Raw genomic sequence first — 57,671 nt, forward strand, 5'->3', positions numbered from 1 at the left:
GGTGGTTTTATAGGGCGGGAATAGCTCAGTGGTAGAGCACAACCTTGCCAAGGTTGGGGTCGCGAGTTCGAGCCTCGTTTCCCGCTCCACTTTCACTTGATGTGAAAGTACAGGTTTACAGTTTTCACAAAACTGATTGTGTCCCGTTCGTCTAGAGGCCTAGGACACCGCCCTTTCACGGCGGTAACAGGGGTTCGAACCCCCTACGGGACGCCACTATTTAGTATATCACCCCAATAAAGTAGGGTGGTTTTATAGGGCGGGAATAGCTCAGTGGTAGAGCACAACCTTGCCAAGGTTGGGGTCGCGAGTTCGAGCCTCGTTTCCCGCTCCACTTTCACTTGATGTGAAAGTACAGGTTTACAGTTTTCATAAAACTGATTGTGTCCCGTTCGTCTAGAGGCCTAGGACACCGCCCTTTCACGGCGGTAACAGGGGTTCGAACCCCCTACGGGACGCCATACTATATAATTTAATAAAACTGATTAAAAAAACCTCTTTTAATATAAAGAAAGGCAAATTATCACCCAAGTAGAATAGGGTGGTTAGCAATTAAGATAGCGTGTTTGTTTACAGTTTTCATAAAACTGATTTGTGTCCCGTTCGTCTAGAGGCCTAGGACACCGCCCTTTCACGGCGGTAACAGGGGTTCGAACCCCCTACGGGACGCCACTATTTAGTATATCACCCCAATAAAGTAGGGTGGTTTTATAGGGCGGGAATAGCTCAGTGGTAGAGCACAACCTTGCCAAGGTTGGGGTCGCGAGTTCGAGCCTCGTTTCCCGCTCCACTTTCACTTGATGTGAAAGTACAGGTTTACAGTTTTCATAAAACTGATTTGTGTCCCGTTCGTCTAGAGGCCTAGGACACCGCCCTTTCACGGCGGTAACAGGGGTTCGAACCCCCTACGGGACGCCACTGCATTTCAAATAAAAAGAGTACCCAATAAAATAACAGGGAACTCGATTAGCTATGTTGTTTCTCATCCATTTCCTCCGCTGTAAAATTGCCTATAAATCCACCTTTCTATCAACATTTTCCGTCTTTAAATTAGCCTTTTTCATAAGAGAAAACATAAGTAAAGGGGGGCATGGAATCTGTGATGCTGTTCGTTTTTAGGCTATTATAAACACCCTTTTTATTCTGAGTCGTTTTTTCATGAAGTGGTTTGTTAATTACTATCAGGATGACATGGTATCAGCATCGGATCGGGGACTGGCTTACGGTGATGGTGTTTTTGAAACCATTAAAGCGTCACCTTACGGCTTTTACCAGTTAGATGATCATTTTTCTCGTCTCACTGGAGGGCTAAAACGGCTTGGGATGCCATTCTCGGAAGAAGATGCTCAGCGTTTAAGACAGTTTCTTTTTGACGAAATCTTATCTGAGACGGATGATTTCTCCGTGGTGAAAATCATTGTCACGAGAGGCGAAGGTGGGCGAGGCTATTTACCGCCAAATTCTCCTAAACATACAGTTTTAGTTGGCATAGGTGGCGCACCGGATTATACCCGAGAACAGCATCATGGAGTTCATCTAGGCCTTTCTCCCATAGAAGTAAGTCGTAATCGTTATTTAAGTGGATTAAAACACCTTAACCGTTTGGAAAACGTATTAGCAAAACAGCATCTTTTGGCCCAGCATTTTGAAGACATTATGCTCGACTACTCAGGTAATGTTGTTGAGTGCATTCAAAGCAACATCTTTTGCTTTCACAATGGTTCATTAATGACGCCTTCTTTGGCCGAAGCGGGTGTGCAAGGTACTTACCGAAAACATATCATGGCCTCTCAAAGCCTTTATCCAGTCAATATTTGTGAGTTATCGCTAAATGATTTGAAACAATCAGATGAAATTTTTATCACCAACAGTTTAATGGGAGTTGTTCCTGTTATTTCTCTGCAAGGTTGTTCTTTTGCCATTGGTGAAAATACCTTAAGACTTCAACAACTAATGCAAACAAGGGATGTGCATGACGTCGCTTAGATGGCTGTTTAAAGCCTTTATTATTGTTATTACCTTTTGTGCTATCGGGGCGGGATTTCTTTATCATGAAATCACCCAGCCAATCACTCTTACTCAACCTCAAGTCTTTGAGGTTCAAAAAGGGGATACCTCATTTGGATTGGGAGAAAAATTGGCCCAACGTGGCTGGATAACCTATCCTTTTTTAACCAGAGTTGTTGCCAAACTTCACCCAGAGTGGATACCCAAAGTAGGGCAATATGAAATTACCAATGGCATGACGTTATTAAGTATGATGGCGTTATTCGACTCAGGAAAATCTATCGTCTATACCATCACCTTGGTTGAAGGAAACACTCTTCAAGAGTATCTAAAAGCCATGAAAGCCAAGGGAAACATTCAAATGACCCTTGAAGGCTTATCGAATGCTCAAATAGCAAAAAAGCTTGGGATAAAGAGAAGCAATCCTGAGGGACTATTTTTCGCAAACACTTATCAGTACCATAATAATACCACTGACCTGCGTATTTTAAAGCGCGCTCACAATCTCCTTGAATCACATTTAAAAGCAGAATGGGAAACAAGAGATCAGGGCTTACCTTATAAAACCCCCTATCAAGCGTTAATTATGGCATCTATGATCGAAAAAGAGACCGGTGTACCAGAGGAACGAGGATTAATTGCCGGTGTATTTATTAATCGATTGCACAAACATATGCGCCTACAAACGGATCCAACGGTTATTTATGGCCTAGGCAAAGATTATAACGGCACCATTACCTACAAGGATTTGCGCTCAAAATCCCTTTATAACACCTATTTGCATAAGGGGTTTCCGCCCACCCCAATAACCAATGTGGGCTTACGGGCCATTGTTGCTGCTTTACATCCGACGAAAACAGACGATTTATACTTTGTTGCCAAAGGTGATGGATCACATGTCTTTTCAAAGACATTGGCTCAGCACAATAAGGCAGTTGATGAATATCAAATGCAGCGACGTGCTGATTATCGTTCAAGTCCGGAGCCTCAATCCGTTTCATCATCAAAGAAAGAAGGAGAAACAGCACAGTGAGAGGCAAATTTATCTCGTTAGAAGGTGGTGAGGGCAGTGGGAAGTCCACTGCGATGGCGAATATTCAAAACTGGCTAGAATCGCAACACATTGATTATGTCATGACTCGCGAGCCTGGTGGGACGCCATTGGCGGAAGACATTCGTAATCTCGTATTGAGTCCAAGAGAAGAGATCGTCGACGACATGGCGGAGCTTTTAATGATGTTTGCTGCTCGATCTCAACATATTTCTCAGAAAATTGAGCCAGCTTTAGCACAGGGAACTTGGGTTATCAGTGACCGTTTTATCGATTCCACTTATGTGTACCAAGGTATCGCTAGAGGCGGTGATATCGCGATATTAGATCATCTTACCCAATGGGTAGTTGGAAACTGTCAGACCGATGCAACATTATTACTTGATGTGCCTGTAGAAATTGGCCAGAAGCGAGTACAACAAAGAAAACACTCGGATAGACTGGATAAAGAGTCTCATCTATTTCACGAGAAAGTTCGCCAAGGCTTCTTAGATCGTGCTCATCAGAATCCACAGCGAATAAAGTTAATTGATGCGAGCCAATCTTTAGAGAGCGTCAAGCAACAAATCCAACAGCAATTAAAGGCGCTTCAATTGTCTTGGAGTAAGAGCGAGAAATGATCGAACTCGCGCCGTGGTTACAGGCTTGCCACAAGCAAGTGCAACACCTCAAGCAGAGCAAAAAGCTCTCTCATGCCTTACTTATTACTGGAGCCGATGGGGTTGGCCAGGAGTACTTAGCCAAAGAGTTGGTCAAAGATCTAATGTGCGAAAAAATTGACCAAGGCGTCGCCTGCGGCCACTGTCATTCCTGTGAACTTATGGCAGGAGAGTCACACCCTGACTATTATTTTTTGGATGGGGAAGAAGCAACCATCAAAGTAGATCAGGTCCGTCAACTCATCAATAAAATTAACCAAAAGCCCCAAGTTGGTAACAATAAAGTAGTGCTGATTACTCATGCTCAGTCCATGAATATCAATGCTTCCAATGCCGTATTAAAAGCTCTAGAAGAACCTGCTGATCAAACCTACTTTTTATTGACCAGTTCTCAGTCGACTAGTTTGATGCCAACCATTCGTAGCCGTTGTTTACTGGTTAATGTGCCAACGCCCTCCCAAATGGAGGTCGAAAGTTGGTTGCAGAGCCAACCCGATGGTGAAGCTTTGAGTGCTTTATTTTGGCTGACAACACAACCTTTTCGTTTACTTAGCTTGGAAAAACAACAGAAGACGGGGATCTACACCAGTTTGCCAGAAAAGATAAAAGAGCTGATGCAGGGCACAACCACTGTTGAGTCGCTACTGACTGGCGTTAGCAACAGTAACACTATTGATTATTGCAATGGGTTAGCCGCCATACTGCATCAATGCCTTTGTCATTCTGCTGGTAGAACAATCCACCCCGTGTTATCCGAAGTATATCCGCTAATCATGCAGAGAATGGGGATTCAAGCTTTGATGACACGCTATCAAGCGCTACAAAGGTTAAAATCCGATCTATCGAAAACCAATCTTAATCCAGTTATGCAACTCACACACGAATTGAACCAATGGTAACCACTTTATGCTAATTGACACACACTGCCATTTAGACAAACTAGACTTAGCACCATACAACGGTGATATAAACGGCGCGATTGATGCGGCCGCAAAGGCTGGCGTTAAGCAGCTACTTAGCATCTCAGTTAATTTAGATGATATAGAAGATATCATTGCCTTTACTCATCGTCAGGGGGTTTATGCCAGCTGTGGCGTTCACCCTTTGCACAAAGAGGGGTTGTTAGCCAGTGAAGAGCGTCTAATTGACCTTGCTCAACATGACAAAATCATCGCCATTGGCGAAACAGGGTTGGATTACTTTTACGAAAAAGACACTGCACTCCATGAGAAACAAAGAGTGAGCTTTGCTCATCATTTAAAAGCAGCAGGCAAGCTAGGCTTACCCGTGATTGTTCATACCCGTGATGCAAAAGCCGACACGATGCAGCTGATTCGTGAACACAGAAACCCAAGCAGTGCAGGTGTACTGCATTGTTTTACTGAAGATTATGCTATGGCTAAAGCAGCAGTAGATGAAAACTACCTAATTTCTATTTCAGGTATTGTAACGTTCAAAACGGCTCAGGAGCTTAAAGAAACGGTTAAGAAGCTCCCCCTTGACTCGTTAATCGTTGAAACAGACTCGCCTTATCTTGCGCCAGTTCCGCACCGTGGAAAGAAGAATGAACCGCGTTACGTTGCGAATGTGGCGCAATACATTGCTGACTTGAAAGGGATTCGTTATGAAGCGCTACTTGAGGCAACAGCCGCGAACTTTCATCGAGTCTTTTCGAAAACCACCCCAGACCAGATCCTACAGGTTTCCAACGAGTAACGATTCGATTTAAGCAGCTTTGTTTTAAGTACCTATTTTCGTTTACTTTTCCTCTATTTTTCTATTGAAAAATTAGGTGTAAAGCAGATAAGAATGGTAGTCTCAAATCATTACACATTTTTTAAAAAATTCATATTATTAGAAAGATGAAATGATTCTTTCTCAGGTCAACCAAACGTTGACCTGTTTGCTACAAGGAAGCCCATTAATGTCAAATATGGTTACCCCTCTTCCGCACCATGCACTGTCAGCTAAAGTACCAGCGGATCATCTCCCATTTAAAACCTTAAATGATCTTGAGCCACTAAGCGGAATATTAGGGCAAGAGCGTGCGGTTGAAGCGATTCAATTTGGTGTTGCAATGCAACGTCCTGGATACAATATTTTTGCCATGGGAGACTCCGGTACAGGGCGCTCTTCCTATGTAACCAGCTATTTAAAAAGCGAGGCTAAACGCCGTACGCCACCCAATGAGTGGGTATACATCAATAATTTTACAGAAAGCCATCGTCCTAAGGCGCTTGAATTCGCACCCGGTCATGCGGCTGAATTTGAAAAAGAAATTCGCTCATTGATTGACGGCCTTATGGCTACCTTTCCAGCAGCGTTTGAAAATCCCTCTTACCAACAGCAGAAAGGGGCAATTGACCGTGCCTTTAACGAGCAATATGAGGCGGCGATTAATAAAGTAGAGAGAGTGGCGGTCAAAATTGGCGTTGCCATGTTTCGTGATGCGTCTTCGGTTAGTTTTGCGCCGATGAAAGAGGGTAAAGCCATTGAAGAAAGTGACTTTGCAGGACTAAGCGATGAAGAGCGAGATGATTTCCAAAATGCAGTTTCTCATTTAGAAGGGCTGTTAAATGAAGAGTTATTGAGCTTGCCATTGTGGAAACGAGCCTCTTATGAACAGCTACGCCAACTCAATCTTAATACCGTAAAAGAAGCGCTGGATCCTTTGATGGCGACGCTTTTTGAAAAGTATCAAGACGATGCGCCTGTACAGGAATATTTACAGGCCATGCGTAGTGATTTAGACAAAACCATTATTGATCAACTGGCAGATGACAAGGCATCGGACAACCGTGATGAGATTGGCCGTCGTCAAATGTATGAAGAAATGTATTTGCCCAATGTCGCCGTCACACACAGTCCAAATGGGGGGATGCCTGTTATATACGAGCCTCATCCGACTTATCGCAACCTGTTTGGACAAGTAGAGTACAGCAGTGATCAAGGGATGTTGATTACAAGTTATCGGTTGATTCGCTCAGGGAGTTTGCATGCAGCAAACGGCGGCTATTTGATTTTAGATGCCGAAAAACTGCTTACGGATCATTATCTGTGGGAAGCCTTAAAGCGCGCCCTGAAGAGCAAAACACTCAAAATTGAACATCCCTACGCAGACATGGGGTTGATGAACACAACGACCTTGTCACCACAAGATCTGCCGTTACAAGTTAAAGTCATCTTAATTGGCTCACGGGATATTTACTATTTATTGCAAGATGCTGACCCGGACTTTCAAGAGATGTTTCGTGTTTTAGTCGACTTTGATGACACACTCAAACGCACTAAAGAAGCAGAGCTGTCTTTTGCTCGTCTTATGAAAGACCGAATAGATAAAGAAGAGTATGCCAATGTGACCCGAGATGGTGTGGCCGCCCTGATCGAATACAGTAGCCGATTAGCTGAACACCAGCGTGAGATGGCGGCAAAAATTGGCGATGTCTTTGAATTATTAGGCGAGGCAGATTTTGTTCGCGAAATGGCTCGGGATGAGTTAATCACCGCCGACCATATTGCCAGAGCATTAAAAGCCAAAAAACACCGCACAGGTCGTGTTAGTGAAAAAATCATTGAAGAAATCATCGAAGGCACCGTGTTGCTAGAAAGCGAAGGCACTGCTGTGGGCAAAATAAACGGCCTAACTGTCATGCAAATTGGTGATAGCCATTTTGGGGCGCCTGCTCGTATTTCGACCACAGTCCATCCTGGAGGCAAAGGCATCGTTGATATCGAACGTGAATCTAATCTAGGGCAAAATATTCACTCCAAAGGTGTGTTAATTCTCTCAGGGTATCTGGGCAATAAATACGCCCAGCGTTATCCACTGGAAATCTCTGCGTCAATTGCCATGGAACAAAGCTACGGTTATGTAGACGGAGACAGTGCATCGACAGCGGAACTTTGCTGCTTGTTATCGGCCTTGATTCAAATACCTCTGCGTCAGGATCTTGCCATCACTGGCTCTCTAAACCAATACGGTGAAATTCAGGCAATTGGCGGTGTTAATGAGAAAATCGAAGGCTTCTTTAACGTCTGTAACGCCCGTGGATTAACAGGAACTCAAGGCGTAATTATTCCTAAATCCAACGCCAACAACCTAATGTTGAGTGATGACATTATTGATGCAGTAAAAGAAGGGAAGTTCCATGTTTATGCCATTTCTACCGCCGATGAAGCCTTGCATTTACTTACCGGCATTGAACCAGGCGTAGCAGATGAGGAGGGCAACTATCCCGAGGAGACTATTTCAGCTAAAGTCATTGAGCGCCTAGAAGCCATCTCTAAATTAGGCGAAGAAGACGAAGAAAAAGAGGAGGATGAAGATGACGTTAAAAATCATTCCTCGAAGGCAGACTCTTCCTCATCTAAGAATGATCAAGGTAAAAAAGAGCCTAAAAAAAATTAGTCTCATTTCGCTATTAAAAACCGCATATTTTTTAGTTAAACCCCAAGACCCAGCGAGTTAAGAACTCGCTGGGTCCTTTAGTATGTGGTCAAGCTCTCGAGTTATGCATGATTAAGAGGCCAGCTTTATACTTTCTCATCAGTACTTACCATTAGTTCGCTTGATGAAACGAGCCACACACTTTGTATTAACCAATGTAAATATTGAATAGTAGAGACCATCGGATTTTACATAAATGTAACTGGCAACTTCCTTAGTGTAGCTTGGTAAGTTCACCTTTAAAACTTCCCCTTCTTTAAATACTTTTCCGCCTGTCAACTTTTCTGATAACTTATCGGATGCTTGTATCGCCTTTATATCAGGGCATTTGGGTTTTGCGTTAGCAATTTGAGTAATGTTTGAGAGGAATATAACAAGCAATAAAACACGAATGATAATCATTTATTCACCATCTATTGAATCATTCCATCGAAAAGTGATTATATTTTTACATATTTCGACCAAGTATATGAACTAATTCATTATTTATTGGTCTGTTTTACTGTATTTATGCTATTTATATTAATAGAGTCATTTATATTGCCTCTATCTTTAATCAATCTTAAAGGATGACAGACATGTCTAAACGTTTTCTTCTTACTTCTTTGGCCGTTTTAGCTTTTACAGGCAGCTCTTTAGCTCAAGCGGGTTGTGATGGAAGCCCGCTGCCGGATTATATGCACCATATTAAAGATGAATTGCGTGCAGTTAGCTCTGATATCAAATCTGGCGATAATCAAGCAGCAGCAGAAGGAGTTAGTAAGATTATTACATTATTTAAAAAATCTCGCGAAGAAACCCCTTATCTGTTTAAAGAAGAGAATTTACAAGGTGCGGAATTAGCTAAAAAAGAAAAGGCGTACCAAGGAGTTGTTGACGATACCATTGGTGTTTTTAAATCGTTGGAAACAGCACTGAAAGCAAACGATATGGCACAAGTCAAAACCCTGCTAGGGAAAGTAGGTCAACAACGTAAAATCGGGCACAGTTCTTTCAAAACGAGCTGTTAATCATCGTTTAGAGAGATGACCTTTGAGTGTTTGACTGCTACAATGCGCGCGAGAAAGAGAGGTTATTTATGGCTCGTACGAAAAAATCGCGCAGCATGCGTGGCAAACTTGGAAAAACTGGCTCAAAGGAAATGATGAAAGAGCAAAACAAAGCTCGCAAAGCCTCATCAACTCGCCGTTTTGTTGTTAAGAAATCCAAGGAGCGCAAAGAGCAAGCGCACAAAAAACTTGAAAGACTGGGGCAACTTCCTGAAAAAGAAGCGCCGCAGCCAGCTGCACGTCCACGCCGTTTTGTGTTCGTGAAGCCCCAAGAGGCAAAAAAAGAAGAACCAGCTAAAGCGGTTAATACTTCTGGTGTTAACAGTGATACCGAAGAATTAACGGTTGATGAGCTGTTATCTGCTTTTACAGAAGAAAATTAAGTTTATAAAGAAGTAAAGTTAAAAAGGCTGCCATCGCAGCCTTTTTTTATGGGTAAAATAAGCCTTACAATGAAAGCATAAAACTTGATGGAATTATGTCTATGAATTTGAAAGCGTCGGTTCCCATGTCAAGCGTACGCTATCTCTTAAAAGCCGTTGATAACCAAGGAATAAATTGCGATGAGCTACTTGAGTCGTTAGAGCTTTCCCGAGCAGAGATTGAACAAAACAGTTACTTCCCCGCCTACCAGTATGGCATGCTCTACCAAAAAATCATGTGGTTGGTTCAAGATGAATCTTTTGGCATGTTAAGTGGTGGTAAAATACCTAATGGGGCATTTCGCATGATGTGTTTGAGCATCATTCATGCTCGCTCACTGGCCCACGCTATGTACCGTTGCAGTGACTTTTACGACATTTGTCGTGGTCCAACAATCAAACCAGTTCTAATTAAAAAAGGGCGCTTTGCGATGGTTACCTTTGCGCCAATCGAGTCAACAGAAGCCGATATCACAAGTTTAGTATTAGGGGAGTCCCAAGAGCAGCTTCGTACCACTTTATCGATGTGGCATCACTTTTTTTGCTGGTTAATTGGTCGACGCCTGAACTTAAAGGCCGCCTATTTTACCTGTGATCGTCCTAATGATCTGGAGTATTACAAAACCTTATTTCAGTCAGAAGTAAAATTCAATCAGCATGCTAATGCATTAGTTTTTCCCTCTAGTTATTTGGACATGCCAATTGTTCAAACAGAAGATAGTCTACGGGGCTTTTTAAAAACGGCACCTTATCAGCTGCTTGTTATGGTAGACAACGATAATAGTCTAAAATCACAAGTGACAGCGATGCTAGGCAAGGACTTTTCACGAGAAATGCCCAGCGCAGAAGAAGTGGCTCGCGGCCTGAATATGAGCGTTTCCACTCTACGTCGACGACTCAACGAAGAACACACTTCGTACCAAAGTATTAAGGATGAGTGTCGTAAAGAAGCGGCTATTACCTATATGAATGCGCCCCAACTGAGTATTAATGATATCGCAGCATTAATGGGCTTTGATGAACCAAGCGCCTTTTTCCGTTCTTTTAAAAAATGGACAGGAATGACACCAGGGGAGTACCGAAAAAGTGAGGGATTTACAAAAATGACTAAGAGCCTGCATCGCTGATATTGAAAGGGATTAAGCCATATATGAATGTATTTGTCAGAAATATAGCACTGAAATGTTATTGAGAGATGGCGTATCTTTGACGATGCTATAAGATAAATTTGTGCTCACCATAAAAACGGAGAATAAGAATGAGCGATTACAAATACCCCTATAAAGATATTTTATTCAGTTTGCACCATGTCGCTCGCATTGAGCGCTTAACCCCCCATTTAGATGAGTCACTTGATCAAGAACTTGTCGAAGCCATTCTTAGTGAAGCGGGTAAGTTATCCGAGCAAGTTATGGCACCACTGAATTGGCGCGGGGATCAAGAAGGTTCACGAGTAGAAAATGGGGAGGTATTCGAGCCAAAAGGTTACAAAGAAATGTACCAAGCCTACTGCGAGGGGGGCTGGGGAGCATTATCGAGTGACGTGAAATATGGTGGGCAAGGGTTACCCTCAACCATTGCCACAGCAGTAAATGAAGGCATCCAATCTGCCAATCTTGCCTTCTCACTTTGCCCCTTGCTAGCACATGGAGCCATTGAAGCCATTCAATCTCACGCCAGTGATGAAATCAAAAATACGTATATTCCTAAAATGGTCACCGGTCAGTGGGCTGGTACGATGAATTTAACAGAACCCTCAGCGGGTTCTGACCTCGCGGCTATTTCTTGTAAAGCCTTCCCAAATAGTGCTGATCTAGCAGCCGAAACCTATCTCATTAAAGGGCAGAAAATCTATATCACTTGGGGCGACCATCAAATGTCTGAGAACATCATTCATTTGGTATTAGCTCGTCTACCTGATGCCCCTGCTGGAGTAAAAGGCATTTCCTTGTTCATTGTGCCCAAGTTTTTACTTGATGAAGAGGGCAATCCTGCAGAGCGTAATGACATTAGCGTTGTTTCTGTTGAACATAAATTAGGCATTCATGCCTCGCCAACGTGTGTGATGAGCTACGGCGATAACACAGGGGCAATTGGTTATTTAGTCGGTGAGCCAAATGACGGCTTAAAAGCCATGTTCACCATGATGAATAACGCACGACAAGGTGTAGGTTTACAAGGGCTAGCCATCTCTGAACGTGCTTATCAACAAGCATTACAATATGCAAAAGAGCGTAAACAGGGTATGAAAGCAGATCGTTCGGGCAGGGCAGCCATTATTGAGCATCCAGATGTGCTTCGCATGTTAATGACCATGAGATCCCAAATCGATGCCATGCGTTCATTGGTCTATGTTGCTGCGGTAGAAAATGATTTATCGCATATTAGTAAGGGTGAAGAACAACAAGCGGCTATTGCTCGCACAGCATTATTAACGCCCATCGTTAAAGGATGGATTACTGAGCTAGCTCAAGAAGTCACCTCTCTAGCTATTCAGGTTCATGGTGGTATGGGCTTTATTGAAGAGACGGGGGTTGCTCAGCATGCCCGTGATGCTCGTATACTTCCTATTTATGAAGGAACCAACGGCATTCAAGCCATCGACTTAATTGGCCGTAAACTATTAGGAGACAATGGCCATGCCATGACTGCGTTGTTTTCTGAAATGGAAGGCGAACTGGATAGATATATAGGCTCGGAAAAACATGACAATGCAATAAAGGTAAAAAACTCGATTGAGGTGGCTAAACAGGCCACAGAGAAATGCTTATCCGCCATGAAAGACAACCCTATACTGGGAACAGGGTTAGCTTATTCTTACATGATGATGATGGGCTATGTGATAGGTGGATGGCTGCTGGTTCGAGCTCAACAAGTGAGCACAACCGACGAATCGCTCGGAGATCAACAAGTGAATTCTTGGCAACAATCTGCTGACTTTTATTGTGATCATATTTTGACCAGAGCCGGTTATTACGCAAAAACCATTGAGCATGGACAAAAGTCTGTGCAAGTCTTAAATGAAGACAGTTTTATTCGATAATGAAAAAAACAGGCAGAGAATCAATAAGTTTGCATCGTCGCAGAGGGTAAGTTTTGCTATTCTAGCGACATTACAAAAGCATGACTGCCTGTTTTAGGAGGCTGTATGACAGACAGAGAAATGATGGAATTTGATGTAGTAATCGTTGGGGGTGGGCCAGCAGGTTTAGCAACCGCCTGTCGATTAATGCAACAAGCTCAGGAAAAAAACCAAGAGATAAGCGTTTGCCTTGTGGAAAAAGGGTCTGAAATTGGGGCACATATTCTATCTGGTGCAGTAGTGGATCCCAAGGCATTAACGGAGCTTTTTCCTGATTGGAAAGAAATGGGAGCGCCTTTACTAAGCGAAGTTAATCAGGATGAGTTGTATTGGCTCGGTTCAGAAACTGGCAGTAAAAAATTCAGCTCTTGGATGGTACCTAAAACGCTTCATAATCAAGGCAATTATATTATTAGCTTAGGCAACCTTTGCCGTTGGTTAGCGGAACAAGCAGAATCCCTTGGCGTCGAAATATTCCCAGGATTTTCCGCAGCAGCGCTATCTTATGATGAAGAAGGCAATGTCGAGGGTGTCATCACTGGTGATATGGGCGTCGCTGCTGATGGCTCCCAGAAATCAGGCTACATGCCAGGCATGATCTTAAAAGCCAAATATACGATTTTCTCGGAAGGCTGTCGTGGCCACCTTGGTAAAGAACTAATTGAACGCTACCAGCTTGATGAGGGAAAATCACCTCAGCACTATGCCTTAGGCATAAAAGAGCTTTGGGATGTGCCAGCAGATCAGAGCTCCCCAGGCTTAGTTGTTCATACAGCGGGCTGGCCACTAGGTAAAGAAGCAGGCGGTGGCGGTTTCTTATATCATCTTGAGAATAATCAAGTCTCCATTGGCTTAATTGTCGATTTGAATTACAAAAACCCCTTCTTGAGTCCATATGAAGAGTTTCAAAAATATAAGCATCACCCATTGATTGCGAAGCATCTAAAAGGTGCCAAACGTGTCGCTTATGGCGCCAGAGCCATTGTTAAGGGAGGGTGGGCGTCTTTACCAAGTATGAGCTTCCCTGGTGGTTTATTAATCGGTTGCGATGCAGGAACTTTAAATCCAGCTAAAATCAAGGGGACTCATACCGCCATGAAAAGCGGTATGATTGCCGCTGAGCTATTGTTCAAAGCGCTGCAATCAGAACACCCAGAAAAAGAGTTAAGCCAATATAATGATGAAGTTAAAGCATCGTGGTTAGGTAAAGAACTCGAGCAAGCACGCAACTTCGTTCCTGCTATGCATAAATTTGGGACCTTTTTAGGAGGGGCCTATAACTGGTTGGATCAGAGTATTTTCTCCGGAAGTTTGCCCTTTACTTTCAAGGATATGACTCCGGATTACGCTTGTACAGAATTAGCAAGCAAACATCAGCCTATTGCGTACCCTAAGCCCGATGGTAAATTAAGTTTTGATAAATTATCTTCTGTCTTTCTGTCTAACACAAATCATGAAGAAAACCAGCTTTGTCATTTGCAACTGAAAGATGCCGATGTACCGATTAAAGAAAACCTCCCCAAATACAGTGAGCCTGCTCAGCGATACTGTCCTGCGGGGGTTTACGAAGTGGTTCAACAGGACGAAGAATCAGTTTTTCAAATTAATTCTCAGAACTGTATACATTGCAAAACCTGCGATATTAAAGATCCATCACAGAACATTCGTTGGGTCACACCTGAAGGTTCAGGCGGCCCAAATTACCCGAATATGTGATGTATTTATTAAAAAAACATCACAAAATGATGAAACAACATACAGATCACTATTTGTGATCTGTATGTTCATAATCGTTGCTGGATTTCATCATTAACCTGATTAATAATAGAAGCTCATTCAGAGGAATTTTCTATTATGCGAATATGGGTTGACGCAGACGCCTGCCCCAATGTTATTAAAACCATTCTTTTTAGAGCCGCAGAAAGAATCAATATTCCCTGTATATTAGTGGCTAATCAAGCCATCTCCATTCCACCATCAAAATGGATTGAACGAAGGGTTGTCAGTTCAGGCTTTGATGTCGCTGATAATTATATTGTTGAACAAGTGGAAGACTTAGACCTTGTTGTAACCGCAGATATTCCACTTGCTTCGGAAGTTATTGCTAAAGGCGCGTTGGCCATTAATCCTCGTGGTGAGTTGTACAGCAAAGAAAATATTAAGCAACGCCTAGCAATGCGTGACTTTATGGAGCAAATGCGTTCTTCTGGTATTCAATCCGATGGCCCTTCGACATTTAGTCAACAAGACCGTATGGCATTTGCCAATACACTGGACAAGTTATTAACTCAAAGAATCAAAGACTGAATAAAAAGGTGCTCAGGTTCTATGCTATCTGAAATGGACAATAGAATGGTCAAGCCAATATGGGTCGCTTGCTGCGTACTCTGTTGCGTTGAGTCATCAGGAAAACATTTTATGAGTGTTTTCCTGATTATTCATTTATAGGGGGATCGAAATGAAAGAAATTGTTGTTGTCGGCGGCGGCGCCGGTGGCTTAGAGCTTGTGACACAGCTTGGTCATGCCTACGGTAAAAAGAAAGACTTTAATATTACACTAATTGACCGCAGCCAAATCCATATCTGGAAGCCTTTGCTTCACGAAGTTGCAACAGGATCTATTGATATTAATAGCGATGGTGTTAATTATCGAGCTCATGCTGCGAAACATCATTATCAATTCAAGTTGGGAACGGTTTCTCATGTCGACCCCAAAGAACAAAGGATAACGCTTGACGCCATCAGCGACGATAAAGGCCATGTAATTTTGCCTGAACGAACTATTGGCTATGATATTTTAGTGATGGCTGTTGGTAGTATCAGTAATGATTTTGGCACACCTGGAGTAAAAGAGCATTGTTACTTCCTTGACTCACACAAACAAGCTGAGCGATTCCAACAAGCCCTTCTTACGCACTTTTTACGCCTAAACCAAGGTGATAAAGAGGACAAATTGAAGTTAGCCATTGTTGGTGGGGGAGCAACAGGTGTTGAGTTGTCCGCCGAACTCTTTCATGTCGCAGACCTTCTTAAGGCTTATGGCATGCGTGATATGTCGGGTAAGCGTCTTAATGTGCAATTAATAGAAGCAGGGGAACGCATTCTCCCTGCATTACCTGATCGTATTACCGTGAAAGCTCATTCAGCCTTAACTCGTCTGGGCGTTACAATTAGCCAAGCGACAAGAGTTGTTCGAGCAGAAAAACATGGTTTTGAAACAGCTGATGGCACAATCATTGAGGCGGATCTGATGATTTGGGCGGCTGGCGTAAAAGCTCCTGAGTTTGTCAAAGACATTGAAGGCTTTGAAACTACGCGCAACAACCAAATATTAGTAAAAGGCAATTTGCAAACCGCGAACTATGAAAATGTCTACGTGATTGGTGATTGCTGTGCTTGTAAACAAGCAAATGGTTCCTTTGTGCCTCCGCGGGCTCAGTCAGCCCACCAAATGGCTTCTATTGTCTTTGCTAACATCAAAGCTACATTCAAAGACCAGCCTTTAAAAGAATATATTTATAAAGACTATGGTTCGTTAGTCAACCTAAGCCGTTATAGCACCGTGGGCAGCTTGATGGGGAACTTGATGGGGGGCTCCATGTTTGTTGAAGGCCGTGTTGCTCGCTTTGTTTATGTGTCTTTATATCGCTTGCATTTGATTGCTATTCACGGCTGGTTTAAAGCAACCATTATTATGGCAGCTCAGAAAATTGGCAAAGTGGTAAAACCCAAACTTAAACTTCATTAATCTCACTCTCTAATCAGAAAGAAGGCCTTTCTGTTATAACCGGCCAATCCAAAACCGATGTCTTCACATCGGTTTTTCTGTTTCAGGACTCTCCATTGCCGCTTTGTTAGCTGTGCATCTTTCTTCAATGTGCAATTCATAAGCAAATAGTATTTTGTACGAAATGACATTTGACCTATGTGTTACCCATAGGTTTTATAGTATAAGCAATGTTAAGGAGTAAACCGCTCCACTACCTGTTTCAAGGGAGATTAAGATGCGAGTAAGTGAACTGGCGAAAAAAGCCAACGTGACAAGTGAAACAGTACGGCACTATACCCGTGAAGGTCTAATCGTGGCCAAGCGTGACCCTAACAATGGTTACCAACTCTATGATGGGGTTGCTCTACAGCGTATCCAGTTTATTCAACAGGCAAGAACACTAGGATTCAGTCTTAAGCAAATAGACGATATTTTCCAGCATGCCGACAGTGGGGATTCACCATGCCCCATGGTACGTGAGCTCTTATTGCAAAAAGTGCCCGAAACAAAAGCAAAAATAGCTGAGCTACAAGCGCATTTAAATACCATGGAAGCCGCATTAGCGGTATGGGATCAAATGCCCAACGGCACCCCTGATGGACACTCTATTTGCTGCCTCATTGAGGATTGGAACCATGAAGAGGATGGCACCACGACAACAGACACTCAGGAGCCGTAGGATGAATTCAAATAAACTTGCAAACTCATCTATTCATAAAATGGCATTAAACGTAACCGGAATGTCCTGCCAGGGTTGTGTCAGTAAGGTGAGAAAGCAAATTCAATTGGAAGATGAAAATGCAGAAGTGGTCGGAACGCCAGAAGAAGATCGTCTCGATGTTCAAACCGTTTTAACTCAAAAACAAGTGGAAGAATACGTTCAAGAGGCAGGCTATCAACCATTAGGTCAATACAAAAAAAATGAGCGCGCTCATTATGATTTATCCGTAGAAGGAATGTCTTGTCAGGGCTGCGTTAGTAAAATTAGAAAACGCATTGAACAAGAAGAAGGCAATGCCGAAGTAGAAGGTCATCCCGCCCAAAATCACCTAATGGTGACCACGACAAAAAGCAAAAAAGACATTCAGCAATGGATTGAAGAAGTCGGCTTCACCTATCTTGGAGACTATCAAGCCCTAGAGCGGCAAAACACTCACTCCAATGAAAAGCAGAATAGTGATTCCCTAGCAGCAAACCGACAAAAACAAGAATACTTGGCAAATGAACCTAATGGACATGAAGGTGCTGACAGCAAAGGGAGTGCACACCCCTACGATGACTCAGTACATCAGAAACAATTTTCCCTAACGGGGATTACTTGTGCTGCCTGCGTGAATACCATCCAAAAAACATTGGATAATCTAGACGGTGTCACCAAGGCAGAAGTGAATTTTGCCAGTCGTACAGCACAAGTATCAGCATCCATATCTGCAGACACTATCATTGAAGCCATTTCCGCTGTGGGATATGGCGCAAGTGTTATTAACGATCCAGATCAAGCCGCAGAGGAAAGAGAAAAACAAGAACAGCAAGAATATAAGAGCAAACGTAATGCTTCCATTATCAGTTTAGTACTTGGTATTCCGTTGATGCTTTATGGCTGGCTTGGCGGCACTATGACAGTAACAACCACATCACAACAGTTAAGTTGGTTTTTGGTGAGCGTGCTCACATTGCTGGTTATGATCATTGCAGGGCGTCATTATTACCGTAGTGCGTTTAAAGCCTTTTTACATCGTCAATCCAATATGGATACCTTAATCACATTAGGAACCGTTAGTGCCTGGTTGTACTCCTTCTTAGTGGTTATCGTACCTGATATTTTCCCGGTAACTTCACGACACTTGTATTTTGAGTCAAGTGTTATGATTTTAGGGTTAATTAACTTGGGGCAAGCCTTTGAAGTAAAAGCGCGAGGTAAGACCAGTGCAGCTCTACGTCATCTATTGGATCTTCGCCCTAAAATGGCTAATGTGATTCGTAACAAAGAAGAACAAAGCCTTCCCGTTAGTGACATAGTGGTGGGTGACATCATTCGGGTTCGTTCTGGCGACACTATGCCGGTTGATGGTGTTGTAACCAGTGGCTCATCCAGTGTCGACGAATCCATGCTCACAGGTGAGCCAATACCCGTCGAAAAACAGACAGGAGATAATATCTCAGCAGGCACACTGAATGGCAATGGGACTTTGAGCTACCAAGCAACCGAAGTGGGTGCGCATACCATGTTGGCAAAAATTATCGATATGGTGAGTCATGCCCAAAACTCTAAGCCTCCCATTAGCCAACTGGCCGACAAAGTGTCCGCTATTTTCGTTCCCAGTGTGATGATTATCTCGGTATTCGCGGCAATAGTTTGGTTTAATTTCGGACCGGCCCCGGTCATTATTCATATGCTTATTGCGGCCATTAGCGTACTCATCATCGCCTGTCCCTGTGCCTTGGGATTAGCGACCCCCATCTCTACCATGATTGGCGTTGGCAAAGCAGCACAGTTTGGCGGCCTCATCCGAAATGGTGATGCTCTGCAAACAGCCAGCCAATTAACCACTATCGTGCTAGATAAAACAGGCACCATTACTGAAGGCAAGCCTGCGGTCGTTAAGGCTGAATATTTCAATAACACAACTGAAACAGAAGCGGCTCAATTGATTGCCTCACTGGAGAAGGGGGCAAATCACCCCTTGGCACACGCCTTGTTGGAGTATGCTGACTCAGTCACAAAATCGACGTCAATAGAAACATCAGACTTTCAGTCACTCAATGGATTGGGCCTTCAAGGCATTGTCAACGGTGAACGCTACTACCTTGGCAACCAGCGTTTAATGGAGCAACAGGGCATCACTATTGATCAGATAACAAATGATGAGCGCACTCATCAAAATCGCACAGCAACAAAAGTGTACTTATCCCGTGATAATCAATTGTTGGCTATCTTTTACCTACAAGACCCCATCAAATCATCATCGAAAAGAGCCATTAATACGCTTCATGATATGGGGCTGAAAGTTGTCATGCTAACAGGGGATAACCAAAACAGTGCTGAATTTGTTGCTAACGAGTTGGGAATTGATGATTTTCATAGCGAGTTGATGCCAGAGGATAAATTGGACTGGGTTCGCCGTTTACAAAATCAGGGAGACATTGTCGGCATGATTGGCGATGGCATTAATGACGCCCCCGCATTGGCGCAAGCTAATGTTGGTTTTGCAATGGGGGCAGGAACGGATGTTGCTATGCAAAGCGCCGACATAACGCTCATTCGCAGCGATTTAATCAATGTGGCTGATGTTATCCAGGTCAGTAAAGCAACATTAACCAATATTAAGCAAAATCTTTGGGGGGCTTTTGCTTACAACAGCTTAGGTATTCCTTTAGCGGCTGGAATATTGTTTCCCTTAACCGGCTGGTTACTAAACCCATTGGTTGCTGGCGCGGCCATGTCACTATCTTCCATCACCGTTGTGTTAAATGCGAATCGACTTCGTCAGTTAAAAATAGCCAACCACTCAAAAGGAGAAAAATCATGACTTATTTGGTAAATTCCATCGGGGTGATGTTGATTGTATTTATTATTTGGTGGTTCTGGATCATACCGAACAAAAAGAAAAAATGACTGAGGTAGGTATAACATGAAAACGTTTGATCAGGCGAGCATTGTTAAAGCTACCATTTGTACTTACTCCATGCAGATGGAGCAAGCAAAATCATTCTTTCAAACGTGGCAAGAGGCGGACGGCGTACAGTGTTTAAGTATTTTATTGAAAAAACAAAAAATTCAGATTCATTATGATGTAAAATTGGTCGATCTAAACACGATTTTAGAAGCCATGACAGCGTCACGAATTATGGTTGATAATAGCTGGTTAAACCGTTGGAGATTGAATACTTTACGCCAAGTCGAACAAAATGTAAGGGATAATATTCGTCATGTTCCTCATTGTTGCGGTAAACCACCCAAATAGTGTAATGGCTTAAGTCTTACAGAAAACGGTACTTAATCTTATCGTAAAGGAAATCAAACTTCGGTTTGGTTTCCTTTTTTATTTAATTTTATGCAGATAGGGAGCTTCTATGCGAGCTTATCAATGGGGCATATTTGCCTTAGCGTTAGGTGCTTTTGGCATCGGTACAACAGAGTTTATGCCCATGGGGCTTCTACCCGTCATCGCCAATGGTGTGAATGTCTCTATTCCTAGCGCTGGGCTATTGATTAGTGCTTATGCGGTCGGCGTCATGTTTGGCGCACCAATCGTGACTTTATATTTAAGTCGATTTGGCCGTAAAAAATCACTGATTGCCCTAATGGGGTTATTTATTATCGGTAACGCGTTTTCTGCGTTAGCACCGAATTACGATGTATTATTGATCTCTCGCATTGTGACAAGCCTTTCCCACGGTGCCTTTTTTGGTATTGGCGCCATGGTGGCAATGAATTTAGCGCCCATAAACAAGAAAGGCTCAGCTGTTGCTTCCATGTTTCTAGGCTTAACCATTGCCAATATTATTGGTGTTCCTTTCACCACTTGGCTAGGGCAAACATTTGATTGGCGAGCCGCTTTTGCCGTTACTGCTTTGCTGGGTGTTCTCGCTATTTTGGGGATGCTGCGTTACTTGCCAGATATGCCGGCTTTAGAAAGACCAAATGTGAAAAAAGAATTAACGGCTATTGTACAGCCTGCCGTCTTACGAGCCTTCTCTTGTACAGTAGTGTGCGCAGGCTCTATGTTCACTCTTTATACATACATTTCACCAATCTTGCGAACCTTATCAAATGCATCAGATAATGCCATTGCTTCCATTCTTATGCTGGCGGGGATAGGCTTTACCCTAGGGAATTTTATCAGTGGTAAATTAGCCGATAAGTCGACGGACTTTGCTTTATTTTGTGTATTAACCGCTCAGATTATTTTCTTGGTGGCTTTTAGTTTCGTCGTCCAATCTACTTTTTCTGCTGCGATTATGGTTTTTCTATGGGGTGTCGCCATTTTTGGTATAGGGCCGCCGTTACAAATGAAGGTTATGAAGGTCGCAGAGGACGCACCAGGGCTAGCGTCTTCCATTAACATTGGAGCCTTCAATTTAGGTAATGCTTTGGGGGCTGCGTTAGGCGGACTCGTTATTACTGTTGGCCTTGGATATGAATGGATTCCAGTGGCTGCCAGTATATTATCTTGTTGTGGGCTCCTGTTGGTACTCATTAATCGCAAGCTCACACCAGCCAATTAGTTGCGAAAAGTCATAAAAAAGCCGTTTAAAAGTAAGGTTTAGGCGGCTTTTTAGCATTTAACAATTGTGTCTATAGGAATTCAGGACTAAATTTATACTGTTATCCTTATTATATGGTTGGAAAGACATAGTGTTACTAGAAAGAGATTACCAATCATTAGCAGAACATCTACCTAGAGCAATGATAATCTATGGAGCAGATGGACATGTCTGTTTTTATAACTCTCTTTTTTTTCAAGAATGGCTAGCGCCATCAATTGTCGCAGGCTGCCACTACAGCATAAACCGGACCCAGATAAAAAACCTATACCATAAAATTCTACAACCGATTGCAGAAAATCAGCCCACATCAACAAGTCAATCGCTATACCAAAAAGATTATTTACGTCTCCATGATCAGTCCATTTTACGCCTTAATGAATTTTCAATAGACCTTGAAGATAACAACCATGTATTAGTCGAGTTATGGGAAGATGTTTCTAAAGAGTATGCTTTACTAAACGAAGTTAGAGAAGAGCATCACCTACTTTTATCTCTTATCAACTCCATCCCCGACCAAGTTTACCTTAAAGATCTTGAGTCAAAATTTATTTTAATCAATCCCAGCTTAGCCAAACGCTATGGTGTTAAAGATACCACTGAAGCGATAGGCAAATCCGATGCTGACTTCTATTCTAATGAACACGCCAGCATTACAAGACAAGAAGAACTAAATATAATAAGAACGCAAAAGGGCGTCTATAACAAACTTCATCATGAAAAGTGGCATGATAGTCATGATACATGGAACCTTTCAACGAAGCTTCCTTTGAAAAATTCAAAGAATGAAGTGATCGGAATCATTGGCATTTCTCACGATGTTACTGAGTACAAACTGAATCAAGACAAATATTGGAAACAAGCTAACTTTGATAAGCTAACAGGCCTATCAAATCGCCAACATCTAACCAGTGAGTTTGATCGTATTGCAATCGAGTGTCGCCAGAATAACGAGAATTTTGTCTTCTTATTGCTGGATTTAGATGGTTTTAAACAAGTCAATGATAGCTATGGTCACGGCTATGGCGATTTGCTTCTCGCCCAAGTATCTGAACGTTTAAAAAATACACTGCGTCAGCGAGATTTAATCTGCCGTTTAGGGGGAGATGAATTTGTCGTGATATCAGCACCTATTAAAGACCAGCCAGTTGCGGAAAAAATCGCAGAAAAAATTATCCAATGTTTTGAAAGGCCGTTTGTCATTAATCATCGAATTGCCCATATCACAACCAGCATGGGCATTGTTTTTACTTCCGCGCTGCGCGTCAACTTGCATGATGTACAGCAAAAAGCGGATCATGCCATGTACAAAGCTAAAAAAGCAGGGAAAAATAGGTATCGATTCTATAACCAAGCAATCGCGGTGGAGAGTAAACGACATGATTTCCTATGCCAAGAGCTGAAAATAACACTTGAAGGCACTAACTCTACCGCTGAAAAAGATGAGTTCTCATTAGAAATTGCGTTATTAGAAGATTTAAAAACAGGTGTGAAAACAAAAGAGCAGGGGATTTATAGCTGGCAACACCCTCAACTCGGACGTATTTCTGCGGAGGAACTACTAAGTACTGCAGAATCAACAGGTAATATTGTTTGCTTAGAAGCGAACCTGATTAGTAAAGCCATTAATACAATAGAAAAAGAAATAGAATCATTCTCATCTTATCCGAACTATAAACCTCGTCGGATAAGTATGCCTATTTCACAGGCAATTTTATCTCAACCCGATCTACTTGCATCCGTATTATTGCCTATTGTAGAAAAACACCCAATGGCAATGCGAGGATTATTATTTGAGGTTCCTGCTGAAACTGTTTACTCAAGTTTGCCAAATAGTCTAGTTAGCCAATCACTTAAATTGCTCGACAGCTATGGGTCATCATTGGTGCTGAGTCATGTTACAGGACAAAGCCTGTCTATACAGCCATTAATTGAATGCCAAATATCACGTATCAATTTAGCTGAGTCATTGGTGCAAAATGCTTATAGCTGCGATGTTGCCAAACAAAGCATCAAGACCTTATGTGCTATGGCACATGCACTGGATATTAAAGTTGTCGCAAAAGGTATCGAAACAAACAAAAGCTACCGCTGTATCAAGTCACTTGGTTGCTGTGATTATGGACAGGGCGACTACATTGATCGTCAAAATGATACGGACATTTCTTTATAGCACTAATTAAATTAAAGCGTGTTTTTAAAAATGAACGACATAGAGTAACTCATTGAATTTAATAAAAATAATTAAAACCAAGCCAAAAAAGGCTTATATCTTACTATTACACTAATTCCGATAATCACATTTATCGGAATTAGTAGATAGAAATATGCGCCCTAAGTTGATGCTTAAATCCTATTTCATTATTTAGATAGCCAACCTAAATCGGTAAACACATTTAGTTGTTTTTTGGAGTAATGATTAAGCATGGTCACTTTGGCTTGTTGTGCTTGTCTCAACATAGTGACTAATGATTGATTGTAATGAGTCTTGAAGACGCTCAATCTGCTCAGCTACATCATGCTGCTGCTCTTCAGGAATAGTTGAAATATCACGAAAAGTGAGTAGCTCTAAATCCTTTAGTAACTCGGTTAAATGTTCCATCTAATTCACTCCTATGAACCCAATCTGACAAAATAAACAGTGAAAAATTCTGTGAATGTTCACATAAAATTATTTTTAGTATCTTTTATCCTTTATATTTCTATCTCCATTGTTATTTAAATAAAGGAGAAAAAAATGGAAGCAACAACACTTATTCTAAACGGAAATAAATATCGTTATACAATTTATAAAAACGAGACCTCAGACCAATACGGTATTTTCCTTATGGGTGCCCTACAAGAAATAGAATCAGTGGATTTTTTTTCAAAATATTTTTCTAGTACTCTCAATTGTATAACGGTTGAGTTACCTGGAACTGGAATGACCGATGTACTACCTGCTTCAGTTAGTATTCTTAAACAAACGGAAATGTTAGTGGATTTAATTATGTTTTTAAAAATAGAAAAAGCACATATTTTTGCATTTTCATATGCAACAGCAATTTCTGTCGAATTATATAACATATGGGATGGTGTTCTCAGTCTATCAATCTGTGGTGGCATTCCTGGTATTCCTGAATCTGGACGAAGAAATACAATAGAGATTATTGGGCACGCATTGACGGATAAAAAACGATTTGCCCAAGAGTTTATAAAATCCCTTACATCAAATAACGAATCAATACCCAGGGGGAAAGTTATTTCACGTAGTGCCATACAGAAAGTCTTTCGGTATACAGATATACAAATACAATCTTTTTGTGAAAACACACTTAGACTCTTAGTACATAAGCCTTCATTCGATGTTTCTAAAATAAAAGTTCCATTTTTATTATGCATTGGTGAACATGATCCCTATGTTAAAAAAAAGGGAGCGATTGCCTTCTCCCAAAAAATCCCCAATAGCAAATTCATATCGATTAAAAATGCCGATCACTTAGTACATATACAGCATCCAGAAAAAACAGCTAAGGCCATGCTTGCTAACGCTTACGCTATGGAAAGCAGCAAAAAATATATTGATGAGCTATTCCTTCAAACAGATCCTTTTTAATGGATAACTACCCTATCAGTCAAAATAAAAAACTGGGTTTTTAGGCATAAAAAAGTCCACTTTTTATCTATAAGGCTCGCAGATATAGGCTTCTGCGAGTTTTTTTAAAATTTCTGTTGCCGTTCTTTTTTGTTTTTTGGAAAGATGTTTAAGCGATTCAACAATGAGTTGATCTCTAGTGTTTTGCTGAATTCTAAGCTGATGAAACTCAGGATAATCGACCATATTGCTAGTGAAATCAACATGGCTGTTTACTTTAAAACCAAGCTTAAGTCTTGCTCCTAATGACATGGAAAAAGTTTGATATGTATTTGGCTCTTCTAATCTAGAGTATTTATATAAGGAAACACCTAATACCTTTGCCATAGTTTCGTAGGAGAAATTATTTTTTATTCTAAACTTCTTCATTTCAATAGCAATGGATTTATAATAATCTCTTGAGAACTTTTTGATATCTATTTTATAAGGTGGCAATGGAATAATATCTGTGTCACTATATGATTTTTCTTTAATAAGCTTTTGTTTTAAATTATCTACACAGTCTTGTCCTTTCGGATCCAAAAAATTATAAATAATATTAAGAAATAGGTTAAACTGAGTGGTTGGAATTCTACCGGAACATATTAGTGCATCCACTGCTTCATTGTCCATTCCTCGATACGATTCACGAATCTTTAACCCTTTATAGAAACTTGTCATGGGAACCATAGTTACCCATGAGTATGCAGCAACAATATGAATAGGACGAGTTGAAGGGTAGCTTGGCTGCATGTAACGCTTCCACATTACTTCATCAATCCCAGAAAATCGACGGCTTAATTCACGAAAAGATAGGTTTTGTGTCTTCCTGACATATGACATTGAAAATGCAATATCTATATCTAGATTTTCAAGCATTTTTTCAATGTGAAGAAGCTCTTCATCCGTTGCTATGTTCATAAGCTCCCTATTATTACGGTAAGGCACTAGGTATCTTTTTTTGTAACATCACATAGATTATAGAAAAATAAGGTCAAAAAAAAGTTGATTTTGCCCTTATTTTCTCTTGCTAGAGTGAGCTGTTGCTAACCCTTTTATAACCCCGATAACATAAGGTTTCTGTTGTTCAGAAATGTACCTTAGTGACTCTATCAGCAGAGAATCTCTTATGTGTTGTAGCTTTCTATATTCATGAAACTCCGGATAATCCTTCATGCAATGAGTAAATTGAACATGGCCATCCAGCTTAAACCCTAATTTTACTCTCAAACCAATTGCCATAGAGAAAGGTTGAGGGTTATCAGGATCCTCTAGAATTCTATATTTATACTCGGACAGCCCTAGTACCCTAGCCATAGTCATGGGAGATAACTGATGCCTCTTGCGAAACTCTGTTACCGTTAGTGCTATTGAGCGGTAATAGCTTGCTGCAAATTTATCGATATCTATGATGGGAGGAGCAGAACAAAATTGATACAAAGCCTCATTAAAAACACCATATTCATGCTCTAAACACTTCTTGAGAGTATCCACTTGCTTTTTTCCAAACTCGTCTAGAAAGCAGTGTATACATTGAAGCGCTAAGCTAAATAAATCATGGGGCATATTGGCAATGCAAATAAGGGCTTCAACCCCCGTCTCATCCATACCTCTATAGGACTCTCGAATCTTTAGACCTTTATAAAAGCTAGTCATCGGTACCATAGTGACCCACGAGTAAGCAGCAATAAAATGAATGGGCCTTACGCAAGCATATCCTTGCTGCATATAACGTTGTAATAACTGTGTATTAACACCAGCGAAACGTTTGCTTAGGGTGGAAAAACTCCACCCTTGTGCTTTTCTGACATAGCCCATGCTTACCGCCACATCTAGATCTATATTCGCTAGTCTTTCATCTATTAATAAGAGTTCTTCTTCTGTCGGAATTTCCATTGTTACGCATTACATCCTTATATAAGCCATCTTCTAGAGTACGCTCTCCAGTATGTTCTTGAGCTCAAGTAAAGAGCGAGCTTGGTAAGTTGGTATGATATGTTCTGGATGTACGTCATTGTGATGATTAATCCAACAGGTATCTAGCTCGGCATTGATGCCGCCCAGTATATCTGATGCTAAAGTATCGCCCACCATTAACACTTTGGACCGATCAGGATTGTCCATAAGAGTCAACGTATGATCGAATATCTTACGATTTGGCTTGGCGATACCAAGTTGTTCTGAAATAACAACGGGAGAAAAATATCGGTGAAAGCCAGTTCGTTCTAAACGGGTTTTCTGGAGCTGGGTAAAGCCATTGGTGATAATGGCCATATTCACCTTCTGGCTTTCCAGATAGTCGACTAGTTCTTTGGCGCCTGGTAGTGCTTGGCAAATCTCGGCCATGGATTGTAGAAAGTCATGGTTTAACTGTTGTGCAGACACAGACAATTTATCGGCCCATGTTTGAAAGCGTCTCGTTTGTAATTGCTCAGCGGTAATAGCCTGGTTTTGATATTCAACCCATAAAGGCTTATTGATGCTTTGATAATCGTTAAAGTCCCGTTCGGTAAATTCCACCCCATATTTTGCCATCATATGCACTAGGCCAGCAAAATTATCAAAATGAAACAAGGTGTCATCGGCATCAAAAATGATCCATTGATACATGAGTTCAATCTCCTTTGATTAAAGCAGTTAATGTCCCTAGAAGTGTTCTGGGTGGATAAAAGGTGCGAGGCAAAGAATCAAAGCCTGGGTATAAATACTTTCGCGATTTTCCGCTTCATTGGTAAACAAGCCGATTGCACCACCTTTTTGCTTGATGTTAACGGTGCCAAATAGGTCGTCCATCACATCACCAAGCTCTTCACCAGACACTAATCGAGTGTAAATTGAATGTGGTAGCGGCAAACTAGCAGAGCGATTAGTCACCATTTTTCCCGTTTTAGCTAAGATGGTCACGTAAGCGAAGGTGGCTGCGCCCTCCTCGAATTGATCAACCCCCCCCTCCATTGCCACAAAATAATCCACAGTATTTTCGTCCATGACATTGGCGTCTTGTTGGTGACTTTTCTGTTGATAGCAAAATTGTGCACGATTTTCTGAACCTAAGCGCGTTTCGGCCTCTGTCATGGGTTGATCTGCTACACCTGATGGAGCTGACATTTCTTCACAGTGAATAGTGTGATCTGGAAATGCTTTGTTAAATGCTTGGTAAGCTGCACTTATTTTGACAGGGTTTTTAGAGGCAATGATGATGCGAATAACGGTATTATTCATAATAAAGATACCAAATTTATTTAATTTATTTCTATAATTAAAACACCACAGTGTGATGTGATGTTGGTGATGTGGACGATATATAAAAAAGCCGCGATGCCCCCCTTTGGAATCATCACGGCTTTTATTTTATAGTAAGTAACTTATCCAGTATTAAGCTTGAGCTTTAATAATCGGGGTCGGACATTCAACATCCATATTTTGTGCACGATGCCTTAATAAGTGATCCATGATTGTCAGTGCTAGCATGGCTTCCGCAATGGGTGTAGCACGAATCCCCACACAAGGGTCATGCCGGCCTTTGGTAATTACTTCTATGGCTTCACCCTTGCGGTTGATACTTTTTCCAGGGATCGTAATACTAGAAGTGGGCTTTAACGCCATGTGAACAACAATATCCTGACCGGATGAAAGACCACCTAATATGCCGCCAGCGTGATTTGACAAGAATCCTTCTGGTGTCATTTCATCACGATGTTCGCTCCCTTTTTGTTCGATAACACTAAAGCCATCACCTATTTCCACGCCTTTCACTGCGTTAATGCTCATCATGGCTTTCGCAATATCGGCATCTAAACGATCAAAGACGGGCGCCCCTAGACCTGGCATAAGGTTCTTGGCGATGACGGTAATTTTTGCCCCAATAGAATCACCCTCACGGCGAAGTGCTGTCATATAGTCTTCAAGCTCTGTAATTGCCTCTGGATCTGGACTAAAAAAGCTATTGTTATAGACTTGAGTTAAATCTTTTACCTCTAGCTTAATTGGACCAAGTTGAGAGAGAAAACCTTGAATTTCAATGCCAAATTGTTGCTTCAGGTACTTCTTCGCAATGGCGCCTGCCGCGACTCGCATGGCTGTTTCACGCGCGGAAGACCGGCCACCACCACGATAATCACGAAAACCATACTTCTGATCGTAGGTGTAGTCGGCATGTGCTGGACGGAATGTGTCTTGGATATTGCCATAATCGCGAGAACGTTGGTCTGTGTTCTCGATCAACAATCCAATGGGTGTACCGGTAGTTTTACCCTCAAATACACCTGATAATATTTTGACTTCATCTGGCTCACGGCGTTGTGTCGTATGTTTTGATGTTCCCGGTTTACGCAGGTCAAGGTCACGCTGTAAGTCGGCTTCGCTAATCTCAATGCCAGGAGGACAACCATCAATAATGGCGCCTAATGCTAGGCCATGACTTTCACCAAAGGTGGTCACTTTAAAAAGGGTTCCAAATGTATTGCCAGACATAATGTTACTTTTGCTCGCGTCGTAATGTGTTAAGTTGCTCTTTGGTTAATACAAAGACTCCATTGCCACCCTGCTCTAATTCCACCCATAAAAAAGGAACGTCAGGGTATGCTGCCTGCAAAGCCACCTCGGTATTACCTACCTCGTATACCAATATACCGTTATCATGCAGATAATGCGCGGCTTGCGATAAAAACTTATGAGTAAATGCTAACCCATCATCACCAGATGTAAGGGCAAGCTCAGGCTCGTTATGAAACTCAGCAGGTGCACTATTAAAATCTTCTGCATCTACATAAGGAGGATTACAAATAATTAGGTCATATTGTCTACCATGCAGGCCTTTAAACATATCCGAGTGAATCGCGGTCACTCTGTCTTCCACCTGATGAAATTCAATATTTTCTTGAGCAATCGCTAGAGCCTTTTCACTAATATCACTGATATCAACTTGAGCGTCTTCAAATACTAAAGCCGCTGCAATACCCAGACACCCTGACCCTGTACACATATCTAAAATATTCAGAGGGTATTGTGTTAGCCAAGGTTCAAATTCTGTTTCAAGCAAAGAAACAATGGGAGATCGAGGAATCAATGTATCTTTACTGACTTTAAAGGGCAGCCCCATAAACCATGCTTTGCCCAATAAATATGGCAGAGGTTCACGTTGCTTAATACGTTTTTCAACTAACTTAAGAATACGTTTTTTCTCATCGTAAGTCAGAGCGCAGTCCAACATATCACGATGAAAATCGAGAGGCAGCTTTAACGACCCCATAACCAAATGAAGCGCTTCATCCCAGGCATTATCCGTACCATGACCATAAAAAAGATCACTATGTCCAAATCGGCTATAAGTCCAGCGAATAAAATCTTTAATACTACTTAAATCGCGAATGGCGGACTGTCTATTGCTCATGCTATCTTCTTCACTATCATTTGATGACCATTTTTAATAGGTAAATAAAAAGCCGCATTATAGCCTTTATTACTTATTGTCTCTATCTTTGCCTTGGATCTGTTTCATGGTTCGAGCAATCTCTTGGAGTGTTTGGTCTAGTGTTTGTCGATGCTGTTTATCCACCGCTCTTTGTTCTTCTTGTAAGGATTTGACTTGCTGTTTAAGCTTTGAGTTCTCTTCTTTAAGGCTTGCAATCAAATGATCCTGCTTCGCCAAATCAACCTCATGCTGATCAAGGTTTAAGCGTAACGCTTCTTTTTCTGAATGCTCCCGTGTTAGCTGATTGTTAATAACTTGGTGGTGAGAGTAAACATCATCATAGCGCTGTTGAGTGAGCTTAAGTTGTTCATCTAACTGCGCATTCATAATTTTCAATGATTCTCGCTCCTCCATAAGCGCATCGTAAGCGTCTTGCAATTCACACAAGGCCGAACTTAACGATGAATACTGTCCTTCCGTTGCGGCAAGTCTTAACGCGTATTGGGCTTCGGCATCCAGTATTTTTTCATCAAGGAGGCTCCCCAATATCTGCGTAACATCTCGAGAGAACCGGTTAAATGAAGGGGCTAGACTATCGCCTAGCTCTTTAAGTTGATGCTGTTGGTGTTCTTTATAGAGCTCTTCCCATTCAGCGATGGCATTCATTAAGGTTGTGTTTGAACACTTGCGACCGTCTTTTTCAAGAAAGTAATCCGCGATACGGGGTATATTTGGAAACTGATTCTTTTCGAGTAGATCCCAGCAAGCCTGATGAATCTCTTCTCGTGCGATGTTTGCCTTACGAGCCATTTTCCTCCCCTCTTATCTATTAAAGATAAAACTATGGACGTTTGATCAATTTCGTCATTATATTATCTTTTTTACGAATAAAGAATAGTGTTTACCCATATCTTATCTATATTGCATTATTACAAAACAAGGACAATAAAAAACCCCAAGAAGGGGCTTTTAAAAGGTGATATGCCGATAAAAGTGACCTTTAATTTAGCTTAGCGTTACTAAGTAACTTTGTAGCAAACTCAACGCCAAATTTTTTGGCAAACTCATCTAATGGGTCTTGTTTAGGCCCATAGATCACTTGCTTGTCGTTGGGGAATTGCGAGTTCAATACATCATGAAGGCTCGCTAAACCATCAATCAAACCTATCTTTTGTGCTTGCTGACCAGTAAACACCATACCTGAAAAGACGTCATTTGTGATTTTCAAGCGATCGCCCCGCCCCGCTTTCACCGCATCAATAAACTGCTGATGGGTTTCATCTAAGATAGCTTGCCATTTTTCCTTACCTTCTTTGTTCATAGGGACAAAAGGGTCTAAAAAGTCTTTATTACGTCCCGATGTGAAAGTTCTTCGCTCAACACCAATTTTTTTGATCAAGCCACTTAAATCAAAGCCAGAAGAAATCACGCCGATGGAACCCACCAAACTAGCCCTATTGGCATAAATTTTATTGGCAGCTGAGGCAATATAATAGCCACCCGATGCAGCCATATCTTCTACAACAACAATCACTGGGATAGATGGATACAACTTTTCTTTTTGACGAATAGCATCGTAAATGATACCCGCCTGAACAGGACTGCCACCGGGACTATTCATGTTGATGACGACACCTTTTAAGTCGGGATTACGATAAACATCATCTAAAATATCCACGTATTCATTTCCATCAATGTCTCCACCACTGCCAATAACGCCATCCATTGGAATGATGGCCACCGTATTTTGTCCAGTCACATTGGAATCTAAGGCGGATCGACCAAGCCATAAACCCACTATGCATAATAAAATAATTAAACTGGTAAAACGAAAAAAAATCTTCCAACGACGAGCACGTCTTTTTTCAATCACATTATCACTTAGCGTTTTCTCTAATAAGCGCCAGAGCTGTTGATTGTCATCCAGCCTAGTCTCAGATGATTTGCTGCTATCGCTTTCTTTATCACTATTACGATTTTGCCCAGAATTATCCTCTTCAAACAATTCGCCTTGTTGATTCGTTAAATTTTGTTGGTTCTTTTTGTCTTCTTCTTCGGTCCAGCTCATGCTTTATTTCCCTAAAATGGAGGCTAATTGATATAAATTGTCGACAACCGTTTGCGGCTGACAAGATGCTAAACGTTTTTTATCATGGGCACCATATGACACGCCGATGCTTGCCACCCCTGCAGCTTTAGCCATATTGAGATCATATTCGGTATCACCAATCATCATGGCTTCTTCCGGCAATACATTAAGTTCTGCTAAGATTTGTTCCAACATCATAGGATGTGGCTTCGACAACGCCTCATCGGCACAACGTGTTGCCGCAAAGTAATGGCCCGTTTGCGTAAGCGACATAATACGATCTAACCCACGACGAGTTTTTCCGGTTGCAACCGCTAATAACATGCCTTGTTTTTTCAACTGCTCAAGAAGCTCAGACATTCCATCATAAGCCAAAGGTGGCGTTTGGTCTGCTCGAACATATAAACGTTTATAATGCATTTTTATCTTATCTAATGTGTCAACTGGGAGCTCAGGCCAAACAGCCTTAATCCCCACATCTAAAGATAAACCGATGATATTTTGTATATCATGAAACTCTCTTTTGGGCGCCATGGCATGCTCTGCGGCCTGCAACATACAACTACAGATCTTATCAATGGAATCAAATAAGGTTCCATCCCAATCAAAAATCACTAACTTGACCATAGATTCCCCTTAAGAATAAATCGCCGAAAGTGTACCATAGCGGGAAAATCAAACATAAGGATTCACCATGACAACAGGTTATACTTTAGAAGCACTATCAATTGACCAAACGGCAACTTACATCAAAACAGTGACTCAAGAAGATGTACAAAGTTTTGCTCATATAACAGGCGATACCAATCCTGTTCACTTAGATGCAGACTTCGCCGCTACCACAAGCTTTGGCAAGCCGATCGCTCACGGTATGCTTTCTGCTGGCTTTATTTCTGCAGCGATAGGTACAAAGCTACCAGGATCCGGCTGTATCTATTTGGAACAAAACCTTAAGTTCAGAGCACCGGTTTATATTGGGCAAGATGTTATAACAACTATCACGGTGGTAGAGATTAATGAGCGCCGCCGCCGTGTGACGCTAAAAACAGCCTGTGAGTGTGATGGCAAAGTCGTCGTATCAGGGGAAGCTATTGTGATGATCCCTGCCGCTTCTTAATACCAGCAGAGCTCTTTATCCATTTCATTTTATCGGTAGTTCTACCAAAAGCAGAAAATGGCATACAAGCTATAATGCGACCAAATCATTTTGGTCGCATTTTTATGGATAAATAGTAAGTTGGTATAATAAAAATCATAAACTAAGTAAACAATGTGTCGTACAAACAGAATAAGCTATTAGTTAACTCCGTAGCTTGACGCTCTCTGCACGATCACTTATCGTTTTTACATATTGATAATGTATTTAACCTAGAATCCGGCATTTTCATCACAGTCTGTTTACAAATAACTTAATATTGAAAAATATGAGGTATATCGAAAAAAAACTGGGTTTTTTTCTAAGAGAGGCATATATTTATTAATATAAATCATAGGTTAAGGCATTTATGAACTCTCAGCTGTTTATCATCTTATTTCTGATTGTTTCGTCCCTGTTGACGCTATCAGATCGTGCTACAGCAAAAGAGATTAATAAACAGCGTTGGCTTCAACCTAATATAGAGAAAATTTGCTGCGAAGAGGCTGCTCTAGATCAAGATAAAGAAATAAAGGGGGAACAAGTTAGTTTTTCTGCTCGTCCCTTGATTTTGGCTACGCATTACACTGTTTCGGGCTACCACCTTGATCCAGTTGACTATTTTCTAGCGACTAAAACTCACCCTAGAGCACCGCCGGTTTTCTTGATATAGCTTCGCTCTTCTTACTTTTTTAACTTTGGGGAATACATCATGAAAACATTAACTTACGTCTCAACAAAAGAAGTCAACACTTTAACTTGGCCTGTAACTATCGAGAATACAACTCTCTATTCACCTGCTTTATGTGTTTTCACAGATTTTAAGACATCGGCACCTCGCGTGATCGAATCCAACACTCGCGCTGACGAATTGGTCAGGCTGATGAGAAAAGAACATGTCCGCATGAAAGTTGTCGTCGATGCAAAAAATAACTTTGTTGGTGTCATCAGCCTAGATGACTTGTCTGAAGACGCCTTTATTAAGCATGTTGCAAAGGGTTACGCTCGCGCAGAATTGCTTGTTGCAGACTTAATGAAATCAAAAGATAAAGTTCTAGCGTTATCTTATGCCTCATTAAAAAACTCTGATATTGAATCTTTACTGTACAGTCAGCGCGAAACGGAAGGCCAACATTTACTTGTTATTGATGAAGAAACAAAAACCATTCGAGGCCTCGTTTCTGCAAGTGATATCGCTCGCCAGCTACGACTAGACATTGATGTAGCCTTCTCTAGCTTTAAAAACATATACAAAATTGCTTTATTGGGTGAAAAATACAATAGCAAGAAACTTAGGGTAGCCTAATAAAAAGGCATTACTTGTAAAGTGTTTTGCTTACATAAAAAAAGAGGGGTCAAAACATACTTTCGACCCCTCTTTTTTTACTTTTCTCTCTTTTGGATCCAATAATAATAAACATCACCCTCTTGTTCCTGCTTAACCAAAGTATGCCCTAAAAATCGGCAAAATTTAGGTATGTCTCTGGTTGTAGAAGGGTCTGTTGCAATCACCTTTAGCACTTCAAGCGGTTCTATTTTTTTTATTTCCACATGCAACATCATGACGGGCTCTGGGCACATTAAGCCACTAGCGTCTAACAATGAATGGTGTTCCATAATCTGATCCTCTGACTTATTCCCTTCATTATAAACCTCTATGTTAGCTAGACAAACTTTTCTGACAACCAACGCTCAACCACGCTAGCGACCATTGAAGCCACCTGCTCTTGCGTTATAGCCTGCTTTTTGAGTGTCTTAAAATCATGATCTGCCCCTTCAACCCACACAATATCAATATTTTTGTTAAACACCTGCTCCAAGACCCAATCAGGCTTGCCAAACACATCTCTTGTCCCTTGAATAATCAAGCATGGAACCTCAACAGAATCCAAAAATTCCAAACGGTGCTTCTCAGGCTTACCTGGCGGATGGAATGGAAAACCAAAGCAAATGACTCCTTTTACCCTCTCATCATTTGCCAGTTGAGTTGCTACACGCCCTCCCATTGACTTACCTGCAACAATAAGTGGCCCAGAGTTGTTAAGACAGCTCTTAAACTCTGGAATCAATTTATCGAAACGCGGCGGCGGACGCTTTTTACCTGTCGCTTCCTGCTCTCGCATATAAGCAAAAGTCACAGGCATAACAGGACAAACTTTTTCTTCCAACTGACGACTAATATGTTGAAGAAAGGTACTTTTTTCGTGGCCGACTCCTGCTCCATGAGCAAGATAAATAGGAAATGTTTTCATGAATACACCCCAATACCAAAAATTGAAATTTTATAAACTGAAGAAAGGTGTCTCTATTGGGCATAGTGAGTTTTTACTTTGGCAATAAAACCTTGATCCAAGTCATAAGAACAAAATCTTCATAAGAGTAAACTGACATTAGAAAATTTAATAGGAACATATCATGATCTGGGATCCATTGCTCATTCAAAAATACAACTTATCGGGACCTCGATACACATCTTATCCAACAGCCCCATTATTCGATGCTTCTATCAGTAAAATTGCCCTTATCGATAGAATGTTAAGGCCATCTGATGCACCAATCAGCCTTTACTTCCACATCCCATTTTGCGCTCACCTATGCTACTACTGCGCCTGCAATAAGATTGTGACAAAACAATATGATAAAGGTGAAGAGTATGTGGAGCTACTAGAAGAAGAGGTACGTCTACGCAGCTTGATGATTGATGCCAATCGCCCCGTGACACAACTCCACTTTGGGGGTGGCACCCCAACTTTTCTGTCTGAACCACAGTGGCAACAATTATTTGATGTCATTAATAGACACTTCTCTTTGATCACGGATGGCAGCCAGGATTATAGCGTTGAAATTGACCCTCGTGAGATAAGCAAATCAAAACTAACACTTTTAACAAATATGGGGATAAATCGCGTCAGCATCGGTGTTCAGGACTTCGACATATCGGTTCAGAAAGCCATTCACCGCATACAATCGGTTGAAATGGTAGAAGAACTCGTCCATGATTGCCGCGAACTTGGCATAGGCTCTATTAATTTTGATTTAATTTACGGTTTACCATTCCAGACTCTAGACGGATTTAAAGAAACGCTCAATACGGTCTTGAGGCTGCAACCAGAACGCATTTCCGTCTTTAACTACGCACACTTACCAGAACGCTTTCCTGCTCAAAAACGGATTCTAGATGAGAACTTGCCATCCGCTGAAATAAAGCTGCACATTCTTAAAATGACCATTGATACACTGATAGAAAATGGCTATGTATACATTGGCATGGATCATTTTGCCAAGCCAGATGATAACTTGACGATTGCCCAAGAGGAAGGCAAATTACAGCGCAACTTTCAGGGGTACACTACCCATGCTGATACGGATTTAATTGCCTTTGGAGTCTCCTCAATCAGCAACTTAAATGGCGTTTATATTCAAAACCACACCGATCTATCTCTCTATCAAAACAGCATTGAAAATGGCCAGCTTCCTATCATGAAAGGCTATATCAGCGATAAGGATGATAGAATTAGACACCAAGTCATTATGACACTTATTAGTCAATTTAAATTAAGCTTTCAAACAATAGAACAAGAGTTTAACATCTACTTTAAAGAGTACTTTGCAGTAGAGCTTGCCAAATTAAAGCAGCTAGAATCGGACGGCATCATTGAAATTATTAGCCATCCGGAAGATACTATTATAAAAGTAACTGATCGAGGGCGATTACTTATTCGCTGCGTATGCATGGCGTTTGATAAGCATTTGAACAGCGTAGTCAAGTATTCGAAAGTAATATAATCTAGGGAGAGTGAAATGCCCGCAACACACACACAATCACGTTTCAGCAGTAAGCTATCATCTCAATGTCAAAATTGCAGCCTAAGCGCACTATGTCTACCGATTGCTCTAGCAGACGAAGATATTAATCGATTAGACCAAATCATTGAACGCAAACGCCCCTTAAAAAAAGGGGAAGTACTCTTTCATCAAGGCCAACCTTTTAATTCTGTCTTTGCAGTGAGAACTGGCACCCTAAAGACTTTCAACATTACCTCCTCTGGGGAAGAGCAAATTACTGGCTTCTATTGCCCTAGCGAACTGGTTGGTCTGAGTGGTATTGATGATAATACTTACCCCATCTCCGCTAAAGCATTAGAAACGACTACCGTGTGCGAAATCCCATTTAGTCATTTGGAGAACCTTTCCTCACAAATTCCATCGCTCAAGCATCAGGTATTCAAGGTAATGAGCCGTAAAATAGGCGATGATCAGCAGATGATGGTACTTCTAGGCAAAAAAAATGCCGATGAAAAAGTGGCTTCTTTCCTACTTAACCTATCAAATCGTTTTAAAAAACGCGGTTATTCTGCCACATCCTTCCGACTTTCCATGTCCCGTGGAGAAGTTGGAAACTATTTGGGCTTGGCAGTCGAAACCGTTAGCCGTGTGATCACGCGCTTCCAAAAAAACGAATTAATCCAAGTAGATGGCAAAGAAATATCCATTATTGACCTTCCAGAAATGCAAAAACTCGTGGGAGTTGCGCCTGACTGTGGTAAAATAGCTCAGTTTTGAACTACAAACTAGGCGCACTTTGATTATGCTTTATGATGATTTCTACGTTAAGTCATTAATTCGTTCAGTTGAAGACTGGCCAAAGCCAGGCATCAACTTTCGAGATATCACCCCTATTTTTAGCGACCCAAAAGGTATGCGCATGGTCGCCGACGCCTATGTGCATCGTTACATTGCAAGCGATATTACCCATATTGCTTGCATTGATGCCCGAGGCTTTCTCATCGCGGCTGTACTTGCATATGAGCTACAAAAACCACTGATCTTGATCCGTAAAAAAGGCAAGCTCCCCGGCAAAACCATTTCACAAGCATATGACTTAGAATACGGTTCCGCTGAGTTAGAAATTCAAGAAAACTCAGTAAAAGCGGGTGATAATGTTTTATTGTTTGATGACCTAATTGCCACAGGTGGCACTCTATTAGCAGCTATTGAGCTATTAACGAGCCAAGGGGCGGAGGTCAAAGAAGTGGCCGCTATTATTGATCTACCTGACTTAGGCGGAAGCCAAAAACTCCAAGATAGAAACATACCCGTTTTTAATCTCTGTGCATATGAAGGCGATTGACAGCGCATCTGTCTCTATTTCTAGAGATTAGAAAATCAACAAATAAAAAAGGTGGCATTAGCCACCTTTTTTATCTTTATGCAGTTTTAAAAGACCACATTGGCACCAACAGAAATGCCATCATTACTTCTTTGGCGCTCACCATTTTTGTAAATAGCCTCAGTCGCACCATAACTAATAAAAGCACGAGTATTGTGTGTTGTCATATACTCAAGGCGCGCGTTATAAGTATACATATGATCTAATCGAGAAATCGTTAGCACCTCAGGAGAATAGTAACCTGAAGCATATATGCTTAGGCGGTTAGCCATTGGGAAGGTATAACGATACCAACCCCCTAATGCAACAGCTAACGCAAGATCATTATTTTCATCTTTTAAGTTGGAGTCTAGAGCATAAAGACGAGCTCCTAAACCAACCTGTAGTGGACCCGTTGCATCTGTATCTTGAATGCTCAACCCTGCGTAGGCTGAAGAAGTATCTTTATCCGCATCATGCGTACCGCCCGCATCGATTGAAAAAGGACCCGCATCGATACTGGCATCCGCTTTCAACAAATCGTTTCTTAAATTTACGCCAACGTTAGAAGCCAGTACCATGGAAGAGCTTAGTAGCCCCGCTGTCAACAATAGTGCTTTGTTGCTTAGTTTCATTAGAACTTTCCTATAGTGAAATAATATTCAATTTATTAAATGCATCTTCTGATTGCTTCAAGCCTTTAAAATCAAACAACTCGTTATCTGCAAGATGGGAAGGCACCACATTCTGCATAGCAGTAAACATAGAATCGGTTCTGCCTGGGTAGTCTTTTTCCCACTGCTGAAGCATATCTTTAACCACTTGCCTTTGCAGATTCTCTTGCGAACCGCATAAATTACAAGGAATGATAGGGTAAGCTTTCATATCGGCAAACGCTTGAATGTCTTTTTCCTTACAATAAGCCAATGGCCGAATGACCATATGCTTTCCATCATCGCTTAACAGCTTAGGTGGCATGGACTTTAACTTACCACCGAAAAACATATTTAAAAAGAGTGTTTCTAGTATGTCATCTCGATGATGGCCTAAGGCAATTTTAGTCGCACCAATCTCTTCGGCAAACCCATAAAGAGAGCCACGGCGCAATCTAGAACATAAACCGCAAGTGGTCTTACCTTCTGGAACAATCTCTTTGACAATGCTGTAAGTATCTCTTTCTAAAATATGGTAATCGACACCTATTTCGTCAAGATAAGCAGGCAAAACATGCTCAGGAAAACCAGGCTGCTTTTGGTCTAAATTCACAGCAATGATGCTGAAATCAATGGGGGCACTAGCTTGTAAATTTCGTAAGATATCAAGCATAGTGTAAGAATCTTTACCACCAGACAGACACACCATCACCCTATCACCCTCTTCAATCATATTGAAGTCGACAATGGCTTGCCCTGTCAGACGCCTAAGACGCTTTTGAAGCTTATTAAACTCAAGTTTTTCTTTCGGTTTGTTAGATAAATCCATCATGTACACGCTATAAACTAAATGCCGCTATCTTACTATAATCATTATTTTGTCGCATTAAAAAAGCATCAACTTGATAGAAAGCTTGCACATTAGTAACGATTTGACAAAGCATCAATAAAGTACAACTTAGTCCGACACTGCTTGCAAATATACTCCGTGCCTTTTTGCGCTCTATTATGGCGCTGCTTAGTAAAAGTGTGAGTTTGACACTGGCATTGGTAATAATAACTGTGTTTTGGGGGAGGCACATCAAAGTTATGCGTACGCTGTGGTGGAAGTCCATACACTTTATTCATCACCGCTTGCCACTCTCTTCCATGTGGCCGTACATCATTTCCATATATCTGAAACACAATAATATGGGCTACTTCATGGGGCACAACTGTGTCCAAAAAATCTTGGGGGTTCTGCTGGTACATGTAGGCATTAAATCGCACTTCGTTTTTATGCAAATGGGCGGTACCTGCCGCGCGCCCCTTTTGTCGCAGATTGACATTCGGTATTTTAAACTCTGTGCCAAAAAATTGATTGGCTCTGTCGATGCAATCAGCAACTTTCCTCTGTATCGTCTCTAAAGCCTGTTTTGGCACATCAGACTTATAGGTCTCACTATCCATGTCGAAAGAAAGCTGGCTTTTTGCATACATAGGCCCTATTCCTCATTTGCTCTTACTTCATTCATGATGGCTAACAGTTGGTCCGCACAAGAAGAAATCACCTCGATAGATAACCCTGTTAAGCGACTTAAAGAAGCCACATTGCTTGGCTTGTGCTGCTGCACGAGTCGCAATTGACGGTCAGACAAGGGATTATTTTGATCCCGACTTTTCCATGCTTTTAATTTATGCCAATCTATCAGCTCCTTATGAAGCGCATTCTCATCTAACACTGGATAATAACGCTCATGAGGCAAAAGTATCTGCTCCTCTCCTTTCAAGACTCGCTTAGCCTTTTGATTCAGGTGCACACAAAAAGTGGTTGAATGGTCTACTTTTATATAACCAAACCCTATTAGGTGTCGAATCACTGCTTTCCATTGGATGTCGGTAAACTCTCTACCTTTTCCAAATAGTGATAGTGTCTCACCGTGAATTTTCATAACGCCTTTATTGTGTTTTCCAAGCAGAACATCAACCAACACCGAAAAAGGCTGAATCCCTTTTGTATAATAAATAAGAGAGAGTATTTTTTGTGCCGCTATAGTCGCATTTTGTTCAGAAGAGGGTGACAAGCACCGATCACAATGCCCACAAGGGGCAATTTCTTCTCCGAAATGTGAGAGAAGGTTTTTGCGGCGACAGCCTCGACTTTCAAGCACTTTAAAAAGCGCACTCAATCGCTCATAATTTTCACCATCACCAAATTGTTGCGCCTGCAGCATATCTTGAAGCCCATATAATAATAGAGACTTCGCAGGCTTACCATCCCTGCCCGCACGACCCACTTCTTGAAAGTAGGCTTCTGGGCTGCTCGGTAAATCAAAATGGATAACAAACCGAATATCAGGCACATCAATGCCCATACCATAGGCTGTTGTAGCCACCATAATGACACCAGGTTCATTTAGAAAACGCTGATGATGCTTTTGTTTATCTTGTTCTTGCATTGCAGCATGGTAAGGCAAACTGGTTAAACCAAGACTCTCAAGCCAACTTGCCAGTTCTTGTGTTTTTTTACGTGATCGGCAATAAATAATGCCCTTTTCACCCGCCATTTCATGGTGCAAAAAATACAATATTTGCTGTTTAGCTTTACGCTTTTGAGCAATTTGAATTTCAATATTCACCCGATCAAAGCTGTTTTTTAATAATAAACAACCACTGATTTGCAAAGAATTTTCAATGGTTTGAATCGTTTTTAGGTCAACCGTACCGGTTAAAGCAATGATCGGAACCTTAGGGAAAGTAGTTCGAAGTGTCCCGAGCTGACTATATTCCGGCCGAAAGGCCTCGCCCCACTGCGCGATACAATGAGCTTCATCGATGGCAAAAATGGAAATTTGAATATCTTTTAAAAAGCCAATGACAGCCGGCTGCACAATTTTCTCAGGTGACATAAAAAGCAAATCTACTTGATCATGTCGCAGCGCCCATACCAAATCGTCTTGCTCTTCAATATTTAAAGCAGAATTAAAAAAATAGGCGTTAACGCCAGTTTTTCGAAGCGTTTCCACCTGTTGCGCCATTAATGACAATAGCGGACTGATAATAATGCCAATACCGTCTCGTATTAATCCCGCAGACTGATAGACTAAAGACTTGCCGCCGCCAGTAGGCGCCATCAACAAAACATCATTACCCGAGCAGAGCGCATCAATGGCTTCCTCTTGCAGGGGGCGGTAGGCTTGGTAGCCAAAACGGGAAAGTATTGTGTGTTTGCTTATCATAGGAGAATTATCTCTCAAGTAACGCTATTGTGCATCGATTTTCAGACGCTTTTTCGCTAGAATTCGCCACTTAATTCGCTTATACCACTTTTAAAGTTTTAGGAAGTCCCATATGGCACACCAACCTCTTGATGATCTTGAGTTAGATACAATAGAAACCTTTTTAGAATCCGATCGAGTTCATGAAGAATGTCAAAATTTCGTAATGGCTCATGGCTTTTTAACCGCTCTGGCCATTTGCCCCTCCCAATTTAACGAGGAGCAGTGGCTTTCTGTCATTTTTGAGGAAACCCCAAACTTTGAAAGCCCAAAAGAAGAGAAACAAATCACTCAGCTAATGTCTCGCTTATTTATCGATATCCAAAAAGAGCTTGAGTCAGAAGAAGGTTTTCTCATTCCATGCGAATTAGAAATGGGGCCAACCCCAGAAGAATTAAGCGAACTTCAAGAGTGGGCCACCGGTTTCATGGAAGGCGTATTCATGACAGAAACCTTCTGGTTTGAGACAGAAAAAGAAGAAGTGGTAGCTGAGCTCTTGCTCCCTATTATGGTGGCCTCTGACTTATTTGACGATGAAGAAGTGATACAGATAAGACAGAGCGAGAAACTCACACAATCCTGTATTGAACAAATTCCTGAAGTTGTAACAGATCTCTTTCTCGTACTAAGGACCGAGCCGGAAAAGCGTCCAACGCCAGCTGCCTCCAAACATGCGAACAACAAACAAGCCGGCCAAAAACCCAAAAACAACAAAAAGAAAACGAACAATAAAAAGCGTTAATAACCACTTAGATGGCCTATATAAGCGATACCTTCTTCAAGTGTTATCGCTTATTTTCAGACACTCTTTTCCTTATCGCGACGAATGTTATATCATCTATTTGCTCTGAATGGCCTTGGTACTCAGAGAGTCTACTCTTTAGATCTTCTTGTGCTTGCGTTAAATTGGTATTGGCATAACAAGTTGATACAAGTGTTTCCAAAGATTCAGCTCCTAGCATCTCCCCCGCCTCATTCTTTAACTCAGAGACACCATCGGTCGCAATAACTAAAGTATCCTCTGCAGTGATATTGAACTCACCTAAAGTGCTATCAAACTCAGATGGTCCTAATATTCCTAGCGGCATGTGCATAGACTGCAAATAGTCGAGTGTACCATCCTGGCGACGGATATAAGCCTTAGGCATACCGCCACCCCAAAAGAACAAACGACCACCGGGTTTAATTAATACTATGTAGGCCGCACAAAACATATAGTCAGGCAATATACTGATAAGCATACGATTAATATGGCTTGCAAGCTTAGATATTTCTATATGATCATCTACGGCATCAAAAAACGCTTGCGCAACAGGTAAGGCACCAATAGAAGCAGACAGACCATGCCCTGTAAAATCCCCAACAAAGATAAGCCGAGCTCCATCAGAGCGCGAATTCACAAGAGCTAAATCCCCATTGAAACTAGCCGCCGATAATCGGGTGACAGCTACATTATGATCGGTGTTTTCACAACGTATTAGGACATGATCAAGCACTTGATGGGCCATTTTGTGCTCTCGCTCAATCATGGCTTTGTAATAGACTAGCTCTCGGTTTTTTTGCGACATTTCTTGCACAAGCATCACCTGACGCTTGTGACTCTCTATACGAGTATTAAATAAAGCTTCTTGAAAGGGTTTCGGCAAAAAATCATCGGCTCCTGCATTAAAGCATTTTTCCATCGTTGAATCAGAAGATTGTGACGATAAAAAAATCATTGGCACGAAGCGACCATTCGTCCTTAATTTTAGCTCTTTAATGAGGGATAAACCGCTTCCACCTTTAACAAGAATATCCAAGGTAACCAGGTCAGGCTCCCACTCCTCGAAAAGATCAATCGCTTCTTGAAACGTCGTGGCCGTTTTTACATCTAGCCCATGATTATTAGCACACATACTAACAATTTCACGGTAAATTGGCTCGCTGTCGACACACAAAAGTTTCATCAAAATGCCTATTATCGAATAGTAAAACGTTTATCAAAACGAGAAATCATCAAAATATTTTTGATGAAATCATTGGCACCTTTTAATTCTATATCGCACTCATCCCCTAGACTGTTTTTCATACTAAGCAGCATGCCCAAAGCGGCGCTATCCAAATATTCAACCTGACTCATATCAACACTAAAAGATATTTTTTGGCCAATAAAGCCAGCGTAAGCGTCTTTAAACTCATTAAAAAGAGAAAAATCGAAACTGCCAACCACGATAATATCGACACAATTATCGGCTTGATGATAATTTACTATAATGCTCATATGAACCACCATAACGCGAGTTACTACCCGCGTCCTCCTCCGTGACAATTAGGTGAAGCAGACACGTCAACTTGACGCTTCGACCATTCCTCAGGCGTAAAAAGATGCATTGCTAGTGCATGGATGAGAGTCATTTGTTTAGCTAGAGCACCGTATACCAACTGGTGGCGTTGCACTAGACGCTTGCCAGCAAACTGATCACTGACTAAAACCAACTTAAAATGGGACTCACTACCTTCTGGCACATTGTGCATATAGCTCTCATTCTCTAAATCGAGATACTGAGGAGAGAATGCCTCTTCTAAATGCCGCTTAATATCGTTTTGTATCTTCATTATTATCTCGGTCTGTCTTTCAGTATAGCCATACTAGCTCTATATTTTCCCTATATTTCCCAGTCATATAGTATTCGTGCCATTAATCCATGAATGACTCTGGCCATTAAGCTGGGTTCAAAATGGAATCCATATCACCATTAAGTAAAGTTTGGCCCTTTTCTTTTGGGTAAGCCACGTCAATAGATACTGCACCCCCTTCACGCCACACACTGATCACGGTATCCATATTAGCCGCCATAACAGCACGCTTATCATCGGGCGCTGCCGCAATAACCTGCAAACCAATATCTTTCATAAAGCCCATACAAGTAGACGTCTTAATCATATCTATTTTATTAAACGCCTCATCAAACATAGCCAATGAGAAGCCACCGACAATGTCACCATCCATGGTCTCGTGTAATCGATAAGTCGTCGATAATGCCGCCGCGATTGCCAGATAAAAAGGAATTTGGTGCTCCCCCCCCGACCCCGTTTGAATACGCTGACTTAATGTTGTCTTCTTATTGCCATCGGCATCAAGAATATCGACTTCAAAGTTATAAAACTTACGATAATCAGCCAAATCCTGCTGTTTCTCTTCGTCTGTAATCAATTCTTGAATCGCCGTAATAGCACGCAAATGCTCTGGATCGCCTGTCATTTCAGGGTCAAACAAACCGCCAACGTTGGCCTGATCTTGCGCACTAAAGCGATCAACCAAATCAAGAATATCTTTCATATCACCATTTGGGTAATAACGGAACTGATAAGTTTCATTATTAAAGGGGCGACGTTTCAAGCTGTGATTAAGCTCTCTAATAATATGAGCGACCTGATCCAAGGAATCTTTAAGCTTTGACACGTAATCAGAACGGAAGGTTTCCTCGGCTTCGCGTCTAGCAAGCTCAGCACGTTTAGCGTATTTCGCCAGTTCTGTTTCACTTAACACGTCTATTTGGTAATTCACATAATGCTGAAACTCTTCAAATTTGGATTCCAAATAATCCAGCTGAATATCATTGTCCATATTCGCATTGTGGTATTTAGCATAATGATCAGCCACGTCCTTACGTACTTTTTGATCAAAGCTTCGTGACTTATCTTCTGCTTTTTCAGCACGACTGATGGCTTCTTTATAAATGGCGGCACCATTGACCATGCTGTTTTCCAACAAGGCGTAACGCTCACTAGCAAACTCTGCATTATAAAGTGGGCTGGCAGTGAGTCGATTACGCTCTTCATCAAGAGCAGATAAGGCGGAGCTTAGCTGATTTTTCTGTGTGTTCAATGCACCGTATTGCTCGGAGATCTGTTGACGTTCGCGGTCTAATTTCTTCTGATCTAGCTCTACCGTTCCTATACGCACTTTGAGAGCTTCAATCTTGTCTTGCAAATCTTTATCATCATGTTGCTGAAGTTGAGCGATTTCCACTTCGACATTTTCAAGCTCTTGTGTCAGTCGAGTGACTGCATGGGTTGCATTATTCAATGTTTCAGCATCAAACTGATTACTGGCCATAACGCGCCCTAACAAGTTATCTGCTTGCTCTAAGCGCTGGTCAGACTTGAGATGATCCATCAACTCGCCACTTAATTTGGCCAATTGCTCTTCACGAGACTGCCTCATGCCATCAGTATTAATCCCCACCATCATATGGGGCACAGAACGGATAGTGGAAATACTACCAGACAACTTTAACATGCCATCTGCGGTCATCGCACTTTCTTCACGCAACAACTCTCGCTCTGTTTCCACCGGCTTAATGCCGCCTAAACGGCGATTCAAATACGCTTGAGCATGATCATTATTACATCGAATAAATTTGAGGGCCGAATTTCGATCACCACGGCTTAGCCATAAGCGAGTTTGGGTTGTATCAACAACACGACACCCCATTAACTGGCGACGATGGGCACGGAAAATTCGAATCGCTTCTTCAGCATCATCTGGCTCTACAATCAAAGCTTCCCGCTGAGCGCCTAAATACCCTTCAATTGAATCTTGCCATTTACGATCCGTCACCTCAGCCAAATGACTAAGAGGAGTTGCCGTAATCTGGGCATCTTTTAACAGTGCAATCAGACGTTTGGTGTTTGGGGATAATGGACTCACCCCACCTTTCAGGGAAGACACATCCGATTCAAGCTGCTTACACTCATCTTTTAAATTCAAAATCGTGCGGTTTAATTCTGAACGCTGCCTGAATACCAGAGATTTTTCAGCATCTAAACCTTCATTGAGCGCGCTCAAAAGCTGAGTTAACAGTTTTAAACTCCCTTCAATACGGCCATCTTCACCAATCAATCCAACATGCTGACTGATTTCTTTTACCAATGCATTTGTCTGTTTAGACAATAAGTCCTCAAATGCTGACAAAGATGACATCAGCACAATAATTTGGCGGGCCTGAACAATGGCCTTTTGATCTTGTTGAGCCTGCAATATCAAGAACTTTTTATTCTGCTCTAACTGCTGAAGCTTAAGCCCAACATCGGAGTGCTCATACTGCTGTTCTAAGCGTAACAACTGCCCCTGTAATTGCTTAAGCAAATGCCCTTGAGTCGTCAACTCTTCATCAATCTCTTCTTCACGCTCTTTGTGAAGCTCATACTGATCTTGTATATCATCTTGCTTGGTACTTAATTCATCAAAACGCGCTTCTGTGGCAATCCAATGATAATTAATCGCCGTTTGTTCTTGTTGGTGTTTTTTCTCACACTCTTGCTGGATCAATTTGAGATCGTCAATACGTTTGGAGACTTCTTGTGTTTTGCTTTCAAGTTGACGATATTCATGGAGTGATTTTTGATAAGCCCCCACCTGAAGTGGTGCTTCTGCTAAAACGAAATCTTGAACAAAACGCGTAGGCGAAGCAATAGGCACAAACTTTAAGGCGTTTTTAAAGTTCTTCAAGAAGCTATCAAGGGTAATCAACTGGTCCGCGCTCGGACTAAGCTCTTCCAAATAGCGATTGATGTATTGTGTTGCAGATGCACTGCCCGACTTAATATAAGGATCCAAGCAGGCTTTCTTCATATTTTCCCGCACTTCAATCCAAGGCTTAGCTTTATAGCTTTTGCCTTCCATCGCATCGATAAAGTCTTCTTTATGAACACCAAAGTTTGGTAACACATAACGACCCAAGGTGTCCTCTTCAGGAGACGCCAACGACGCACTTAGTGAGATACCGACCGTCGATTCTTTACCCGTGATGGAATCTTCGAACACTAAGGCCAGATAACTGATGGCATCTTGTCTTGGTTGAGCTCCCAAGCTTTTCGTATTGGCTTGGCCTGAGTCAATCATTCCTAAAATATAAGAGCGGATACTACGACCACTCGCCTTACCATCGTTTGCACTGGCGTTATAGTTAAGGTGACGCTTACTTGCCCCCGTTAAGACGGTTTGGATGGCGTCTAGAATCGACGATTTTCCAGAACCTGTTGGCCCGATAATCGCGGTATTACCTCGGATATTGATTTCTTCTGCACCCAACAGGTACCAGTTTACCAATACAATTCGGTTTAACTTTTTCATGTCTTGGTTCCTGTCCTAGTCTTCTTTTTTCGTCAATTCTGTCGTATCTGCACTGCTATTTGATTCTTTAGAGTCACTCACTGTATTGCCCCCATCATGACTCTCTTCCGGGTTGCTAGCCTGCTGAGCCTCTTCTGGCTCTAACTCAATGTCATCGTCCTCAGGGTCCACACCATTAAATGACTCCAATTGACGCAAGTAAGCCTCCGTCACGATCAAACGCACGACTGGCGTGATATTAATGATCATATTTTTACTGTCTTCTTCGTATGTTTTGCCACGAATAATGACACCATGACGGCTAAACAAACTTAAAATGTCTTTAAAGCGGGTTTCTGTCGGAATTTCACGTTTCACCAGTTGCACATAGCGATCCAAAATCGTGTGCGTATTCGTAGCAACAAACCCATTATCGATTTCGAAGTTTTCCACTTTTTCTTCGTATATCTGGCGCAATACCAATAGAAAAAGAGTTTCATCAGTTTTTAAACGAACAAAAGCTTCACGTTGAACCGGTAAAACCCCGGCCAAACGCTCATTCTCGTTCACATACAGCTTCATACCAAGCGCATCAAATACATTGGAAAAATAATCATGATATGACTCAACCAATAAATAATGCTTTCTTTGCCCATGCTTAAAGGCACTCACAAACTGGTTCGCAAGTATGAAGTTGGCGGTTTGTTGAAACTCTTGAGCGTCTTTTCCAGACTCCTCAACCACTTTCTTTAATTCTCTAAGCATTACGCCTGGCTCCTACGTACTACATTAAATTCACGACATTCTACAAAATCATGCACATCTAAATAGCGCTGTGTAAATTGTACTTCAAACGCTTTTTCTATCTTCTTCGCGGCTACCCCCAAAGAACCAACATAACGCAAATGGTCAAAGCACACCAAGTCTTCAACCGATTCAATAGTGAAGTCTAAAATATGCTTGTTGTCTTGACTGTTCATTTGTCGTTCCAGATAACTTTGCAGCTTGGTCACCGTTACTTGACGCGCTTCGTGGAAGCGACGCTGCTGATCTCTAAGCTTAATGGCATCAATAGAGACTTCGACGGGTGTCATTACTCTGGGTGGTGGTGGCTCTCGGCGTTTCATCGGCTGCGCAGCAGATTCCATCCCCACAATGCGAGAACCAATGACATTCTTTAAGGTTGGCAAGCGCTCGAACTTGGCTACATCAGAAATAATCCCCGATATTTTATTTGCCATACCCGGACGAGAGCTGTCCATATAGCGAGCCGTATCTGCAGCCCGCTTTTCTAATCGATAACGGTATTCATCAATGCGATCCAAACGTTGTTCAATAGAACTGAAAGTTTGAATGATGTCTTGACAGTCTTTTTCAACCAGAGCCTGAGCTTCTGCCATGGTGATTAACTGTTGATCCACATAACATTGGGCCACATCCCCCATTAAAGCGGGGTTGGACAAAAACTCCTGAGCATACTCTAGAATTTGCCGTCTAAAACGAAAAGGGTTATTACTGGTTTTGATGGTTTTATAGTCTGCGATTAAAATGCCTTCTACAAATAAATCAAAAAAACCAGCCACAATGGCTTTTGGATCACGACTTGAAAACAACTCTCTTTGTAAGCTACGAATCCCCAGCAGAATCTGATTAAGGTGGGCCGAGAAATCCCGCGATGCTTCAGCGGATTGACTCAAAGTCACCCCACGCTCTTTGGGGTGTTTCGCAACGGATTCCAAGTTACTTAGAATACTGAGTACGGTGGCACCATAGTTGCGTTTACCATGACGACTAATTTCCACCAAAGCACGCAACAACATAGAAATTTGTGGTGTCATTAAGACACTAACACGGTACAACTCTTGCTCTTCGACAAGCCATCCGGTATTGACGAGTCGATGATAGATCCTCAACGCGTAATCATGAATGGTTTTAGGCGATTCAAACGATTCTTTCTGATCATCGTGCCAAGCATAACTGTCTAAGTTATGCAGAGTATCTTCAATCGCTTCGATAATGGTCGATTTTTCTTTAATGGGATCTTCAGCGTGGTCATAAAAAACCTCTGCTAAATCGTACAATACCGCTTCAATTAAACCACGGTTTGAGCCAGATAGTGCTTGGAAAATCTCATCAGGAAGGTGTCTAAAAAGCATCCATTATGCTCCAAAGGTAGAGAGTAAAGTCAGCATTAATTGTTTTGTCCCAAATGGTGTGCAATTACCTGATCCATGGCCTGTTTGACAATGTCATCCTCACCAATAGGAGACAGCAACTCTATCTCTAAGTCATCACGTTTTAGACTTTCTATTTGAGCAGGCACGTCATGACGCAAATGGCGACCTACCGCGAAAAACAATGGCAAAACAGCCACCTTTTTAACATGCTTATCTAAATGTTGCACAACGTATTCCAAACTGGGCTCTGTTAACTCCATATAAGCCAAACTTGAGCGCTCTGCACCGAAACGAGAAATCGCTCGATCATATAAAGACTCGAAAGGCTTCTTCCACGTCGGATCTGGGCTTCCATGTGCAAGAAGTATGATGTGATCGTATTCTTTGCGTAGCATTGTGATACCTAATGTTTCTTAATCCTCCCATTTTAGCCATCATAGGGTAGAAAAAGAAGGCGTTTCTAGAAAAAGCTTACTTAACTGTACAATAGTTAAACCACTTTCGGGTTTTTTTGCTTTTCTATGGAACGCATTGATCCCATTTCCTTTTTTTTGCGTAATTATTCTTGTGTTTGAAAACAACTAAGGCCATAAAAATGAAGATATTGGTATCTGGAGCAACAGGTTTTATAGGACGCTCACTTATCCCCGCTCTGCAAAAAGCCGGACATCAAGTATATGCACTAGTGCGTAAAACAGACAGCCGGCTAGATAAAAGTATCCCTCAGTTTACGATTAATACATTAGCAGAACTGAGTGAACCAATGGACGTCTTAATTAATTTAGCAGGCGAAGGCATCGCGGATAAACCGTGGAGTAAAAAGCGCAAACAAATCCTTTTTGATAGCCGTGTAAAACTAACCAAGCAGATTCAACAAGCACTCAAACATTGCCCCAAACTGATTATCTCTATGTCGGCAGTCGGATTGTATGGAAGCGACTCAAACCAAACCTATCATGAAGAGACGACTTTACCGACAGATGGCTTTGCTCATGAGATTTGCCAAGCTTGGGAAGAAGCTGCACACGACTTTGCAACGCACGGTGCACGCCTAGTTATTTTTCGGCTTGGTGTTGTATTGGGCCCTAACGGTGGTGCCTTAGACAAGATGCGCCCCGCTTATTTATTTGGCTTGGGAGGAAAAATTGGCCGCGGCAATCAATGGTTTTCTTGGGTACACATTGACGATGTTATCAAGGCTATTAATCAAGCCCTATCGGATGAAAAAATGCAGGGAGCATATAACCTAGTTGCGCCAGAACTCATTCAGCAGAAAACCTTTGCAAAGTCTTTTGCAACGTCACTCAACCGCCCTGCTATCTTTCCTCTGCCAGCTTTTATCTTGGAACTGACTCTGGGCGACATGGCAAGCCTACTAACAAAAGGCCCTAAAATTCTCCCGACTCGATTAACAAATGAGGGGTTTGAATTTGCTTATCCAACGATTGATAGCGCCCTAATAGCGGTTCAAAATCAGCGTTAGTGCTTTTTCTTTATCTCTTTTTCCTAAGCACTGGCATGCCATTATCATCATTCAAGGTGTGGGTGCATTTGGGATATTGAATACAGCCCCAAAAATAGCCATTTTTGCTTTTTTTCCTGACCAAATAATGGCCACACTCTCGACAAGGATATTTTTTACTACTGGCCGGCACGCCATTGTCATCTTCAACAGTGATTTTACAATCGGGATAATTGCTACACCCCCAAAAGACATTATCCTTAAAAGATTTGCGCCTCAATGGTGAATGGCAAGCAGGGCATAAATAACGCTTTGCTCTTATTGGCTTACCCGCTTCATCATTGGCCGTGTAATCACAAGCAGGATAAGACTCACACCCCCAAAAAAAACCATTTTTCCCTTCCTTACGGAGCAAAAAATTACTGCACTTAGGGCAGCGATAATGGACTTTCGGAGCCACTATACGCACATCATCTTGGGAGAGAAACTCTTGCTCCCAATGACTTGCTGGTAAGTCATTTTTATCGTCGTATCCTGCCATTATAATCCACTTTCACCGCCCAGATGGGTCACTCTCCCGCTTCTGTGCGTATTTTCTGAGCACCATCACGGGCCGCATCAGCCGCCTTACCGCCCAGCTCTTTCATTTTCTTCCAGACAGAGGAACCAACTTCTTTGCTTTTTTCCGCCGCAGCTTTACCATATTTAGAGGCATTTTTAGATGCTTTATCTGCAATAACACCACTTTTTTCTTTCGTAATTTGCCAAGCCTTCTCACCTTTTTCAGCGGCTATTTTTCCGTATTTTGAGGCTTTTTCCGTAGTAATATGCCAAGCTTTATCGGCCTTTTCTTTCAAGGTCGTTGGCGCACTTTGATCTGCAGCCTGAGCAAAAGGAACAAAAAACAATAATAAAGAAAACATAACCGCCAAAATTCGCATAGAACACCTCATAATAAATTGTCAGAATGACTTAACCAAGAAAGAAGAGAATCAATAGTTTCAAGTGTGACTAAATCAGGATATTTAACTAAGTCTTTTTCTAAGACTTGCTCATGAGCCCATGTACAATGATAGGGAACATGAATAGCTTGCGCTCCAACATCCAATACCGGAAGCACATCAGACTTCAGTGAATTACCCACCATAAGAAAGCCTTGTTTATCAATCTTATGCTTCTCCAGAATCCGCTGGTAAGCCATTGGTGTCTTATCACTCACCACTTCAATGTGATCAAAATATTTCACTAATCCAGAACGAGAGACCTTTCCTTCTTGATCCAACAAATCGCCCTTAGTGATCACCATTAGCTGATAATCCCCTTGCAATTTGCTCAAAACGGTCTCGACATGATCAATAAGCTCAATGGGAGCGGACAGCATGGTGCGCGCAAGCTCAATAATCTGATGTATCTTTGTGCCTGTTATGCGTCCTTCTGTCAGCTCAATAGCTGACTCAATCATTGATAATGTAAAGCCTTTAATACCATAGCCAAAATACTTTAAGTTTCGCACTTGTACTGCCCCCAGATGGGAACGAATGTAGTGCTCATTATGATAGCTGGACAATATCTCAATAAAGGTATCTTGCGCATGATTAAAAATATCTTCATTACGCCATAGCGTGTCGTCCGCATCAAAAGCAATTACCTTAATAGACGAACTCGCTGTTTGGGAGTTTGTGTCACTATTCGCCATTTAATCCAACCACTGAGATGTGTTTTTCTGGATTAAGTCCAAGTAAAGAGCAACATGATCATCGCCATCGTTCAAAGCAGGTATATAGTCAAACCCTTCGCCACCATGCTGCTTAAACTCATCACCTAGCTCCAACGTAATTTCTTCCAATGTCTCAATGCAGTCAACGGCAAAAGCCGGACTAATAACATTCACTTTTTTAATGCCTTTGCTTGGTAGCACTTTAAGTGTCTCACTCGCATAGGGCTTTAACCATTCTTCACGACCAAAACGAGACTGATATACGTGTGTCCAATCCCCCTCTTTTAAGTCAAGTTCTTGTGCCACCAAACGAGTGGTATCATGGCAGCGACGCGCATAAGGATCACCGTTTGTGACATACCGCTTGGGAATGCCATGGTAAGACAAAATCAAATGGCGACGCTCACCTTGTTTGTCCCACTGGTTTCTCACCGAGTTAGCCAACGCTTTAATGTATAAAGGATGATCCGCATAATCCTGCAATAACTGTAACGCGGGCCAATGGGGACATTGTTTTAACGAACTCATGAGCCTATCGTAGCCTGCCGCTGTTGTCGTACCAGAAAACTGTGGATACATAGGAACGACAACAATTTTATCCACGCCAGCTTTACGCAGCTGATTTGCGGCGACTTCCATACTTGGATTGCCATAGGTCATCGCCATTTCAACCGGTATCGCTTGACCTGTCTCACGTTGAAGAGCAACCTTCACTCGCTCTTTTAAGCGATTTCCCAGCACCATCAAAGGGGACCCTTCGTCCATCCACACCTGCTGGTACACTCTAGCCACTTTTGCTGGACGTACATTTAAAATAATCAGATTCAAAATAGGCTTCCAAATTAATGGATTTAAGTCCACCACACGTGAATCAGAAAGAAACTCTTTAAGAAAACGACGAACTTCTGGCGCTCTCGGTGCATCTGGCGTTCCCAAGTTAATCATCAGAACACCGTATTTGGGCGTATTTGTCATGTCATTCCTTATTTATAAATAAAAACCCAGTAAAACTGTCCCTTACCACACTAGGCAAATTATCAGATAGCAACAAAGCCAATTAAAAAGACCAAAAGCCATTCAGTCTCCATAACATTATATTGCCTTAGATAAGGCTAGAGCGAGAAAAAACAAGGCATTTCAGCGTCGCTTTGTCAGTACCTAAGCCAAGCAACGGTATGTGCAGCAAGATAAGGCTTAATTTATCCATATTCTTAGCACAGCAATGACCAAGAAAATCACTGCTGATATATGAACGACACCTTTATCTAAGTTATTGCCTTTATTACGACATAAGAGATAAGTAGCCAATTGACTAATCGCGAGTACCATACAAGTGGGTAAGTGCACTGCACCAATAAAATAGTGCGTTCCACTCAGAGCGAAGGCTTTGGCAGGAAAGGAAAAGCCAACCATTGCCGCAACAACGACAAAAAGAGCAAGACCAGTCGAGACACCACTTACCTGCTCCTTTTTAATAGTATGCATTTGCAACATCACAGTATAAAAAAGCTTTCCTGAACTGGCCGACATCACACTGACACAACCAATCAACAAAGTAATGGGTAACCGGAAGGCGCTTTGTGACAACTGAGCAAAGCAGCGCCACTTAGATGACTCGGCAAAAGGGCGATAGAGTAACAACACATTGATCACAGCCATCACGACCAATAAACCAAATAACAACCCAAAAGTACCAAAGGTCATCAAAGAGACGACTTGAGCACCAATGACCCCACCCATAGCTGCACCTGGTGCAAAGGCAATCAACGAATGAGTGTCTATTTGCTGCGTTTTCATATCATGAAGCCAGTCAACTAATAGGATAGGCACCATGGAGGTTATGGCCGTTGCAATGACTGGAACAATAAGTGCCGATGGCGGGAGTTGAAAAACAGGCATAAAAAGCAATGCAGTGGGCACAATAAATAAAGCACTTCCTATTTTTACCGTGGCAAACAAGGCCCCAGAAAAAGCACCACATATAAGCAAAAATATAATAAACTGAATATCCACAGATCTAACACCTTACAGCACAACACATAATAAAAAACAGGCTAATAAGCCTGTTTTTTTAACTTCTTTTTAGCATGATATAATCAGTCACTCATCACACTACGAATTCTATCTTGGATTAAAGTCGCTAATTTATCAGGTTGAAATTTTGATAAAAAGTCATCACAACCAACTTTTTGCACCATGGCTTTATTAAAACTACCACTTAGCGATGTATGCAAAACAATGTATAAATCTTTTAGTCGAGAATCTTCACGAATTTCACGGGTTAAACGGTAGCCATCCATTTCCGGCATTTCGGCATCAGTAATCACCATTAACAGTTTTTCAGGCACACTCTTTTCCGTCTCCGCCCAATTTTTCAATTTTTCGAGGGCACGCTTACCATCCGTTGCTTCATGAACGGTAATGCCCATATAATCCAGCGTTGAACGACATTGCGCCAAACCAACGGAAGAATCATCCACCACCAGCACCTCTAACCCTTTAGCCACTTCCATCAAATCATCATCGATAATATCTGGGCTAATACTAGTATCATAAGGTGAAATCACCGCCAATACTTTCTCAACATCAATAATTTCAACAAGGCGATCATTAATACGCGTGATAGCGGTTAAATAATGTTGACGACCCGTACCATCTGGAGGAGGAAGGATTTCATTCCAATTCATATTAATAATTCGATCAACTTCACCAACCATAAATCCCTGTACTGTATTATTGTATTCTGTAACAATTAGGTTACAGGGCTGGCTACGATCAATAGGTCTCATACCAATAGACTCAGATAAGTCAATCACCGGAACAGTACGGCCTCGAAAATGCGTCACACCAGCAACAGAAGGATGACGATGTGGCATCAAGTTCAATTTGGGTAATTGCACCACTTCTTGAACTTTGAAAACATTAATCGCGAACATCTGCATTCCACCAAGGCGGAACATCAGTAGCTCTAATCTATTTTCGCCAACTAACTGTGTTCGCTGGTCTACGGCGTCTAACATGCTTGCCATACATTACTCCGGACTGTTTTCCATGTTCAACATAACTTCATTATAACCATGATATTGTATTACGCTTTAGCTTACAGTAATTTTTTGCATCAAATAGGCATTCAGAGAGTATTTAATGATCAGTAA

58 protein-coding genes and 7 tRNA genes (1 of these 65 running past the window's edge) are annotated in these 57,671 nt (G+C 41.7%); 35 read left to right on the top strand and 30 right to left on the bottom strand.

What is annotated here, in order from left to right; all coding sequences use genetic code 11:
- Positions 1-14: 14 nt before the first annotated feature.
- From MSP8886_RS14135 to MSP8886_RS14195, 13 genes are all read left to right on the top strand, one after another.
- A tRNA-Gly gene (locus tag MSP8886_RS14135) sits at positions 15-89 on the top strand.
- A gap of 51 nt (positions 90-140) precedes the next feature.
- A tRNA-Glu gene (locus MSP8886_RS14140) sits at positions 141-216 on the top strand.
- Between the two features lie 43 nt (positions 217-259).
- Positions 260-334, top strand: a tRNA-Gly gene (locus MSP8886_RS14145).
- A 51-nt stretch (positions 335-385) separates the two neighbouring features.
- Positions 386-461: transfer RNA gene (locus MSP8886_RS14150), tRNA-Glu, on the top strand.
- Positions 462-596: 135 nt separating this feature from the next.
- Positions 597-672: transfer RNA gene (locus tag MSP8886_RS14155), tRNA-Glu, on the top strand.
- A 43-nt stretch (positions 673-715) separates the two neighbouring features.
- Positions 716-790, top strand: a tRNA-Gly gene (locus MSP8886_RS14160).
- 52 nt (positions 791-842) lie between these two features.
- Positions 843-918: transfer RNA gene (locus MSP8886_RS14165), tRNA-Glu, on the top strand.
- Between the two features lie 240 nt (positions 919-1,158).
- Entirely contained in the window at positions 1,159-1,986 is an 828-nt protein-coding gene (gene pabC / locus MSP8886_RS14170) for an aminodeoxychorismate lyase (protein ID WP_067017561.1), read from the top strand.
- A complete protein-coding gene (gene mltG, locus MSP8886_RS14175) occupies positions 1,973-3,040 on the top strand; it encodes an endolytic transglycosylase MltG (protein ID WP_067017563.1) in 1,068 nt (355 codons plus the stop codon). The genes pabC and mltG overlap by 14 nt, the downstream gene beginning before the upstream one ends.
- On the top strand, positions 3,037-3,678 hold the full coding sequence (gene tmk, locus MSP8886_RS14180; protein WP_067017565.1) for a dTMP kinase: 642 nt from the start codon (positions 3,037-3,039) through the stop codon (positions 3,676-3,678). Before mltG ends, tmk begins: the two co-directional genes overlap by 4 nt.
- The gene (gene holB / locus MSP8886_RS14185) at positions 3,675-4,616 is read left to right on the top strand and encodes a DNA polymerase III subunit delta' (RefSeq protein ID WP_067017567.1); all 942 of its coding nucleotides are present in this window, start codon (positions 3,675-3,677) and stop codon (positions 4,614-4,616) included. Before tmk ends, holB begins: the two co-directional genes overlap by 4 nt.
- 7 nt (positions 4,617-4,623) lie before the next feature.
- Entirely contained in the window at positions 4,624-5,433 is an 810-nt protein-coding gene (locus tag MSP8886_RS14190) for a TatD family hydrolase (protein ID WP_067017569.1), read from the top strand.
- A gap of 208 nt (positions 5,434-5,641) precedes the next feature.
- Positions 5,642-8,125 (top strand): Lon protease family protein, encoded by a 2,484-nt coding sequence (locus MSP8886_RS14195; protein WP_067017571.1) that lies wholly within the window; start codon positions 5,642-5,644, stop codon positions 8,123-8,125.
- Positions 8,126-8,263: 138 nt separating this feature from the next.
- Here the strand turns inward: MSP8886_RS14195 and MSP8886_RS14200 are convergent, their stop codons facing one another.
- On the bottom strand, positions 8,264-8,566 hold the full coding sequence (locus tag MSP8886_RS14200; RefSeq protein WP_067017573.1) for a hypothetical protein: 303 nt from the start codon (positions 8,564-8,566) through the stop codon (positions 8,264-8,266).
- A 176-nt stretch (positions 8,567-8,742) separates the two neighbouring features.
- On the opposite strand from MSP8886_RS14200, the gene MSP8886_RS14205 reads away from it, so the two are divergent.
- The 12 genes from MSP8886_RS14205 (at position 8,743) to MSP8886_RS14260 (ending at position 23,927) form a co-directional block, all read left to right on the top strand.
- Positions 8,743-9,174: a cytochrome b562 gene (locus MSP8886_RS14205; protein WP_067017575.1), complete on the top strand. Its 432-nt coding sequence runs from the start codon at positions 8,743-8,745 to the stop codon at positions 9,172-9,174.
- A 68-nt stretch (positions 9,175-9,242) separates the two neighbouring features.
- The gene (locus MSP8886_RS14210) at positions 9,243-9,596 is read left to right on the top strand and encodes a hypothetical protein (protein ID WP_067017577.1); all 354 of its coding nucleotides are present in this window, start codon (positions 9,243-9,245) and stop codon (positions 9,594-9,596) included.
- Positions 9,597-9,697: 101 nt separating this feature from the next.
- Positions 9,698-10,762: an AraC family transcriptional regulator gene (locus tag MSP8886_RS14215; RefSeq protein WP_067017578.1), complete on the top strand. Its 1,065-nt coding sequence runs from the start codon at positions 9,698-9,700 to the stop codon at positions 10,760-10,762.
- A 131-nt stretch (positions 10,763-10,893) separates the two neighbouring features.
- A complete protein-coding gene (locus MSP8886_RS14220; RefSeq protein ID WP_067017579.1) occupies positions 10,894-12,678 on the top strand; it encodes an acyl-CoA dehydrogenase family protein in 1,785 nt (594 codons plus the stop codon).
- A gap of 105 nt (positions 12,679-12,783) precedes the next feature.
- Entirely contained in the window at positions 12,784-14,433 is a 1,650-nt protein-coding gene (locus MSP8886_RS14225) for an electron transfer flavoprotein-ubiquinone oxidoreductase (protein ID WP_067017580.1), read from the top strand.
- Between the two features lie 138 nt (positions 14,434-14,571).
- Complete coding sequence (locus tag MSP8886_RS14230) at positions 14,572-15,024, top strand: YaiI/YqxD family protein (RefSeq protein ID WP_067017581.1); 453 nt, start codon at positions 14,572-14,574, stop codon at positions 15,022-15,024.
- A 151-nt stretch (positions 15,025-15,175) separates the two neighbouring features.
- On the top strand, positions 15,176-16,465 hold the full coding sequence (locus tag MSP8886_RS14235; protein ID WP_067017583.1) for an NAD(P)/FAD-dependent oxidoreductase: 1,290 nt from the start codon (positions 15,176-15,178) through the stop codon (positions 16,463-16,465).
- 256 nt (positions 16,466-16,721) lie between these two features.
- Positions 16,722-17,165: a MerR family transcriptional regulator gene (locus MSP8886_RS14240; protein ID WP_067017585.1), complete on the top strand. Its 444-nt coding sequence runs from the start codon at positions 16,722-16,724 to the stop codon at positions 17,163-17,165.
- Between the two features lies 1 nt (position 17,166).
- Positions 17,167-20,016 (top strand): heavy metal translocating P-type ATPase, encoded by a 2,850-nt coding sequence (locus tag MSP8886_RS14245; RefSeq protein ID WP_175365311.1) that lies wholly within the window; start codon positions 17,167-17,169, stop codon positions 20,014-20,016.
- Positions 20,017-20,118: 102 nt separating this feature from the next.
- Positions 20,119-20,451 (top strand): hypothetical protein, encoded by a 333-nt coding sequence (locus tag MSP8886_RS14250; RefSeq protein ID WP_067017587.1) that lies wholly within the window; start codon positions 20,119-20,121, stop codon positions 20,449-20,451.
- A gap of 109 nt (positions 20,452-20,560) precedes the next feature.
- Positions 20,561-21,715: an MFS transporter gene (locus MSP8886_RS14255; RefSeq protein ID WP_067017588.1), complete on the top strand. Its 1,155-nt coding sequence runs from the start codon at positions 20,561-20,563 to the stop codon at positions 21,713-21,715.
- Between the two features lie 130 nt (positions 21,716-21,845).
- On the top strand, positions 21,846-23,927 hold the full coding sequence (locus MSP8886_RS14260; RefSeq protein ID WP_067017589.1) for a diguanylate cyclase domain-containing protein: 2,082 nt from the start codon (positions 21,846-21,848) through the stop codon (positions 23,925-23,927).
- Positions 23,928-24,173: 246 nt separating this feature from the next.
- Here MSP8886_RS14260 and MSP8886_RS14265 read toward each other — a convergent pair whose 3' ends face one another.
- A complete protein-coding gene (locus MSP8886_RS14265) occupies positions 24,174-24,356 on the bottom strand; it encodes a hypothetical protein (protein ID WP_067017591.1) in 183 nt (60 codons plus the stop codon).
- Between the two features lie 135 nt (positions 24,357-24,491).
- On the opposite strand from MSP8886_RS14265, the gene MSP8886_RS14270 reads away from it, so the two are divergent.
- Complete coding sequence (locus MSP8886_RS14270) at positions 24,492-25,349, top strand: alpha/beta fold hydrolase (protein ID WP_067017593.1); 858 nt, start codon at positions 24,492-24,494, stop codon at positions 25,347-25,349.
- Positions 25,350-25,412: 63 nt separating this feature from the next.
- Here the strand turns inward: MSP8886_RS14270 and MSP8886_RS14275 are convergent, their stop codons facing one another.
- From MSP8886_RS14275 to MSP8886_RS14315, 9 genes are all read right to left on the bottom strand, one after another.
- Positions 25,413-26,288 (bottom strand): helix-turn-helix transcriptional regulator, encoded by an 876-nt coding sequence (locus MSP8886_RS14275; protein ID WP_067017595.1) that lies wholly within the window; start codon positions 26,286-26,288, stop codon positions 25,413-25,415.
- Between the two features lie 96 nt (positions 26,289-26,384).
- On the bottom strand, positions 26,385-27,263 hold the full coding sequence (locus MSP8886_RS14280; RefSeq protein WP_067017597.1) for a hypothetical protein: 879 nt from the start codon (positions 27,261-27,263) through the stop codon (positions 26,385-26,387).
- 33 nt (positions 27,264-27,296) lie between these two features.
- Positions 27,297-27,977 carry a pyrimidine 5'-nucleotidase gene (gene yjjG, locus MSP8886_RS14285; RefSeq protein ID WP_067017599.1) on the bottom strand — a complete coding sequence of 227 codons (681 nt, stop codon included), beginning with the start codon at positions 27,975-27,977 and terminating at the stop codon, positions 27,297-27,299.
- A gap of 36 nt (positions 27,978-28,013) precedes the next feature.
- Positions 28,014-28,589 (bottom strand): inosine/xanthosine triphosphatase, encoded by a 576-nt coding sequence (yjjX, locus tag MSP8886_RS14290; protein WP_067017601.1) that lies wholly within the window; start codon positions 28,587-28,589, stop codon positions 28,014-28,016.
- Between the two features lie 153 nt (positions 28,590-28,742).
- On the bottom strand, positions 28,743-29,840 hold the full coding sequence (aroC, locus tag MSP8886_RS14295; RefSeq protein ID WP_067017602.1) for a chorismate synthase: 1,098 nt from the start codon (positions 29,838-29,840) through the stop codon (positions 28,743-28,745).
- A 4-nt stretch (positions 29,841-29,844) separates the two neighbouring features.
- The gene (gene prmB / locus MSP8886_RS14300) at positions 29,845-30,759 is read right to left on the bottom strand and encodes a 50S ribosomal protein L3 N(5)-glutamine methyltransferase (RefSeq protein WP_067017604.1); all 915 of its coding nucleotides are present in this window, start codon (positions 30,757-30,759) and stop codon (positions 29,845-29,847) included.
- A 69-nt stretch (positions 30,760-30,828) separates the two neighbouring features.
- Complete coding sequence (locus tag MSP8886_RS14305) at positions 30,829-31,590, bottom strand: hypothetical protein (RefSeq protein WP_067017606.1); 762 nt, start codon at positions 31,588-31,590, stop codon at positions 30,829-30,831.
- A gap of 190 nt (positions 31,591-31,780) precedes the next feature.
- The gene (sppA, locus tag MSP8886_RS14310; RefSeq protein WP_083200966.1) at positions 31,781-32,848 is read right to left on the bottom strand and encodes a signal peptide peptidase SppA; all 1,068 of its coding nucleotides are present in this window, start codon (positions 32,846-32,848) and stop codon (positions 31,781-31,783) included.
- 3 nt (positions 32,849-32,851) lie between these two features.
- On the bottom strand, positions 32,852-33,496 hold the full coding sequence (locus MSP8886_RS14315; RefSeq protein WP_067017608.1) for an HAD-IA family hydrolase: 645 nt from the start codon (positions 33,494-33,496) through the stop codon (positions 32,852-32,854).
- A 67-nt stretch (positions 33,497-33,563) separates the two neighbouring features.
- Between MSP8886_RS14315 and MSP8886_RS14320 the strand changes: the two genes are divergently transcribed.
- From MSP8886_RS14320 to MSP8886_RS14330, 3 genes are all read left to right on the top strand, one after another.
- Positions 33,564-33,986, top strand: a complete 423-nt coding sequence (locus MSP8886_RS14320; RefSeq protein WP_067017610.1) for a MaoC family dehydratase — start codon at positions 33,564-33,566, stop codon at positions 33,984-33,986.
- Positions 33,987-34,374: 388 nt separating this feature from the next.
- Complete coding sequence (locus MSP8886_RS14325) at positions 34,375-34,677, top strand: hypothetical protein (RefSeq protein WP_067017611.1); 303 nt, start codon at positions 34,375-34,377, stop codon at positions 34,675-34,677.
- A gap of 39 nt (positions 34,678-34,716) precedes the next feature.
- A complete protein-coding gene (locus MSP8886_RS14330; protein WP_067017614.1) occupies positions 34,717-35,310 on the top strand; it encodes a CBS domain-containing protein in 594 nt (197 codons plus the stop codon).
- Positions 35,311-35,387: 77 nt separating this feature from the next.
- Here the strand turns inward: MSP8886_RS14330 and tusA are convergent, their stop codons facing one another.
- Complete coding sequence (gene tusA / locus MSP8886_RS14335) at positions 35,388-35,621, bottom strand: sulfurtransferase TusA (RefSeq protein WP_067017615.1); 234 nt, start codon at positions 35,619-35,621, stop codon at positions 35,388-35,390.
- A gap of 47 nt (positions 35,622-35,668) precedes the next feature.
- On the bottom strand, positions 35,669-36,256 hold the full coding sequence (locus MSP8886_RS14340) for an alpha/beta family hydrolase (protein WP_067017619.1): 588 nt from the start codon (positions 36,254-36,256) through the stop codon (positions 35,669-35,671).
- A gap of 163 nt (positions 36,257-36,419) precedes the next feature.
- Here MSP8886_RS14340 and hemN point away from each other — a divergent pair, with 163 nt between their 5' ends.
- Genes hemN through MSP8886_RS14355 form a run of 3 tightly spaced genes read left to right on the top strand, consistent with a single transcriptional unit; the run spans position 36,420 to position 39,135 of the window.
- Positions 36,420-37,790, top strand: a complete 1,371-nt coding sequence (gene hemN, locus MSP8886_RS14345; RefSeq protein WP_067017621.1) for an oxygen-independent coproporphyrinogen III oxidase — start codon at positions 36,420-36,422, stop codon at positions 37,788-37,790.
- Positions 37,791-37,805: 15 nt separating this feature from the next.
- Positions 37,806-38,567 (top strand): fumarate/nitrate reduction transcriptional regulator Fnr, encoded by a 762-nt coding sequence (gene fnr / locus MSP8886_RS14350; RefSeq protein WP_067017623.1) that lies wholly within the window; start codon positions 37,806-37,808, stop codon positions 38,565-38,567.
- A 25-nt stretch (positions 38,568-38,592) separates the two neighbouring features.
- Positions 38,593-39,135 (top strand): adenine phosphoribosyltransferase, encoded by a 543-nt coding sequence (locus MSP8886_RS14355; protein ID WP_067017625.1) that lies wholly within the window; start codon positions 38,593-38,595, stop codon positions 39,133-39,135.
- A gap of 86 nt (positions 39,136-39,221) precedes the next feature.
- On the opposite strand, the gene MSP8886_RS14360 is transcribed toward MSP8886_RS14355, so the two are convergent.
- From MSP8886_RS14360 to MSP8886_RS14375, 4 genes are all read right to left on the bottom strand, one after another.
- Positions 39,222-39,788: a YfaZ family outer membrane protein gene (locus tag MSP8886_RS14360; RefSeq protein ID WP_067017627.1), complete on the bottom strand. Its 567-nt coding sequence runs from the start codon at positions 39,786-39,788 to the stop codon at positions 39,222-39,224.
- 10 nt (positions 39,789-39,798) lie between these two features.
- Positions 39,799-40,638, bottom strand: coding sequence for a tRNA 2-thiocytidine(32) synthetase TtcA (ttcA, locus tag MSP8886_RS14365; RefSeq protein WP_067017629.1), 840 nt, complete (start codon positions 40,636-40,638; stop codon positions 39,799-39,801).
- A gap of 89 nt (positions 40,639-40,727) precedes the next feature.
- The gene (locus MSP8886_RS14370; protein WP_245659105.1) at positions 40,728-41,285 is read right to left on the bottom strand and encodes a SprT family zinc-dependent metalloprotease; all 558 of its coding nucleotides are present in this window, start codon (positions 41,283-41,285) and stop codon (positions 40,728-40,730) included.
- Positions 41,286-41,290: 5 nt separating this feature from the next.
- Positions 41,291-43,024, bottom strand: a complete 1,734-nt coding sequence (locus MSP8886_RS14375; RefSeq protein WP_067017631.1) for a RecQ family ATP-dependent DNA helicase — start codon at positions 43,022-43,024, stop codon at positions 41,291-41,293.
- A gap of 112 nt (positions 43,025-43,136) precedes the next feature.
- Here MSP8886_RS14375 and MSP8886_RS14380 point away from each other — a divergent pair, with 112 nt between their 5' ends.
- Positions 43,137-43,805: a YecA/YgfB family protein gene (locus MSP8886_RS14380; RefSeq protein WP_067017633.1), complete on the top strand. Its 669-nt coding sequence runs from the start codon at positions 43,137-43,139 to the stop codon at positions 43,803-43,805.
- A gap of 43 nt (positions 43,806-43,848) precedes the next feature.
- Here the strand turns inward: MSP8886_RS14380 and MSP8886_RS14385 are convergent, their stop codons facing one another.
- From MSP8886_RS14385 to MSP8886_RS14415, 7 genes are all read right to left on the bottom strand, one after another.
- A complete protein-coding gene (locus MSP8886_RS14385) occupies positions 43,849-45,009 on the bottom strand; it encodes a SpoIIE family protein phosphatase (protein ID WP_067017635.1) in 1,161 nt (386 codons plus the stop codon).
- 11 nt (positions 45,010-45,020) lie between these two features.
- Positions 45,021-45,323 carry an STAS domain-containing protein gene (locus MSP8886_RS14390; RefSeq protein WP_067017947.1) on the bottom strand — a complete coding sequence of 101 codons (303 nt, stop codon included), beginning with the start codon at positions 45,321-45,323 and terminating at the stop codon, positions 45,021-45,023.
- Between the two features lie 23 nt (positions 45,324-45,346).
- Positions 45,347-45,658, bottom strand: a complete 312-nt coding sequence (locus tag MSP8886_RS14395) for a BolA family protein (protein WP_067017637.1) — start codon at positions 45,656-45,658, stop codon at positions 45,347-45,349.
- Between the two features lie 106 nt (positions 45,659-45,764).
- Positions 45,765-49,181, bottom strand: coding sequence for an SbcC/MukB-like Walker B domain-containing protein (locus tag MSP8886_RS14400; protein ID WP_067017639.1), 3,417 nt, complete (start codon positions 49,179-49,181; stop codon positions 45,765-45,767).
- A 15-nt stretch (positions 49,182-49,196) separates the two neighbouring features.
- Positions 49,197-49,925 carry a DUF4194 domain-containing protein gene (locus MSP8886_RS14405; RefSeq protein WP_083200967.1) on the bottom strand — a complete coding sequence of 243 codons (729 nt, stop codon included), beginning with the start codon at positions 49,923-49,925 and terminating at the stop codon, positions 49,197-49,199.
- A complete protein-coding gene (locus MSP8886_RS14410; protein WP_067017643.1) occupies positions 49,925-51,316 on the bottom strand; it encodes a Wadjet anti-phage system protein JetA family protein in 1,392 nt (463 codons plus the stop codon). The genes MSP8886_RS14405 and MSP8886_RS14410 overlap by 1 nt, the downstream gene beginning before the upstream one ends.
- A gap of 35 nt (positions 51,317-51,351) precedes the next feature.
- Positions 51,352-51,732 carry a sirohydrochlorin chelatase gene (locus tag MSP8886_RS14415; RefSeq protein ID WP_067017650.1) on the bottom strand — a complete coding sequence of 127 codons (381 nt, stop codon included), beginning with the start codon at positions 51,730-51,732 and terminating at the stop codon, positions 51,352-51,354.
- Positions 51,733-51,932: 200 nt separating this feature from the next.
- On the opposite strand from MSP8886_RS14415, the gene MSP8886_RS14420 reads away from it, so the two are divergent.
- Positions 51,933-52,820, top strand: coding sequence for a TIGR01777 family oxidoreductase (locus tag MSP8886_RS14420; protein WP_067017652.1), 888 nt, complete (start codon positions 51,933-51,935; stop codon positions 52,818-52,820).
- 10 nt (positions 52,821-52,830) lie between these two features.
- Here MSP8886_RS14420 and MSP8886_RS14425 read toward each other — a convergent pair whose 3' ends face one another.
- The 6 genes from MSP8886_RS14425 to MSP8886_RS14450 all read right to left on the bottom strand — a co-directional run bounded on the left by MSP8886_RS14425 (position 52,831) and on the right by MSP8886_RS14450 (position 57,545).
- On the bottom strand, positions 52,831-53,340 hold the full coding sequence (locus MSP8886_RS14425; protein ID WP_067017654.1) for a DNA topoisomerase family protein: 510 nt from the start codon (positions 53,338-53,340) through the stop codon (positions 52,831-52,833).
- Positions 53,341-53,368: 28 nt separating this feature from the next.
- The gene (locus tag MSP8886_RS14430; RefSeq protein WP_067017656.1) at positions 53,369-53,740 is read right to left on the bottom strand and encodes a hypothetical protein; all 372 of its coding nucleotides are present in this window, start codon (positions 53,738-53,740) and stop codon (positions 53,369-53,371) included.
- A gap of 8 nt (positions 53,741-53,748) precedes the next feature.
- On the bottom strand, positions 53,749-54,495 hold the full coding sequence (locus MSP8886_RS14435) for an HAD family hydrolase (RefSeq protein WP_067017657.1): 747 nt from the start codon (positions 54,493-54,495) through the stop codon (positions 53,749-53,751).
- The gene (gene hemH / locus MSP8886_RS14440; RefSeq protein WP_067017662.1) at positions 54,496-55,491 is read right to left on the bottom strand and encodes a ferrochelatase; all 996 of its coding nucleotides are present in this window, start codon (positions 55,489-55,491) and stop codon (positions 54,496-54,498) included.
- Between the two features lie 219 nt (positions 55,492-55,710).
- Positions 55,711-56,529 (bottom strand): TSUP family transporter, encoded by an 819-nt coding sequence (locus MSP8886_RS14445; RefSeq protein ID WP_067017669.1) that lies wholly within the window; start codon positions 56,527-56,529, stop codon positions 55,711-55,713.
- Positions 56,530-56,612: 83 nt separating this feature from the next.
- Positions 56,613-57,545 (bottom strand): chemotaxis protein CheV, encoded by a 933-nt coding sequence (locus MSP8886_RS14450; protein ID WP_067017671.1) that lies wholly within the window; start codon positions 57,543-57,545, stop codon positions 56,613-56,615.
- 115 nt (positions 57,546-57,660) lie between these two features.
- On the opposite strand from MSP8886_RS14450, the gene MSP8886_RS14455 reads away from it, so the two are divergent.
- A protein-coding gene (locus MSP8886_RS14455) for an EAL and HDOD domain-containing protein (protein ID WP_067017675.1) crosses the window boundary here: on the top strand, positions 57,661-57,671 show its 5' end (the start). The gene runs 1,195 nt beyond the window's last position; the window shows 11 of its 1,206 coding nt (coding positions 1-11); its start codon is at positions 57,661-57,663; its stop codon lies off the right edge, out of view.

Source organism: Marinomonas spartinae (genome assembly GCF_900089775.1).
Lineage (GTDB): Bacteria > Pseudomonadota > Gammaproteobacteria > Pseudomonadales > Marinomonadaceae > Marinomonas > Marinomonas spartinae.

Coding starts and splice junctions, on each gene's coding strand:
- MSP8886_RS14195 (WP_067017571.1), top strand. CDS start 5,642: ATGTCAAATATGGTTACCCCTCTTCCGCACCATGCACTGTCAGCTAAA.
- holB (WP_067017567.1), top strand. CDS start 3,675: ATGATCGAACTCGCGCCGTGGTTACAGGCTTGCCACAAGCAAGTGCAA.
- MSP8886_RS14235 (WP_067017583.1), top strand. CDS start 15,176: ATGAAAGAAATTGTTGTTGTCGGCGGCGGCGCCGGTGGCTTAGAGCTT.
- MSP8886_RS14245 (WP_175365311.1), top strand. CDS start 17,167: ATGAATTCAAATAAACTTGCAAACTCATCTATTCATAAAATGGCATTA.
- MSP8886_RS14270 (WP_067017593.1), top strand. CDS start 24,492: ATGGAAGCAACAACACTTATTCTAAACGGAAATAAATATCGTTATACA.
- sppA (WP_083200966.1), bottom strand. CDS start 32,848: ATGAGCTGGACCGAAGAAGAAGACAAAAAGAACCAACAAAATTTAACG.
- MSP8886_RS14355 (WP_067017625.1), top strand. CDS start 38,593: ATGCTTTATGATGATTTCTACGTTAAGTCATTAATTCGTTCAGTTGAA.
- MSP8886_RS14230 (WP_067017581.1), top strand. CDS start 14,572: ATGCGAATATGGGTTGACGCAGACGCCTGCCCCAATGTTATTAAAACC.
- pabC (WP_067017561.1), top strand. CDS start 1,159: ATGAAGTGGTTTGTTAATTACTATCAGGATGACATGGTATCAGCATCG.
- MSP8886_RS14205 (WP_067017575.1), top strand. CDS start 8,743: ATGTCTAAACGTTTTCTTCTTACTTCTTTGGCCGTTTTAGCTTTTACA.
- MSP8886_RS14390 (WP_067017947.1), bottom strand. CDS start 45,323: ATGAGCATTATAGTAAATTATCATCAAGCCGATAATTGTGTCGATATT.
- MSP8886_RS14340 (WP_067017619.1), bottom strand. CDS start 36,256: ATGAAAACATTTCCTATTTATCTTGCTCATGGAGCAGGAGTCGGCCAC.
- MSP8886_RS14225 (WP_067017580.1), top strand. CDS start 12,784: ATGACAGACAGAGAAATGATGGAATTTGATGTAGTAATCGTTGGGGGT.
- MSP8886_RS14200 (WP_067017573.1), bottom strand. CDS start 8,566: ATGATTATCATTCGTGTTTTATTGCTTGTTATATTCCTCTCAAACATT.
- MSP8886_RS14280 (WP_067017597.1), bottom strand. CDS start 27,263: ATGGAAATTCCGACAGAAGAAGAACTCTTATTAATAGATGAAAGACTA.
- MSP8886_RS14275 (WP_067017595.1), bottom strand. CDS start 26,288: ATGAACATAGCAACGGATGAAGAGCTTCTTCACATTGAAAAAATGCTT.
- prmB (WP_067017604.1), bottom strand. CDS start 30,759: ATGAGCAATAGACAGTCCGCCATTCGCGATTTAAGTAGTATTAAAGAT.
- MSP8886_RS14325 (WP_067017611.1), top strand. CDS start 34,375: ATGAACTCTCAGCTGTTTATCATCTTATTTCTGATTGTTTCGTCCCTG.
- MSP8886_RS14190 (WP_067017569.1), top strand. CDS start 4,624: ATGCTAATTGACACACACTGCCATTTAGACAAACTAGACTTAGCACCA.
- MSP8886_RS14450 (WP_067017671.1), bottom strand. CDS start 57,545: ATGGCAAGCATGTTAGACGCCGTAGACCAGCGAACACAGTTAGTTGGC.
- MSP8886_RS14265 (WP_067017591.1), bottom strand. CDS start 24,356: ATGGAACATTTAACCGAGTTACTAAAGGATTTAGAGCTACTCACTTTT.
- MSP8886_RS14320 (WP_067017610.1), top strand. CDS start 33,564: ATGACAACAGGTTATACTTTAGAAGCACTATCAATTGACCAAACGGCA.
- MSP8886_RS14255 (WP_067017588.1), top strand. CDS start 20,561: ATGCGAGCTTATCAATGGGGCATATTTGCCTTAGCGTTAGGTGCTTTT.
- ttcA (WP_067017629.1), bottom strand. CDS start 40,638: ATGATGGATTTATCTAACAAACCGAAAGAAAAACTTGAGTTTAATAAG.
- MSP8886_RS14380 (WP_067017633.1), top strand. CDS start 43,137: ATGGCACACCAACCTCTTGATGATCTTGAGTTAGATACAATAGAAACC.
- MSP8886_RS14220 (WP_067017579.1), top strand. CDS start 10,894: ATGAGCGATTACAAATACCCCTATAAAGATATTTTATTCAGTTTGCAC.
- MSP8886_RS14375 (WP_067017631.1), bottom strand. CDS start 43,024: ATGATAAGCAAACACACAATACTTTCCCGTTTTGGCTACCAAGCCTAC.
- yjjG (WP_067017599.1), bottom strand. CDS start 27,977: ATGTATCAATGGATCATTTTTGATGCCGATGACACCTTGTTTCATTTT.
- MSP8886_RS14315 (WP_067017608.1), bottom strand. CDS start 33,496: ATGGTCAAGTTAGTGATTTTTGATTGGGATGGAACCTTATTTGATTCC.
- MSP8886_RS14435 (WP_067017657.1), bottom strand. CDS start 54,495: ATGGCGAATAGTGACACAAACTCCCAAACAGCGAGTTCGTCTATTAAG.
- MSP8886_RS14370 (WP_245659105.1), bottom strand. CDS start 41,285: ATGTATGCAAAAAGCCAGCTTTCTTTCGACATGGATAGTGAGACCTAT.
- MSP8886_RS14240 (WP_067017585.1), top strand. CDS start 16,722: ATGCGAGTAAGTGAACTGGCGAAAAAAGCCAACGTGACAAGTGAAACA.
- MSP8886_RS14405 (WP_083200967.1), bottom strand. CDS start 49,925: ATGCTTAGAGAATTAAAGAAAGTGGTTGAGGAGTCTGGAAAAGACGCT.
- yjjX (WP_067017601.1), bottom strand. CDS start 28,589: ATGAATAATACCGTTATTCGCATCATCATTGCCTCTAAAAACCCTGTC.
- MSP8886_RS14410 (WP_067017643.1), bottom strand. CDS start 51,316: ATGCTTTTTAGACACCTTCCTGATGAGATTTTCCAAGCACTATCTGGC.
- MSP8886_RS14385 (WP_067017635.1), bottom strand. CDS start 45,009: ATGAAACTTTTGTGTGTCGACAGCGAGCCAATTTACCGTGAAATTGTT.
- MSP8886_RS14400 (WP_067017639.1), bottom strand. CDS start 49,181: ATGAAAAAGTTAAACCGAATTGTATTGGTAAACTGGTACCTGTTGGGT.
- MSP8886_RS14395 (WP_067017637.1), bottom strand. CDS start 45,658: ATGAAGATACAAAACGATATTAAGCGGCATTTAGAAGAGGCATTCTCT.
- MSP8886_RS14330 (WP_067017614.1), top strand. CDS start 34,717: ATGAAAACATTAACTTACGTCTCAACAAAAGAAGTCAACACTTTAACT.
- MSP8886_RS14250 (WP_067017587.1), top strand. CDS start 20,119: ATGAAAACGTTTGATCAGGCGAGCATTGTTAAAGCTACCATTTGTACT.
- MSP8886_RS14420 (WP_067017652.1), top strand. CDS start 51,933: ATGAAGATATTGGTATCTGGAGCAACAGGTTTTATAGGACGCTCACTT.
- MSP8886_RS14430 (WP_067017656.1), bottom strand. CDS start 53,740: ATGCGAATTTTGGCGGTTATGTTTTCTTTATTATTGTTTTTTGTTCCT.
- hemH (WP_067017662.1), bottom strand. CDS start 55,491: ATGACAAATACGCCCAAATACGGTGTTCTGATGATTAACTTGGGAACG.
- MSP8886_RS14425 (WP_067017654.1), bottom strand. CDS start 53,340: ATGGCAGGATACGACGATAAAAATGACTTACCAGCAAGTCATTGGGAG.
- MSP8886_RS14215 (WP_067017578.1), top strand. CDS start 9,698: ATGAATTTGAAAGCGTCGGTTCCCATGTCAAGCGTACGCTATCTCTTA.
- aroC (WP_067017602.1), bottom strand. CDS start 29,840: ATGTCTGGCAATACATTTGGAACCCTTTTTAAAGTGACCACCTTTGGT.
- hemN (WP_067017621.1), top strand. CDS start 36,420: ATGATCTGGGATCCATTGCTCATTCAAAAATACAACTTATCGGGACCT.
- MSP8886_RS14360 (WP_067017627.1), bottom strand. CDS start 39,788: ATGAAACTAAGCAACAAAGCACTATTGTTGACAGCGGGGCTACTAAGC.
- mltG (WP_067017563.1), top strand. CDS start 1,973: ATGACGTCGCTTAGATGGCTGTTTAAAGCCTTTATTATTGTTATTACC.
- MSP8886_RS14210 (WP_067017577.1), top strand. CDS start 9,243: ATGGCTCGTACGAAAAAATCGCGCAGCATGCGTGGCAAACTTGGAAAA.
- MSP8886_RS14305 (WP_067017606.1), bottom strand. CDS start 31,590: ATGGCTCGTAAGGCAAACATCGCACGAGAAGAGATTCATCAGGCTTGC.
- tusA (WP_067017615.1), bottom strand. CDS start 35,621: ATGGAACACCATTCATTGTTAGACGCTAGTGGCTTAATGTGCCCAGAG.
- MSP8886_RS14415 (WP_067017650.1), bottom strand. CDS start 51,732: ATGCTACGCAAAGAATACGATCACATCATACTTCTTGCACATGGAAGC.
- fnr (WP_067017623.1), top strand. CDS start 37,806: ATGCCCGCAACACACACACAATCACGTTTCAGCAGTAAGCTATCATCT.